The following is a 57,671-nucleotide window of genomic DNA, read 5'->3' on the forward strand; positions in this document are numbered from 1 at the left end:
TTGCGCGAAGCGACGTATGAGAAAATACGAGGCACTCGTGCTCCTTTAAGTCTTCGGGTGTTAATATCGGACTTGCCGATTTGAGATATTCAGGAGCCGCACACAACACGAGACGAAGTGGGGCAAGCCGACGTGCCGCAAGTGAGCTATCGGGTAACTCGCCGGTCCTGAAAACCACATCAAAGCCATCTTCTATAAGGTCCACCGGACGATTGCTAAGGCTAAGATCCACGGACACTTCGGGGTGATCTGCTAGATATTCCGGTAACTCAGGCGCCAGTGCCCGGCTGCCAAATGTAACAGGTGCACTGATGCGAAGCCGTCCCCGAGCCGTTGATCTGGTCTCGGCGATCATCATTTCGGCTGCTTCGAACTCAGCAAGGATCGTCTTCGCGTGTTCATAAAATATGCGGCCACTATCGCTTAAGCTCTGTTTTCGTGTGGTGCGGTTCAGCAACTTTATTCCTAAAGTCTGTTCTAAGTGCCTTATGTGCTTTCCAGCCAATTGAGAAGAGATATCGAGTTCGTTGGCGGCTGCAGAAATCGAACCAAACTCAACGGTTTTCACGAGAATAGCCAGCGATTGCAATCGATCCATTAGAAACACCACATTGTTAGTCTTAAAATAATAAGCCAATTTATATCATATCATTTCAAATGTATATGTGGCGCCATCTCAAATGAATATCACTTTAAGAGTTCAAACGAAGGAACACGGAAGATGCCCTCCTTTACAAGGAAAGTAGCAATGGCCGCAGCACTAAGCAGTAGTGTAGTTTCAGCTAACGCATCCCAGATCACGCAGACAGAAGCCGAGAAGCCAACAATTGTGCTGGTTCATGGTGCGTTTGCAGATGGATCCACATGGCGAAAAGTAGTTCCCCTGCTGCAACAGGAAGGCTTGAAAGTGGTTGCAGTTCAGAACCCATTGACGTCGCTTGCCGATGATGTGGCGACCACCCGTCGCGCATTGGATGCACAGACTGGTCCAGTCGTTCTCGTCGGCCATTCCTGGGGCGGAGCTGTTATAACCGAAGCAGGGGAACACGAACGGGTCAAAGCTCTCGTATATGTGGCAGCCTTTGCACCATCACAGGGGCAGTCAGTTGTTGACATGTCCAAGAACTATCCGACCCCGTCTGGCTTTGCCCATATCAATGCCGACAAGGAAGGGTATTTGACATTGACCGCCGAAGGCGTCGCCAATCATCTGGCACAGGATCTCCCGGCGGAGGAAACCAAGGTGATGACCGCACTTCAAGGTCCAGTGCGTGGAACTAACTTCGAAGATAAAGTCAAGTTTGCCGCTTGGACAACAAGACCCTCTACATACATCATCAGTGAAGATGACCGGATGTTGCAGCCGGAATTGCAAAAAGAGATGGCCAAAAAAATCTCTGCAAAGGTGGTGAGCTTGAAGGCGGGACATGCCCCTCATTTGTCTCATCCAAATGAAGTTGCGAAAGTCATTCTTGAAGCTGTCAGCAATCTAGAGAATTAATTGTACAAAGTGATGCAGGCGCGGAGCAGTAACAACCGTGCCTGCAAATTTTATTATTTCCTGCAGCCCACGCCAAAGTAATACGTCACCTATATTGCCTCATCTCATTCTTTGAGCTTTGAAACTGATTTCAAAAAATCCCATACTACACGCATTCTGGTTATGCGCCGAAGTTCGACAGGCATCAACATCCAATAAGTTCGCTGAAAGCTCACCGTTTCACTTAGAAGAGGTTGAAGACCATAATCCGCTGCGAGATAGCCAGGTAACAATCCTATTCCTCCTCCACAACTGACTGCTGCGAGCTGCGAAAAAATGCTGGTGCTACGCAAACTCACATTCGCTCCAAGGACCAAATCTGTGATCGACGGCAAGTCCTTCGCAGGACCAGTTTCCCCGAGATATCCAATAAACCGGTGTTTCTTTAGGTCCGATAAATTGTATATCGGTTCATTCTGTTGGAGATATTCGGGAGCAGCATAAAGCTTCAAAGTATAATCACACAATTTCGTTATAGTATATGGACCACGTTCGGGGCGATCCAGAGTAATTACGATATCAGCCTCATTTCGCGAAAGGTGAATGGGGCGAGGCTAAACAATCAGATCAATCGATAACCCTGGGTGACCTGACAGGAAAGCGGGAATCTGTGACGAGATAGAACCAACCGCATATCCCTCAACGCAGCCGACTCTTACAACCCCGGTTACATTTTCATCAGTTTTTTCAGAGCTGGTGTCGATACACGAAAACTGGTCCTCGATCGATTGAGCAATTGAAAGCAGGGCTTCTCCTTGCAAAGTCAAAGAGTAGCCATTTTTGCTACGCGTAAAAAGTGGAGCTCCCGTCGCAATTTCAAGTCTCTGCACACGTCTGGAAACGGTCGTGTGTTTTACTTCCAGCCGCCGTGCAGCCTCAGTCAGCGTCTTCACTCGTGCCAATTCGAGAAAATACCGCAGGTCATCCCATTCCACGCGAGAACCTCATCTTAAACGGCCAAGCATATAACATTTTTCTGCCCGGCCGTTAGCTGACTACATTGCGCATTAACGACGCAAAAACTGATCATGAGTTTTCAACGGCCTATTGTCCATTGGTTATTTGGCAACGCTAATGACTACTCTTTGACTGTATTCAGCCAAGCCCAATGCACCATAGTCTGCTCCCAATCCTGATTCTTTCGCACCTCCGAACGGCACGTGTGGTGCGATATGGAGATGCTGATTGATCCAAACTGTTCCAGCTTGAAGCTGTTGCGCAACTTCGCGCGCCTTCACGAGATCGCTGGACCAGACAGACCCACCCAAACCATAGGTCGTCGAGTTCGCACTTTCGATCGCGTCATCCAAATTCTCGTAACGAATTACAGGTAGAATGGGTGCGAATTGTTCTTCATCGACAAGTATACTTCCGTCTTTGATATCGCGAACAATGGTGGGTTCGATGAAATAACCGTCACCTACTCCACGTTTACCGCCCGCAACAATGGTGCCGTCTGTTTCTGCGATTTTCAAGAAATGCTGAGCCTTTTCGAACTGAGCTTTGTTTTGAACAGGTCCAATTTTTACCCCTTGTTCAAAACCGCTGCCGATAGTGGCATCCTTTGCGAGTTTCGCCAGTTCATCACACAACTCATCATAGATTGAAGAATGAGCGTAGACCCTTTTTAAGGCAATGCAAACCTGACCGGCATTTGTGAATGCAGCGTCAAAAATCTTCGATGCTGTTGGCTGGATGTCTACATCATCCAATACAATGCCAGCATCGTTGCCACCCAGCTCAAGCGTTAAACGCTTTATTGTCTCCGACACGGTTTTATATACCTTCTTTCCGGTCTCTGTAGAGCCTGTGAAAGAAACCTTTGCGACATCTGGATGACTGGTCAAAAGAGAACCAAGGTCATTTTCATCCACAATAACGTTTACAACACCGGCCGGGAACACCTTCTGCGCCAACTCCCCGATGAGCAAAGCGGTGATTGGTGTGGTTGGCGCTGGCTTCAATACAAAAGTATTTCCCATCAGAGTTGAAAAAGTCAGCTTGTTTAAATTTAGCAGGAAAGGAAAATTCCATGGTGTTATGCCTGCAACGACGCCAAGTGGTTTGTGATGCAGTTCGATGTGCATCTGTTCGTCATTCTGGATAACTTCGACAGGTAAGTCGATTGTTGCAAGTTCTCTCATGAACTGAGCAGTATTATCAACTTCCCATTCGGCTTCCGCTAACGGCTTTCCCTGTTCCCTTGTCAACGTTCGAACGAGCTTTTCCCTCTCGACATCGATCAGGTCAGCCAGCTCAACAATCTTCGCACGGCGATTTTCCAGAGGTGTCGTAGACCAGCCGCGAAAAGCTCGCTTTGCTGCGGCTACAGCCGCTTCCAGTTGCTTAACCGATGCGCGCGGCACACGCGCAAAAGCTTTCCCTTCTGCCGGATCTATCACTTCAAGGAAGCCATCACCGTCAATCAGTTCACCATCGATCAGCAGTTTGTAGCTCGTGTCCATTATTGGGCTCCTCCCGGTTATCAAAACTCTCAGCCACCAATAGCCTCCGCCATTGCCTCACGTTCTGAGATGCTATTCACATTCACCGGCAAACAGGATGCGCAATACTTCAACACAATTGAATAGACCAAAAACGCACAATCGCTGAACATGGGAGGGTGTTTCCGTTCATGGGGTGCAATGGTAGCGTTCCAATATGCAGCATCGCTCTGCTGCCAGAGGCAATTCTCATTTTCAGATTCATGATGGGAAGAAAGGTTACTGAGAAGGACCTAAACATTACAGGTCAATTTCAGGGAAGAGCGGCCGCCAGATCCGTCAAACGATGCAAAACCAACGTGTTATAGCGGATGGTTAAAACTTATGCCGGGTAAAAAATGAGCTTAGACGAATCCAGCTTTGAAGGAGGAGGATTGATGACGATTGCATTTCTTGGACTGGGAAATATGGGGTGGGCCATGGCGCAAAATCTGCTTCGCGCTGGCTTTGACGTCATAGGATTTGATGTAAACAGTACAACCGCCGACTTGTTTGAACAGCAAGGCGGACGCATTGCCTCTTCCGCATCCGCTGCTGTCACCCAAGCGGATATTGTTTTCACCATGTTACCCAATGATCAGACATTGGCGGATCTTTTCTTCAACAATAACTCTGTATTGGAACTGGTAAAGCCAGGGTTGTTGTTTGTTGATTGCTCAACCGTTTCGGTGCAATTGACGAAAGAAATAGCAAAAGCAGTGAACTCTGCAGGTGGTGAATATTTGGATGCCCCTGTTTCTGGCGGACAGTTAGGCGCTAAGGAGGGAACATTGACATTCATGATAGGAGGAGAGAGGTCAGCATTCGATCGGGTTCGGCCAATGTTGGAAGCCATGGGCAAAACTTATGTCCATATGGGAGACCACGGCACCGGTCAGGCAGCAAAGCAATGCAACAATATGCTTGCTGCGATCATTATGGCAGGAACGGCAGAGGCAATCGCGCTTGGCGTCAATAATGGCCTCGACCCACTTGTGTTGAGTCAGGTTATGCAAACAAGCACTGGTGGGAGCAATATTCTGAATAAATGGAACCCTTGGCCCGGTGTCGATAGCAAAGTGCCATCAAGCAATGTTTATCAGGCTGGTTTTCAGATGAATCTGATGCTAAAAGATCTGGATCTGGCTATGGCAAGCATCCAATCCTTAAAGTTCAGCGCCCCTATGGGTTCACTCGTTCGGAACCTGTTCACGATTTGCATAAAAAGCGACCCAACTGCTGGCATGAAGGACTTTTCCTACATTCAGAGCCTCTATGATCGCAGCGTTTGCGAGCCATTAGAAAACTGAGACTCCTCTAAAGGATACGCGCTATGAATGTCGAAACATTTCTGCAAGCAGATCGCCTCCGCCATGATGCATTCATTGCTGGAGACACGGACGTCCTAAATCGTTTAATGGCCGATGAATGCCTCTATATACATACAGCCGGGAACATTGATCGCAAGGATGAATTAATAAACAAGATCGCCAATCGAGCGTTAAACTATCACGCCATCGATAATTCAGTGGATCACGCCATTCTGTATGAAAACAATACTGCAGTCATTGCGGGGCGATTGAGAATGAACTTGGAGAGATCGGGCGTCCCCGCTACGGTCTATATAAGATACTGTTGTGCTTGGAAACACGATGCTGCTGGCCCACAAATGATTTCCTGGCAATCTACACCCCTGTCAGCGTCTTAACTGGTTGCTCTCCGCCCCTTGCGAAGGTTTTTCGCAAGGTTTGAACTAAATGATCGCGAACCAACTTCACCCGCGGCAGCAACTGCGAATGTTCGTGAGTGAGCAGCCAAAGATCCGACGCGAAGCGAGGCAACTCAACAGGCGCTGGCAAAAGGCCTGATGGGATTGCAACGAAATCAGGCAGGATGGTCCACCCTGCCCCATTCCGTGCTGCAGAGAGCTGCGCGCTGAACGACGTGAGCTGAAGTGAGGGCTGAACTCCGGGACATACGCTTTCAAGCCATGACGCCATGGTTAAATAGCGCAAATCCGCCGGCCAGCCGACAATTTTGTGTCGATGTAGGTCTTCGGGATGGTTGGGGGCGCCATGACGCTCGACATAAGCTGGCGACGCATAAAGCCCGAAGCAGATCTCGGCAACTTTCCTTATTCGGTAACTACCGTGATCTGGACGAACCAGCCGGATAATTATGTCCGCCTCCTCCGAGGTCAGTTGTACGGGCACAACGGAACTACGCAGCTCGACCCGGATTCCCGGATACATTTCCATAAACTGTGCCATCGTGGCTAACAATACGTCTTGTCCGAGTAACTCGGGCGCGTCGATACGTACGTGGCCAGCCAGATCATCATTGCTTTCGCTTGCTGTGCGTTCAAAGAAACGCATTTGCGCTGCAGCCCGTTCAGCGCTCGGCAAAAGATTCAGGCCCGCTTCGGTCAGTTCATAACCATCGCGGCGAGATTGGAACAGCTTTACCTGCAATGCATGTTCAAGCGTTTCGATGCGTCTGGAGACCGTTGAGGCACTAACCTTCAGATAGCTTGCAGCCGCCGTCAGCGATCTGCCGTGGGCAACTGCCAGGAAAAATTTAAGGTCGTTCCAGTCCATATGCTTTCCATTTTTGCAAGATCATTATACGGAAACAGAAATCGACAATACCAGCAGAATGGAGAAAACTCCACCAAACAACAAGGATATTATGTCATGCCCCAACTCGTTGATACCATCAGATTTTCCGAATATGGAGGGCCAGAGGTGCTGTCTTTCCAGAAGATGGAGTTACCTTCGCCCGGCTCGGGAGAGCTTCGAATTAAGCATCTCGCAATCGGGGTCAATTATATAGACATCTATCATCGCAAAGGTGTATTTGCGGCGAAACTACCGCTTCCGAATGGCCTCGGCGTTGAGGGTGTAGGAGAAGTAGTCGAGTGCGGCGCGGACGTAGCCGGTTTTGTCGTCGGCGACCGGGTAGCCTATGTTGGCGGTGCGCCTGGCGGATATTCAGTATTCCGCAATATTACCGCTGCCAGGTGCTTGCGCGTGCCAGATGGCTTGGACAGCGAAACGGTCGCCGCTACAGTGTTCAAAGGTTTGACCGCCGAATATCTGACCCACCGCTGCGTATCTCTCAAGCAAGGCGATACAGTTCTCTTTCATGCCGCCGCGGGAGGCGTCGGATCGTTGGCAACTCAATGGTTGAAATCCCTCGGTGTCGGCGTGATCGGGACTGTCAGCACCGAAGCGAAAGCTGAAATTGCACACGCACAGGGATGCCATGACGTCATTATTTACAGCCGCGAGGACTTCCGCCAGAAGGTCAGCGACATCACAAGTGGTAAGGGCGTCCGCGTAGTATTCGACTCAGTAGGTAGTGATACTTTTGCGAAATCGCTCGATTGCCTTCAGCCGTGTGGCACTCTGGTTAGTTTTGGAGAGAGTTCCGGGCCGGTAGACCCTTTACAGGTCGGGACGCTCGGAGCCAAAGGGTCCCTCTTTGTTACGCGTCCTTCCATAGCACACTATACGGCAGATCGGACGGAATACGAGCTCGCCGCACAAAGACTGTTCTCGGCTCTCGAAACCGGCGTGCTCAAAGTCGCCAAACCGACTATTTATTCGCTAACGGACGTGCGGCAAGCACACGCTGACATGGAGGCTCGAAAGACGAGTGGATCAGTCATACTGCAACCCTGAGAAGGGTGATACTGGTCGACCGCAGATGCTATTCAATGGTGTCATTCATCGACGTGCACGAGCTATGAACACGCTGAAAGCAATGTGGCATCAAACAACAAAGCCTGACATCCGAAGTGTCTGATGTCAGGCTTTTTATATTTATAAGCCCTACGACAGACCTACCATTTCATTTTGAAGCCGACGGTGCCTTTGACAATATAGCTGTCCGCAAGATGGTTGAGCGATGTATTGACCGATCCTTCACCGTAAACGGCATAGGCATTATCGCCCCATGCATAGGTGCCACCGGCACCAAAGCCTGCCCATGTTCTGTCTTCATCATTGGCCAGTTTCACGCCCGCAACATTGATTTTGCTGTTGCCGGAAAACTCCTGATAAAGATTGGCAATACCATAAAACTGGGTATTTACAGTGCGGCCATCATTACCTTTCCAGCCATTGCGATAATTGGCAGCAAGACCGAGACGCGCTGTCAGGCTGTCACCGTCGTCCTTATCAACTTGCGTGCCATAGCTGTCGCCAAAGCTGTTGAAATCGAGCGAAGACCACATCAGTTGTGCCTGCGGTGTCAGCGACCAGTTTTCATTCACTGCAACAGTCTGCCCGGATTCAATGCTTAGCGCATAGCCGAAAGCATTATGTCCGTTTGCGAGGCTGTTCGCGTTCTTAATTTCCAGATCGCTATCATACCAGTTGGCCTGTACCTGACCGTCAACGTAAAAACCGTTGCTGCCATACCATGTGAGCGTGCTGCCCAGACTCCAGCTCTGTGTCGTGATCGTGCCGTCACCAGCAAAAGCAGTGACATTATTCTGCGCATTGCCATATTGACCGGTAATACCGCCGATCAGCCTGCCCTTGTCACCTTCATAGAACTGACCATCAACACCGCTTTGCATAACATATGTATTGATGTCCTGTTGCAGGCGACCTGATGAGCTGTTGTTTTTGAGGGAGCTGTGCGCACCTTCGATACGACCCCAGATAGCACGGTTTTCACCGTTGCTTTGGCCATCGGAGGAAGCAGGTGTACCATCCTGATAACGCTCACCGACACGCTGCTGCAAAGTCGGCAGTTTGTTCAACGATTGCAGAGTGCTCATATAGCTCTGATAAATCGGAACGGCTGCACTATAGCGGGGAGTGGTTTCATTGCCCCCGCCAGTATTATTACCATTACCACTACCACTATTATTACCATTGCCATTACTATTGCCGTTGCCGGTGCCGCTATCAACAGGGTCGGTCTTATAAACCTCACTGACCAGATACCAGTCTCCATCAGCCGGGTCGCTTTTGGCATTCTTAAGTAGCTCATAGGCATAGGCACCACCGATGACGACCTTTTTGCCGTCTTTGGTCGTGTAATCGCTGACGAGAGCGAAAGTACCGTCAGACTGACCGCCGACTTCAATAATCTTGATGCCTTTGTCTGTCTGCGCACCAAGACCGTCGCGGTTGATAACTCTTACATCTGTATCGCCAGAACTGTTACCAGTAATAACGAGCTTGTCGGTCGCAGATGTATCGTCACCAAGCACAGTCTCGATTTCGAGCAGGCCGCCTTTGCCGGTGTAATCGCCGTCAACTGTCAGTGTGCCGAGGGATGCATTACTCACTGCAATGACACCACCTTTGGACAGTACGGTATCACCGATTGTGCCGATACCCTGCAAACGCCCGCCGGAAACATCCATCGTGCCACCGAGGGTGTGATCCACAGCCAGAATCCCGGATTGTACGAGAGTTTTACCGGTGAAGCCTGTCTGATTTGTTGTCAGTGTGGTTTTACCGGAGCCGATCTGGCTAACTGTGCCATTGCCTTCCAGTGCAATCCCGAAGTCATAGTTATTCTCAATATGGTTGAAATTGAGAGCACCATTGCCTGCGCCAAACTTGATTTTACCAGCGCTTAACGTACCTGCCTTGGCTGCTGCTTGTCCCGCAGCGCCGCCAATATTGATAGCACCTTCGCTGTCTGCTGTTGTGGCGATATCAATAGTACCGGTTCCGGCCCCAGCAATTACCGCACCACCATTATTGACGGTGAGTGTGCCTTTCTTGACAAAATTACCAGTACCGCCGCCAAGAACAAAACCATTGACCCGATTGTCTGTCGTAATCAGCTGCGATCCAGCACCTGAAACTACAACGTCTGCGACTGCATCTTCTGTGATACGTGCGTCGAAAAAGCCGGCACGCATGCTGCCTGCCTGCACAACGCCGCCGTTGAGAATGTTTAATGAACCGCGTAGCAAAATGAAAGGGTTCGTGACATCCCAACGTGAACCGGCATCGGATACAAGAATGTCAGCACTGCCTCCGCGATCAATCTGTCCTTTGCCGTCAGAATTTACGAAATTAGCAATAACACCGATTTGCGCAGCAGAACCAGAAATATGACCACCATTGCGTATATTAATAGTGGCATTGCCTTGATCAACACGTAAGGCACTATTCAGCAGGCTATCTTTGCCGGTAACATTAATAGTGGCTGTCTGACGACTTGCAACGGTCGATAGTGTTGTGGAGTTGAAAGTGCCGCCATTTTCAATATTAAGCACAGCACCATTTGCGCTATCCAAAATCAGGTTGCCCTGACTGGTGACGACTGTGCCTGCACCGGTGATTGTGACACTCCCTGCGCCGCTCGAAAGTGAAGGGCTTGCATTTGCGCCATTATGGAACGTAACCTGAGCACCGTCACGGATAACCATGTTGCCGTTATCATTAGCAAAGTTCCAGCTATAGTTACCTGTTCCGCCGGTAATACTCAGCGTACCGTCACCGGTTTTGATAAAACTGCCGTTAAAACCGAATGTGCCAGTGGTTTTGATTGCTCCGCTATAATCCAGATTAGCACCGGCTGCGATATCTAGAACAATGTTTTTCGCGGATGTGACTTCGTGTCCCGCGCCATCAATTTTCAGATTTTTTGTTACTTGAGGTAGCGGGGCACCGCTCAAGGCAAAACCGCCGGTCAGGGTAATTGTGGAGTTCGCGTCGCCGCTGTTATTGGCTTGATTGATGGCTGCTACCAGCTCAGTTTCATTTGATGCAGTGAAATTGGCTGCATTCGCTGCGCCAGTCAGGCCAAAAGCAATTGCAGTACCTGCCAGTGCCAGAGTGCGATAGGAGACGCTCGATCGAAAATTTCCAGACCACGCACGAACGAATAATGGTATCAGATTCATGTACATAAAATCCCCTGCCCGTACCTCATTGAGGAACAGGTTGCATTCATCAGAACAAGCTTCGCAATTGACATAACTAGCAGCGCAAGACTCTGCCGAAATTGCCCCCTTGGAATCACATAAGTATTAATACTTACAAATATAAAGTATCAAGTAAAATTAAATGTTCACGCCAATATTTAATAATTTTTCGCATTTTTCTTATAATTATGATTAGCTAATATAATAAGAAAATTGACAAATGGTCGATCAATATGGCTTCTCTCTTGACAGATTGATTTAAAACATCAGAAACAACTTATCTTCCAAGTATTGAATATGAATACAATATAAGGAAACTTGAATAAATCTTATCCGTGTATTTGCAATCTATTCCAACCAATACGCGCAAGATTATCAATGAGGGTTAAGCACAGAAGGCTGAATGGCCGGCAAACGGAGGCGTTGCGGGCTCCAGTATGGAACCCGTGAAATTTGCCTTAGCTTTTCAGTGTCAATGATAAGGGGCCTGCTTTCATTACGGCTGTAGCGAGATGCTGCAATTGAACCGGCACTGACACGCTCCTGAATGAGCGAGCGTTCACATGGCTTGACAAGAGTCCCAGTTTCTCTCCCGCATCCGGCAGAGACCACCAAGATTGCAATGACACCAGAGGCAAGATAACTGAGCCACCAAAATTCAACATAGCGCTGCAGTTCTCGCGATGAATATCCAACCGCGTGAATTTAGCAAACCGTCATTATCGTCGTGCGCAGCAGTCAGTTACTGTGCACCAGGCAGCCCGTTTGAATAGGCCTCCATTTCAGTTGCGAAAACCCACCCCTGCGGACAACCGCGGTAACTATTCTGATTGTCAGGCTGGCATTTAGCCATCGTCTTCTGATAGCTTTCTGGAAGTGATCGCGGCTTCTTGCACAGCTCTTCGCCTTTGCATTCTGGCCCGTGGTCCATCGGGAGCGCCATAACGTAATATTCTTTATCTGTCACGTTCACTTGCGCGGCCGCTCTGATACAAACCAATTGCTCAGGTGCCAACGCCCCATTTGTTTTACCCTCCGTTCCAGTTGTTGCTACATCCTTCCTCAGAGAAACCGGCTTATCGCTTATCCGACCAAAATATGCAGCATTTGCACAGTCGCCATAGATCCGCACGTTGTAATAATCGCCGCTTTCAACATTCCCGGCAGTGCAATCATCATTTCTATTCGCGTCGCAACTGATACCAGCAAAGCGCTGAAGTTCGACGCGTTGCTCGGCAGATAGATCTCCTGAGTTCGATGACGCGGCCAGAGCTTGAGAAAACAACAGAGGCGTCAAACTTAGACCAAATGCAATTCCGCAGGACCATTTTCTGACGTTTACCATTTTCGAGCTCCATCAATATCATTTGGCATCAGCAATATGTGGCTGAATTGTCATCCGCCGCCCCATCATGCCTCTTGAGAAGAGAACTCCTGCGAAGCGAGAACTATTTCAGGCAGAAAGAGGACATACAGGATACAATTCAGCATTTCGACACGAGGGTTTGTTAACTGACGATATGCTTGTTCGTCAATTCAGCCGAGAACAGAGAGCCGACCAGTTAAGACTTCGCCGCCGTCAGAGCATTCTTCGTCGCGAGTTCCATCGCCCTCCGGTATGTTTCAACCGGCGCTTCCGGCACCACTTGCCCTATATGATGAAGAAGCTTGCCGTTTTCTCTCGGTGTCATTCCCGAGACAAAGATCATATCGCGGTGGCGTCTTGCCGGGACGTAAAACCCCTGTGGTTGAGGTGCGTTTCGGTGAATCATCTGTCCTAGCTCCGATAGCGATTGACCATCTCAACGATGCGCTTTCCAGCTTCAACGGTGGCCGAATGGTCCTGTGAGAAGTTCAGGCGAACGCTATTGTTGTGAGGTCCGAACTCGGTTCCGGGCGTGACAATTACGTTGGCCTGATGCCGAAGGAGCCGAACGAAATCCTGAATGCCGACCGATAGCGTGGGTAGCGTTGGAAACAAATAGCTTCCGGCTTGCGGCGTGCGGGCCTCCAGGCCACCACTACGGAACACCTTGAGCAGGTCGTCCCTGATCGCCTGATGCAGCCGGATGCGCTCATCCATCCATCCCTCTGGCTCATTGAACCAGGTCCTGAATACCGCTTGGTTGTAGCCTGCCGCGCGTAGCGATACGATGGCCTGTAGCTTCTCCATTCTCCCGATGATCGTTGGAGAGCCAAATGCCGCTCCGAGACGATAGCCGCTCAGTGACTCCGTTTTCGACGGCCCCATGATGGTCAGCACTTTTTCGGCCGACAAACCGCGAGCCCGGATGTGCGTGTAGGATTCACCGTCATAGCGCAGCCGGGAATAAAGCTGATCGGCAATAATCGTGACGTCGAATTCCTTGGCCAGTTCAACGATCTGATTAATCTCGGTTTCGGAATAGACGGCTCCGGTCGGGTTGTTCGGGTTGGAAAACAGAAAAATCTTGGCCCCCGCCTCGAATGCGGCGCGCAGCTGAGAAATATCCAGGCCTGCCTCGGCAGTCGAGTTCATGTAGTTCATCGCCACCGGCATCACCTGACCACCGAAGAACTGGACCAGTTTGCGATTGGCAAAGTAGTCCGGTTGCACAATCGCGACCTTATCGTCGTCGGTGATGGTCGAGGCGACGGCCAAAAACAGTGCGCCTTGCGTCCCCGGAGTGAGGATGATGCCTTCCTCAGCAGAAACCGATGCACCAGTGAAAGCTTCGAGCCGCCCTGCCAGTTCGGCCCGGATGTCTGACGAACCGCGATACTCGGTATAGGCTTGACGACCGCCAGTCTGAACCGCCTCCGAAAGCCGCTCGAACGAGCCTGGCGTCGGAGTGAAGGCATCGACATCGCCGTGGGAGAAATCGACAAGGCGACCAGACATTTCATCGCCGCGCATCAGGTCGCGGATATTGCCTGCGTTTTGCCTGACTTCCTGCCCCGGCGCATTGTCGGTGGCGAGGGTAGCGAACTTTTCAATGACGGAAACCATTTTAACCTCGTAGATGCAGATTTTATCGCGAAAGCGACGATGTGTGACCAGTATCAAGCGCTTGTTTGAAAACTGCCGGTTCGACGTTGCCGCCTGAGACAATCACGATAACGTTCTTGCCACGAACGGATTGCCGATCGTTCAGAAGCGCTGCCAGCGCGATGACACCGCCCAGTTCGGTGACCAACCGCAGTTCCTCAAAGGCATGGCCGATGGTTATCAGCACCTTGGACAGGCCCTGGCGGCTTATCTCGTGTGGCAAAGTTCGGCGGGTGTCGGCGCCAGAAACGCAATATATACCGAACCACTCATTATACGGGGCCACTCAGGGCAGGATTGAGTTCTCGGCATTTGATTGTGTATTATTCGGCCAGCAATGGAGGCGATTAGTGGGGCGAGCGTTTAATACTGACCTGCGCTTTCGTGCTTGCAAGCATCCAGTGAAGACTCAGCAGCAACGAAATTTTTTAGCTAACCCTTTCAATTCGTTGATGCCTTTGTAGAGATCTGGCGCGATGGGAGATGCGGCCCCGTGTTTACGTCCACGACTTCCGGCTTGGAAACGTCGATTGTTCCATTCCATCCGCCCCCCAACGCCTTGTTGAGCGCAATATAATCCGTGGCAATCGCCACCTGGCTGGTCAGAAGAGAATCTTCTGCCGAGTAGAGCGAACGATCGGCTTCAAGCAGGTCAAGGAAGCTTTGTGTTCCCGCCTGATAGAGCGAACGAGCCAGAGATGCAGCCTCACGGTAGTGGCGGGTAGAGACGGCAAGCTTCGATGATTTGATGCGCTCCTGCGCAAGCGAAACGATGGCATTTTCAACGTCTTCAAGACCTGTGAGGATCGAAGATTGATACGCAATAAAATATTGATCACGTTGTGCCTGAGCTACCTCGACGGCGGCCTTGAGTTTTCCGCCATTGAAGATCGGAACCGACAGGCTCGGACCAAAGGACCAGGCAATTGTCGAACTTTTACCAAGGTCACCAATCTGGGTTCCTGTAGTTGAAATATTTCCTGTAAGACTGACGCTTGGATAACGTGCTGCCTGTGCCTGACCGACTTTCGCGGTGTATTGAGCATATTGTCTTTCTGCCAACCGGACATCCGGGCGCGTAAGCAGAATATCGGCCGGAATGCCCGTCGGAATAGGCAACTTTGGCTTCGGGATAGCCTTCACCGGCTTCATGCGCTCGGCAAGTGCTGCCGGTGCACGCCCAGTCAGCACTGACAGACGATGCACCGACTTGGCATAGGAAGCTTCAAGATCAGGGATATCGGCTTCGGTTGATGCAGCCTGCCCCGACGCATTGGAAAGATCGACCGCAGAAGAAGCTCCAGCCTCGAACTTATTACGCGTCAGGCGCGCTGTTTCACGTTGCGATGCCGCAGTGCGCTTTGCAAGCGCAATACGCGCCTGATAGCCGCGCGCTTCGACATAATTGGTAGCGACATCACCGATCAGCGTTACAAGCGTATTGCGCAGATCTTCTTCTGCTGCATCCATGCCATATTTGGATGCCTCGACAGAACGTCGGTTTGCACCGAACAGATCTGCTTCCCAACTTGCATCCAGACCAGAAGCAAACTGGCTGCCCGTGGAGGAAGTGCCAGTCTCTCCGCCAGCCGTCCTGCTACGCGTTGAAGACGCTGTTCCATCCGCCGTTGGGAACAGGGTGCCTACGCTCTGCGCATAGGATGCACGCGCTTCACGCACCTTGGCTTTTGATGTCGCAACATCAAGGCTGCCCGAGACAGCCTCGTCAACGAAAGCGTTCAGCAGCGGATCATTAAGGCGCTTCCACCATTCGGCCAGCTGCGCTGGCTTTGCAGGTTTCTGCGATGCCTTATTACCCCAGCTGAAAGGCATATTCACGACAGGCTTCTGATAATCCGGCCCGACGACACAGCCGCTTACAGTAGCGACCAGAAGCATCGTGCTTAACACTTTGAAATATCTGCGGAGTCTTCCTGTCTCGATCGAACTCTGCTCATGCTTTGGAGTTGCCGCAGCCAGCGTCTTGTTAAACTGTTTCATTATTGTTTTCCGTATGAGCCTGCGGCGAGACTGATTGAGCTGACGATGATGTACCCTTAAAAATACGGCGGACAGTAACGAAGAGCAGTGGGACAAGAAATATTCCTATAATGGTCGCAGCGATCATTCCACCCATAACGCCGATACCGATCGCATTTTGTGCGCCGGAACCAGCACCGCTTGCAATTGCCAGAGGGGTCACACCAAGAATGAAGGCAAATGAGGTCATAAGGATCGGGCGCAATCGCTGACGCGATGCCTCCAGCGTTGCTTCGATCAAGCCCATGCCTGCCGCTTGTCGTTCGATCGCAAACTCCACAATGAGAATGGCATTTTTCGCTGCGAGACCGATCGTCGTGAGAAGACCGACCTTGAAGTAAACGTCGTTCGTCTGTCCAAACAACGTTGCAGCAAGCAATGCTCCGAAAATCCCGATGGGAACCGACAACATGACAGCCAGCGGAATAGACCAGCTTTCATAAAGTGCGACCAGACAAAGGAAAACCACCAGAACCGAGATTGCATAGAGAGATGCCGCCTGATTGCCGGAAAGCTTTTCCTGATAAGACAGGCCCGTCCATTCATGCGCATATCCTGCAGGCAATTGCTTCATCAGGTTCTCGATCTCATCCATCGCGACACCCGAGCTGACGCCCGAAGCGGCTTCGCCCTGAATTTCGACGGCTGACGAGCCATTGTAGCGTTCAAGACGTGGGGAACCGTAATTCCAATGACCCGTTGCGAAGGCGGAAAATGGCACCATTGTTCCGCTCGAATTGCGGACCTGCCACTTTTCCAAATCTTCCGGCTGCATACGAAAATCACTGTCGGCCTGAATATAAACCGGTTTGATGCGTCCACGGTCAATGAAGTCATTCACATAGGAGCTACCCCAGGCAGTCGAAAGCGTAGTGTTGATGTCGGACAAGGAAACGCCCAGAGCGCTTGCTTTTTCCTGATCGATGCTGATGGAAAACTGTGGTGTATCTTCCTGACCATTGGGGCGGGTATTGCTGAGCTTGCCGCTCTTTTGCGCGAGCCCCAGCAGCTGGTTCCGTGTTTCAATGAGTTTCGCATGACCTGCGCCATTGACGTCCTGAAGATAGAAGTCAAAGCCATTCGAGTTACCCATTCCCTGAATTGCAGGTGGTGCAAGCGCATAGACCTGTCCGTCACGGATCTGCGAGAATGCCTTCATCGCCCGCCCGGCAACCGCACTCGATGAAAGGTCTGTCGATTTACGCACCTCAAAGTCTTTTAAGCGCACAAATGCCATACCAACATTTTGCCCTTGCCCGCCAAAGCCAAAACCGACAACGCTCATCACGCCTTCGACGGCATCCTTCTCGTTGCTGAGATAGTAGTCAGTCACCTGTTTGAGCACGCGCTCGGTACGGTCCTGTGTTGCACCGACAGGCAACTGAACACTGGTGATCAGAATGCCCTGATCTTCCTGCGGCAAGAACGAGCTGGGAAGACGGGTGAAAAGCCAACCCATGGCAACGACAATTGCCAGAAACACCACGAGGAACCGTGCGGAACGGTTGAGAATTCCACCGACGCCACGGCGATAAGCATTGGTCGTGCGATCAAAACCGCGATTGAACCAGCCTGAAATTCCGCGCTGCTTCGCATGACCTTCCGGCTTTTTGAGAAGTGTGGCGCACAGAGCGGGCGTAAGAATGAGCGCGACAATCACCGACAGAACCATCGCTGAAACGATGGTGATGGAGAACTGCCGGTAAATAATGCCGACAGAACCACCGAAAAAGGCCATTGGGATAAAGACCGCCGAAAGAACCGTCGCGATGCCAACCAGAGCACCAGTGATTTCTCTCATCGACTTCAGCGTTGCTTCTTTCGGCGACAGATCTTCCTCTTCCATGACACGTTCGACATTCTCAACCACAACGATCGCATCGTCGACCAGAAGACCAATCGCCAGCACCATTGCAAACATGGTCAGCGTATTGATCGAATAACCAAACATGGCCAGCACACCAAATGTGCCGAGCAGAACGACCGGGACCGCAAGCGTCGGAATGAGCGTCGCGCGAATGTTCTGAAGGAAGACCAGCATCACAACAAAAACGAGAATGATGGCTTCAACGAGCGTCTTGATGACTTCTTCAATGGACAAGCGCACAAACGGTGTCGTGTCATATGGATAAACGACTTCCACGCCTTGCGGGAAAGTGCCGGACAAGCGCGTAATGGTTTGCTGCACGGCTTCAGCGGTGCTGATAGCATTGGCACCTGTCGCCAGATTAATGGCGAGGCCAGCCGCAGGCTTGCCATTATAGCTGGAAGAATTCGTATAGCTTTCAGCGCCAAGCTCCACACGCGCCACGTCATTGAGCCGTACCAGCGAGCCATCGGTTGTGCTTTTCAGAATGATATTGCGAAACTGTTCCGGTGTCTGGAGACGACTTTGCGCTGTCACTGTCGCATTGAGCTGCTGCCCCTGTTTTGAAGGGCGGGCGCCCAGCTGACCGGCAGAAACCTGCGTGTTTTGCGCTTCAATTGCCGACGTCACATCACTTGGCATAAGCGCGTATTTTGCAAGCTTATCGGGATCAAGCCATATGCGCATGGCATAGCCTGAACCAAAAATCTGTGTATCACCGACGCCTTCCACGCGTTTCAACGTGTCGTTCAGTGTACTGTCGATATAGTCGGCAAGATCCGTCGCGCTCAGTTTACCGTCCTGCGAAACAAAGCCAATGACCATGAGGAAACTGTCAGACGATTTGCTGACGGTAATCCCCTGGCTTTGCACGCTTTCTGGTAACTGCGACTGCACAAGCTGGAGCTTGTTCTGCACCTGCATCTGCGCAACATCAGGATCGGCTGCACTGGTAAAAGTCAGCGAGATCGACGCCGAACCTGTCGAGGTCGAGGTAGCCGTCATATAATCGAGATTATCGATCCCGGTCATGCCCTGTTCGATGACCTTCGTAACCGAGTTTTCGACCGTCTCCGCATCTGCCCCTGCATAGGTCGCGCTAATACGCACCGTGGTCGGCGCAATCTGCGGGTATTGCGAAACGGAAAGCGAATTGAGCGCAAGAAGCCCGCCAAGCATGATGACGATCGCAATCACCCAGGCGAAATTCGGACGATTGATGAAGAACTTGGACATCGTCTATTCCTTCACCGGCGTCTTGTTTGGTAGACTGTCGGCAAGTTGATTTGCAGAATTATCCGCTGCCTGCGCCTGCTTGCGTTCGCGAACCTCGCCCGTCGTTTCGTCGATCGTCACATTGACAGACTCTACATCCTGACCGGATTTGACCAGTTGCGAGCCTTCCACAACCACCCGATCACCGGCTGATACCCCGCCACTAACAAGCCAGTTATTGCCAACGCTCTGCCCCACCTGCAGAACCCGCTCTTCAATCTTGTTCTCCGCGTTCACAAACAGGCCAGTCGGCTCACCCTTGGTATTCCGAGAAACTGCACGCTGTGGAACAAGGAAACTGTTGGGTGCAACACCCTCCTCAACAAGCGCCCGGACATACATGCCCGGCAGTAGCAATCTATCCGGATTGGGAAATTGCGCGCGTAAAGTGAATGTACCCGTCGTTTCACTGACCGCGGACTCGGCAAATTCCAGCGTACCGGTCTGTGGATAGATTTCACCATTCTCCAACCGGAGGCGCACACTTACGTTTTCGCCGCTGATCTTGATCCGACCATCTTTGATGGCCTGACGTAGATTGAGAAGGTTGGTGCTCGACTGGGTGACATCGACATTGACGGGATCAAGTGTACGAATGGTCGTAAGTGCCGTGTCCTGACTTGCCGTGACAAGTGCACCGGGCGTGAGAGACGATTTATCGATACGACCGCTGATCGGGGCTTTGATGGAGGTGTAATCAAGGTTGATCTTTGCCGTATCAAGTGCTGCCTTGGCTGCGGCGACATCCGCCTTGGCTTGCGCCAAAGAAGCAACTGCCTCATCAAGATCCTGCTTGCTGACAGCATTCTGCTTGATCAGCCCCTCATAACGCGTCACTTTCGCCTGCGCACTTGGAACTGTCGCCTCAGCCTTTAAAAGATCTGCGGCAGCGCTATCATAGGCCGCGCGATAACTCGCCGGATCAATTTGATAGAGCGCATCGCCCTGTTTGACCTCGCCGCCTTCGGTATACAGTCTTTCCTGAATAATGCCGCTGACCTGAGGCCTGACTTCGGCAACAAGTGAAGCGCTCGTTCTGCCAGGTAATTCTGCGGTGATGGAAACAGATTGCGGCTGCAATGTTACCACACCAACCTGCGGCTTCGGTGAAATTTCTGCACCAGCAGAATTTGACTGATCCTGCGAACAAGCCGAAACCAGAATAAGTGGCAACGCAGTCAGAACCAATCCGAACAATTTTATCAGGCCTAGAGAACGATGCGACTTTTCGGGGGCCGTCAGCAAAATAAGCATTGTCTAACCTTATTTACAAAACTCTTTCGTACCATTAAGTCAGGTTTAATAAAGCTGTCAATTGCGTCTGGCTCGAAACCGAACGAAATGATACGCAAAGCGCGAAATTGTGATGAGCGGGGAACGTGTGAATGATGGCGCAAGAAAAGACAAAGCGAGGTCGTCCAAAAGTAAAGTCCGACGATCAGCGCATCGCGGAGATCGCTCAGCATGCACGCGATCTTTTCATCTCCAAAGGCTTCGCGCATGTCACGATGGACGACATTGCTGCTCGCTGCCATATCTCCAAACGCACACTTTACTCGCTCTTCAAAAACAAACTCGATATATTCTCGATGATCGTGGATGAGCATCGATCCACCATGCTGGCCCTGCCCGGCAATTACGATCACTTACCGATTTCGGATGCGCTATGGGCAATTTTCCGACTGAGTCTCAACCGAGAACAAGATCTCGAACGCCTCGCGGTCATCCGCCTCGTGCGGCTCGAAGCTGACCATTTCCCCGAGCTGGAAATGACACTGCACGAACGCGGCGGCGAATATTCGCGGCGCCTGCTTGCCGATTGGCTGGAATCGCAGAAAAAGGCCGCACGTATCGTGCTGGATGATCCTTGGAATGCGGCGAAGATTTTAATGGACATGATTTTTGGTGCCATCATTGTCAAACATCGGCAGGAATTGTTCTGGCCTTCAGACGAAGACCGACGCACATATTTAAGTCAATGTATCGCGATCTTTACGAAAGGTATTTTACCGCCTGATAGTGCAGAGCGAATAAAGGACTGATCAACCTGAACTGGTCCGGGACTCCAAATTCAAAAGGCTGCGGGAAAGTAGCCGAGAGCGCAGAAGGTTCGGATACCAAGCGCCCTCGGCTTTATATGCGATCAGCGAAGTTGCCCTTGCATCACGCCGTCTGATCGTAGCTGCCAACATGGCACTTGGTCTTGCGGGCCGGGTCTGCACATGTTGGAACGATCCATTGGAATGCTATAGCATTCGAGGTCAACTTACTTTCAAAGACACGCAAAGCAAGTTTCATTTTGTAATGATTTTTGTCCCAATGTTTCCCGCCATCGTGAGCGTTCAAAATGAGCCTCCCATCCTGCCCAGTCGTTTGCAATGGTCTAGGAAGAGCCGAAAGCTAGAGCATTTCCTGTTTTGATTGAATCATTGGAAATGCTCTAGCTGTTTGTTTTTAAGCATGCCTTTATTCCGAAACCGGTTCCCACTTTCGGGAGACATGTTCTAGTTTCAAACTGACTTTCTGTACAATACCGTGAGGTTGCTTGTTCCGAATTTCAATTTGACCGCCAAACCTTTCAATTATTTCTTTGGCGATCGCCAGTCCGAGACCCGCACCGGGATGATTTTTGCGTCGTCCCGCATCCACACGAAAGAAGGGCTCGAAGATCTGATCAATCAGATTTTCAGGAATCCCCGGACCCTCATCTTCAATTCTGATGACGAGCTTTTCCTGCTCTTTGAACCAGGACACAGTCGCATGTCCGCCATGGGTTGCCGCATTGATGATCAGGTTGCGCAAAGCCCGTGTCAATGCGATCGGATTGGCTGTCACGGCAAGAATTGGCTCCTCCTGAGATGCCGTTAATTGTACAGAATAACCGAGATCGGACAGCTCGCTGACCAGCCCTGCGAGCAACTCGCTCGCTATCAGGCTTTGCACTTCTGCGGAGCTTGAAACTTCTTCACGAACGAGCCTGATTGCGCTATCCGCGATCAGATCAAGTTCTTCAAGGTCTGCCAGCCATTTTGCACGTTCGGTTTCATCGTGGACAAACTCGGCACGTAACCGCATCCTTGTCATCGGAGTCCGCAGATCGTGCCCTGCCGCTGCAACCAAACGCATCCGGCTTTCCATTGCCCCCTTCAGCCGAAGCGATAGAGTGTTGAGCGCACGCGCGGTCGCCCTAATTTCCGCCGATCCGTCCTCCGGAATGTGCGCCAGAGTTCCATCGGGGCCAATGCGCGAGACAGCATCTTCCAGGATGCGAAGGGATTTGGTCGCTTTGTTTGCAGCCCAAAGCGCTATCATTCCACTCCCCACTCCAATCGCGACGACCCACATCGCCAGTCGTGTCGTGCTACCAGGTGGCGGACCCATTCGCGGTATATCTACAATAAGCCACCGGTCGGGGTATAATTTGACCGAAACTGAATCAGACCGTTGATTATCCGTGTGGCTTACAAAAATCTCCCAAGATCGACCTGCGGCGCGCACTCCCTCCGAAACAAAGTGCGTCGCCCTCTCATCAACCGATTCCATCACCGGACGATCTTCGATTCTGAGCCCTAAAGACTTCGCTTTCTCTGGATCTTCTTCTGCCAGGACAGCCGCAACAATAATTTGCCTCGCGATAGGATCGAACATCGGTGGCTGTGGTGCAGGACTCAGAATCCGATCAGCGGCAAAAACAGCCAATCCGACGACGCCAACTATCGAACAGATAAGCAATAGAGCTATTCGGTTGCGCAGGGTATTCATTGCTTGATCACCGAGGACCTGACAGGAAGCGTCATCTGATAGCCTCCGTTCCGTATCGTCTTGAAAGTGGCTGCACCATGATAGGGATCGAGCTTCTTGCGAAGTCTGCTCATCAGGACATCGATCGAACGATCAAGTGGGCCGCGCCCCCGACCTTGCGTGTAATCCAGGAGTTGATCACGTGACAACAGGCGTCCCGGTCTTTCCAAAAAAACCTTAAGGAGATCGAATTCAGCCGCTGTGAGGTCTACGAGTTCATCCTGGAGCGTTGCTACCGTTCGGAGCTGAGGGTTAAGAGTGAGGGTCCCAAAATGATATAGAGTTACCTCATCGGTCGGAAGCACCTCGAATTGCTGCGTACGTCGTAACACAGCTTTAATACGCGCAGTGAGCTCACGCGGATTAAACGGTTTACCAAGATAGTCATCCGCACCAATTTCAAGTCCAATGATACGATCCACGTCTTCCTTAAGCGCGGTGAGCAAGATCACCGGAACGGCTGACTTCTCCACATGGAGACGTCGACAGATATCCAGACCTGATCCATCTGGCAACATAACATCGAGAACAAGAAGATCCGGCTTAACCTCCTGCAACCTCTTCTCACATTCCCGGCGATCTCCTGCCACCGAAACTCGAAAACCTTGCTCAGTCAAATAGCGCGAAAGAAGCGACCGGATTTCATGGTCATCATCAACTATCAATATATGGGGCTGCAGATTCATTTTGTTCCAACGTCTGTTTTGAAAACACCTATAGCGCTTACGAGACACACTGCTGCTATTTTTTGTATCTGAACATTGCTGGAATGCCATCAGCAATCTTCGCTTACAATTTTCCGCCACTTCAACACATTGGGAAACATCCAGACCGAAGGCAATTACACGGCGGCGATAATAATCCTTTCATACATCACATATGGAAGGAATAACGTCATGAAGCGTATTACAGCCATTTTTCTCTTAACACAGTTGGCCATTGTTCCACAGCTGGCTTCGGCTCAGGATTTTTCTCCACCAGCAATGGAACCTCCTCATCCGGAAGCCCAGGGCGCACCTCATCCAGCACGTCAACCATTCTTGGAGCCGGAACGTCCCGGAAGATCAGAAAATCCCAATCTCGTGCTGGCGTCACATTTGAATGCAATGGAAACATACTTGGGAATAGCTGCCGACCAGCAAGACGTTTGGCGTCATTTTGCCTCCGCCCTGATTGACATCAGACAACCTCCCAAGTCCGATCTATTTGCCACACCCGAGCAGCCCATGCAGATGTTGAGCCTGCTTGATAAAGAAGCAGATGCGGTTATTGCTCGAGGGAAGAACGCAGAGAAGCTCAAAGAAGCGCTCGCGGAAATGAAAGCATCTCTGCATCCTGCGCAATTGGAAAAATTGCAAATGCTTGGCGAATTGTTAGAGCCCTTTCAAAAGGCCCCCACGTCGAAATTTCAACCTGCGTTTGGAAAGCGGCCTGCCGGATTCCCGCCGGAACCCCCACGCCCTTGATTGATCAACAATTCAGCCTGAAGTCTCGTCTCTTGGAAAGATAGCAGCTTGTACTTGCGTTCTGCCAGTTTTCACACCTACCCGCGTGGGTGGCCATACAATCCCGGCTCTTGGCTATCATATTCGAGGTGCCGGTATCGCATCGAAGCCAGCAACGCTTTGCAGGAAGGTATGCGAAGCACAGGAATAAAGACGACAATCGGCCCCAAGCGAAAGCCGTCAAATGCGGATATCGCAGTCATATGGAGCTGGAAACATCCGCAGATTATTGCGGCTGCGCGACAGGATCAGCGTCCTCTTATCGTTATGGAACGCGGGTTCATTCAACCTCGCTTCGAATGGGTGAGCCTTGCATTGAATGGCTTTAATAATCGTGGCTATTTTCCGCCGAGTGCTGATAATGGTGAACGCTGGCAACGTCATTTCAGCCATCATCTGCGTCCGTGGAAAGATCGAAAAGGGTATGCTCTTCTTATTGGGCAGGTTCCTGGCGATGCCTCACTGAACGGCGTTGACATTAAAAACTGGGCGCAATCGCGAACCGATATGTTGCGACGGGCTGGTCACACAGTTGTATATCGTCCGCACCCTCTGGCTGAGACAGTAGCACCAGAGGGTGCGGTATGCTCAAGACAAGATTTAAAGAGCGATCTTTCCGGCGCGGAATTTGTCATTACCTATAGTTCCACCACAGCGGTCGAAGCCGTTCTGGAAGGAATTCCCGTTTGCGTGGAAGATGCCGGGTCTGTCGCATATCCGATGGCGTCGCACCACATTGGCGAACCTTTGCGTCGGCCTGACCGAACCCAATGGTGTCATAACCTGGCATGGCGGCAATGGTCGATAAACGAATTGCGCAACGGGACCGCGTGGAGACATTTGCTATCAGGTTTCTTCCCGCTTTAACTGGCCCAATACTTCAGAGTCGAAAATGAAAAAACTTGCTTATGTACTGGCGATTATCACATGCGCTTTCCATGCAGGACCAGTCATGGCTGCTCTGCAAAGAGCCAGTGATACCTTCGCTTCGGATACAACCAACTCAATAGCTCCTGAGGACAACAAGCCCAGCGAACGCAAAGCCGAAACATTCGAGACAATCCAGCAGAATGTTTGGCGCAGTGAGGCAGACTCGATCATAGAAAAATACGGTCAGTGGTCCCTCGATTGCCAACGCGTTGAGACGGGAAGGCGTTGTTCCATTAGTCAGCGGCTCGGCAATCAGCTGGGCATGGAAGTTTTGCAGTCTGATACGCAAGACTCCGTCAAGGCGTTGATTTTGCTACCATTCGGCTTGGCTGTTTCGGAAGGCATCACATTGTTCATCGATAACAAACCCGCTGACCACCGTATTCCTTTTTCTACTTGTGGATCGGAAGGGTGCATTGTTCCAATGGTCGTCTCACAAAAAAGCATGGAGCAAATTCTGCAGGGTAGCCAATTGAAGATTATTAGTTTTGATGCAATCTCATCCGAGCGAAAGGAGTATTCGATACCACTTGAGGGAATCTCGCGCGCCTATCTCCGCCTTAAGAGCTATCGAGGCCTGTGATGCGAAACATACTCAAAATCAGGCCTTGAGTTGAAGTATGGAGCTTCTTTATTTGGTGATTGGTGGCTTTGTTATTATACGCGTCGCTATGATCGTAACTGCCATTTCAATTGTGGCACTCTTAGTTTTGATAGTGTTGCAAACTTTTCGTCAATGAATGGAAGGATTAAATTCCGATTTCTATGCCCATTGGTCGATTACCCGTTTCGGCCTAGCTAGACGATCGAAGCCGGATGAAGCTGATCATGTTTGAGGCAACGCAGCGGAGAAACGTTTACGCTCCCTCGTCTCAATAGAAGCGGGCCACCACCTTTGTCTCATCCGACTGGTGGACGGTTGTGGCGTTTACCGGATAGTTGCCCATTAAGTACGACAGACGCGATGAGACCGATGACCAGGCCCCAGAACGCTCCGCCAATACCGAACAAGCTGATATTCGCAGCAGAGGCCAGAAAGGTAATAAGGGCTGCTTCGCGAGAATTAGGATCTGCCATTGCACCCGCTAGACTCCCACCAATGGCTCCCAGCAAAGCTAAACCGGCCAATGCGGTAATAAACGTTGCCGGGAGCGCCATAAATACCGCTGCAAGTGTCACCCCGAACACACCAACCAGAATATAGAAGCAACCTGCAGCCATACCGGCGATCCAGCGCTTCGACGGATCTTCGTGAGCTTCACGACCGGTGGTAATCGCAGCGGTAATTGCAGCAATGTTAAACGCATGCGAACCGAACGGTGCCATGATGAGAGAGCCAAAGCCGGTTACAGTTACAATAGGGTTGGCACTTGTCTGGAACCCGTCATTTCTCAGCACCAGCATGCCGGGCATATACTGGCCGGTTAGGGTAATGAGAAACAGCGGCAATGCTATGCTGAGAGTGGCGTTCAGACTGAACTCCGGCATAGTAAAAATCGGTGCAGCCAATTTCAACTGCAGACCCGATAAATCGACACGCTCCTGCATGAGTAGGAAAACAAATCCGATCACCAATATTCCAATGACAGCGTAACGCGCAGAAAGGCGCTTGAGAAATATGTAGGCAATGATCAGCGTTCCCACCAGAACTGGATCTACACTCGCACTGCTGAATGCCCCGATTCCGAACTGCAACAATATGCCTGCAAGTAACCCAGAAGCTATGCCCGGCGGTATCAATCGGATAATTTTTTGAAAATAGCCGGAAAGACCAAGAATAACGAAGGCAATTGCCGAGATCATATAGGCCCCGATTGCTTCCGCATAAGATGTTGTCGCAAGTGCAGTGACAAGAAAAGCGGCGGCTGGTGTAGACCACGCCGTGATGATCGGCGCACGATAGCGCCAACTCAGCAACAAGCCGGAAAGGCCGACGCCAATCGAAATCGACCAGACCCAGGATGCTGTCAGCTCCGGGCTGAGATTGGCAACACGTGCTGCTTGAAAGACGAGAATAAATGTACCGCCGTAATTGACGATCACCGAGATCAGGCCTGCCACAACTGGATGGATTATATCACTTATTCGAACGGTTGTGCGTAAAGGGGTGCAGGACATGATCCGCTTCTCCAGAAATGCGTATTCAAGCTTCAGACTGGCTTGACATTTAGCCGCTCAATGGCCTGATATCTCCCACCAATTACAGCAAGAGATGCCATCCATTTGTTCAAGCACTCGCAACTCGAATCCGTAAAAGCCTGGCTCAATCACCCAGCTCATTCAGCCATGCCATTACACGCGCGCATACAACGAGCGATCAGGCAACTGATTGTTGATGGAACGATCAGTTGCGGCAAACCACTTCCGGCCTCGCGTGCGCTTTCGAAGTCTCTTGGCGTCTCACGCGATACGGTAGAAGCCGCTTATGCGCAGCTTCATGCAGAAGGCTTTATCGACCGTCGCGTCGGTAGTGGCAGCTTTGTTGCGCAGATCACAGAATTCTCTTCCCGTCATCGACGCTCAAGGCGCGATATCAAATCCAAAAATCGACCTCCTGAATTGAGCAGGCGAGGTAACGCGATGTTCCAAAGCGGCGGCGTGCGCGAGATATTGACCCCACGCCCCTTTGCGCCTGGCATCCCCGACACACGTAACTTTCCACTTGCGCTTTGGGAGCGCTTGCAAAGACAAATTCTCAAAGAAATTGGAACCCAAACGCTCCTCCACGGAGATCCGCAAGGGGTTGAGCCGCTGCGTCGGGCAATTGCTGATTATATCAATCTCGAACGCGGCGCACGCGCCACTGCCGACCACGTGCTGATACTCACGTCTTCACAACAAGCTCTGACTTTATGCGCCAACGTGCTGCTTGATCCCGGCGAGCGCATCTATATGGAAGACCCCGTCTATTATGGAGCCCGCAAGGCATTTGATGCCGCAGGTCTTAATTGTGTGCCCGTTCCGCTGGATCAGCAAGGATTAAAAATCGAGCCAATTCTCAATGATCCAAGCCCCGCCCGCGCTATCTTCCTCACGCCCTCGCATCAATTTCCAACCGGTGCGACCTTGGCCTTGGAGCGACGGTTTGCATTGATCGAATGGGCCAACCATCATCGCGGCTGGATAATAGAAGATGATTACGACAGTGAGTTTCACTACGCGGGCAAGCCCACGGCCTGCATGCAGGGCCTCGACCAAAACGACAGAACTATTTACATAGGCACTTTTACGAAATCGCTCTTTCCCGGATTGCGGATAGGCTATGTCGTGTTGCCGCCACAGCTGATCAAGCCAATGACCACGGCACGCACACTTCTCGACGGTCACACGGCATCCATTTCGCAGTACACACTTGCACGCTTTATCGAAGGCGGACATTTCGGGGCATACATTCGCAATATGCGCAGCATCTACGCACAGCGCCTTGAAATATTGACCAAATTGGTTCGCAAACATCTCGCAGATTTTGTCGAGCCACGCGTTCCGGTGGGCGGCTTGCAAATGCCGTGTATATTGACTTGCGACATTTCCGAACATGCCGTTCTAGAAGCCACTCGCCGCTCGGATATTGAATTGCTGGGATTATCAGCGCTCCATGCCTCAGGTGAAGGTGAAGCTGGATTTCTGCTCGGCTTCGCGGCCTATACGCCCGCAGAACTTGAGATCGCGATCAGGAAGCTTGAAAAGATATTCCAAACACTAAAAAGTAATCAGGCAATTCAGCTTCAGAAATGAACCAAAACCTGTAAGGTATCAGCTATCTCAATCTGCTGCAGGAAAGCCTGCGGCGAGCACACGCCGCAGGCAATCCGTGCATCAAAATACGCGCTCGTAAGTAACCCAGTTGGCTGCCGTTGCAACGTCGTCATAAAGACGACGCGCAGTTACATTGTCCTGTGCAGTCACCCAGCTCAGCATCGTCCAATTACGGATATGAGCAATGTCACTAAGCGCCTCGATAAGCAGGCGTCCAACGCCTCGACTGCGATAGGATGGGTCGACAAACAGGTCATCGAGAAACCCGGCATCTTGACCCTGTAGTGGCCTTGGTTGGGGCCAGTAATGCGCAAAACCTATAACGTTTTCGCCTGCTTCAGCCACCAGCCCTTCCAATGGATGCATTGAGTCCTGCAACCAAGCCCATGTACGCGTAAGTATATCCTCATTCATGGGCACTTTGTAAAAAGCCGCATATCCTCGATAGAGCTTTTTCCAGCTTGTTTCGTCCGTTGGCTCCACTGCCCGAATTTTAATGGCCTCTGAAGATCGGGTGTCGATATCGTTGCGTACCGACTTTGCTTTTTCAGTCATTGGCAAATTTCCTTTCATCTTGCAGGAAGGTCCCACTCAATGGTGGAGCGTTTAATCAATATTGGATGGATATTGCCCCTCCAATAAAGCCATTAACACCAGACCAATCATATTATGTACAATGCCTCTTCAGATCGGAAAATCTGGCCTGATCAAGAGCATCACACCTAATTTCGTGAGGATTAATTGGTCTGGGCTGCATACCAAAATTGGATGGTTTAAAATTGTGAGCCTAATGATACGAACTCGTAAATAACCCGACTAAGATCCCCAGATATCTCCCGATAAACTCGAAAAGAGCACGCCTTGAAGAAATTGTTTTGTGTAACACTGGTTGGCATTTTCTGTTCGTCTGCACCGATTGCAGCGTTTGCTCAGAACATCGGACTCGCTGAGCGTCGCGCCATTGCAGCCTATGCAACTGATATCTGGCCCAAATACGAGTTGGAAATTCAGGATCTGGCTGGGTTTCCCGTTACCATCGATCTGAATACCAAAAGCCTGGCATTACCTGGCCTTGCAGATTCATACGCCAGCGATGACTATCTGCGTAAGCCGATCATAGATCCGATACTCCAGGCAATTGGAACAATCACTGTAACAGAAACTGGAAGAGCTGCTCTCAAAGAAGGGCTAAAATCCATTGTCATCCACTATGATGAAACAAGTGCACCCTCCAGCAATTATAAAGATGGTTTAAAGATGGAAGACGGTGTTCTGACTATAAATTGGAAGCCTTATACCAATGTCGATGATGTTGAGCCTCGCGCGCTGGCAATATTAAGTGTAATTGAATCGGCAATTTAATTATAAACCACGTAAGGTGATCTGAATTGACGCATAAAACCGTATCTCCGGCGCTCCATGCATTGACAATTCTATTGCTCTCATCCGTGACGGCTTTGGCTCAGACCAGTACCGACGAAGCCTATTTGGAACGGCGAAATGATCAGGGTATTGTCGCGTATTGCAGTGACCAAGGGTTTCTTGAACCTGATTCAGAGGAGTTTTTCCACGTTGGTACAGTAGAAATTTTTGGCGAAGTCGAACCCTCGCCTGAAGCTGATCTACACGAACAAAAGGGTCGCGATGGCATTTCGTACCTTCAAGGTGACGAACAGTCTCTTGAAGACCTTGCTGCGGCAAACGATGTCGATGTGAAAGCGGTTTGCGAACAATACAAATCGCAAGTAACGCTTGGCCGGATGATGGCGAAAAATAAAGCCAATCAGTAGTTTTTCCTGTTCAGAAAAATTGACTTCCAACCCCTTGAGGCACTACCCCAATGCGCAATAAATCCGTCGCCGCCTTGCTTTCTTTACCGCTTATCATCACTTCATCTTTGGCACTGGCCGATGACACGCAGCTCCTGTTCAACTCATCGCGCAATCAACTTGGCCTGATAAAATTTTGCGTAGCAGAGGGCCATATCTCAAACGATGTCGTTGCGGCTTATGAGAAAATCGTCAAAATGCTTCCCACACCTGCTGACGCGGCACAGGGCGATCAATATGAAAGCGCAGGCGAACAGGGCTATAGCTTCGACGGCGAGAACCGTACGTCAATGCAAGACATTGCCGATGGTACTGGCACGTCGGTTGTCGATCATTGCACTCAGTTCACAGCGCTGACAAATCAATAAGCTTAAAGCAATGCTTGGTTGGCAATTATACTCTGTTGCCAACCATTTGCGCCGCTTCTGAATGGTAAGGATATTTGTTGCGATATTTTCAGCGGCCGGCTAGGGGTTTGCGCGCTAAAAGCGGCACCGCAAAATGAACCACATCGTCAGATCGTCCAGCCACCATCAATGTTGTATGCCTGTCCGGTGGTGTAGGTTGCACTGGCGAGATAAACAGCCAGATCAGCAATTTCTTGCGGCTGACCAATCCGGCCAATTGGTTGTCTGGCTATAAAGGCAGCACGGGCAGCTTCATAGTCACCTTGATCACGAAGCCGCTGTTGCAAAGATGGACTTTCAACCGTTCCGGGGCATATCGCATTACAACGAATGCCAGCTGAAACATAATCTGCGGCAATGGATTTCGTCAGACCGATGACAGCTGCCTTTGTCAAACCATAAGCAAAGCGGTTCGGCACACCTTTTACGCTCGACGCAACAGACGACATATTGATGATAGCACCGTCCTTACGAGCCAGCATTCCCGGCAGAACAGCACGTATCGTCCGGATCATCGACCGAATGTTGAGATCGATTGCTGCATCAAGGTCTTCATCCCGCATTTCAAGAATAGAGCCACTATGAACACAGCCTGCACAATTAAACAGGACATCGACATCTCCGATCTCGTTTACGAGTGACGCAATATCGGCTTCATTCAGTACGTTGAGTTTTCGAGTATTTATGTGCTCATAGCTGTCGAGATGCTTGAGCGCATCCATATTGATATCAGTCGCGTATACTGTTGCACCCGCTGCTGCAAATGCAACAGCACTTGCATGCCCTATTCCCTGCGCAGCTGCAGTAATAAGGACAGTCTTTCCGTTGAGATTGGTTGACACGTCGATATCCCCATCAATGTTCTATGTGAGAACGAAACGTCTCAATAAGTTGTCCTGCCACCGCTGAGATCAAATGTGGCGGCAGTGGTGTATGAATTCTCTTCGGACAACATCCAGACAACCATAGATGCAACTTCGTTCAGTTCAACGAAGCGATCGCGCGGAATACGCACACGCATATAATCGATAAACTCTGGTGTTAGTCCGTCAAGTATGGGGGTCTTTGCAGTCGTTGGCGTGATGCAATTCACCGCAATGCCCGTTTTTGCCAGCTCTTTTCCAAGCGATTTCGTCAGGCCAATCACACCAGCTTTTGCAGCACTATAGGCGGCCAGATTGGGATTTCCCTCTTTGCCTGCCACAGACGCAATATTGACAATGCGCCCATAATTATTCGCAGCCATCAAAGGAACGATCGCACGGCAGCAGTTGAACGTACCAGTCAGATTAACTGCTATTACTTTGTTCCATTCGTGCTGATCATATTCTACAAGCGGCTTAACTTGGCCTGTAATACCTGCACTATTGACCAGACCATCGACGGTTGAAAATACTTCGCTGGTCCGAGCTGTAGCATTCGCAACACTATCCTCGTCTGCGACGTCGACACCAAACGCGATGCAATCAGCGGAAAGCTTTCTGGCTGCTTTTTCAGCCTCGCCAGCATTCAAATCCCAAATTGCGACGGCAGCACCTGACTGCACCAGCCGGTCAGCGATCGCATAGCCGATACCTTGCGCGCCACCCGTTATGATGACGCGCTTCCCGATCATATCAATCCGATTCATCGATATCCCCTCACCTTTAATTGTGTCTTCAGGCTGCAGCTGTGATCTGCTTCTGGACGCCTAAGCCCTCAATCTCCACTCTCATCGTGTCGCCGGCCTTCAGGTAACGCGGAGGTTTCATACCCATTCCGACGCCGGGAGGTGTTCCTGTCGTAATGACATCGCCAGGCTCCAACTTCATGAATTGAGAAATGTAGGCAACAATGAAAGGCACCTTGAAAATCATCGTGCTGGTTGAACCGTTCTGAACACGTTCACCATTGACGTCGAGCGTCATTGCAAGAGCATCAACGTCAGCAATCTCATCAGGTGTCACCAGCCACGGCCCCAACGGACCAAATGTTGGACACCCCTTGCCTTTCGTCCAAGTTCCCCCACGCTCAAGCTGATACGACCGTTCAGAGACATCGTTACAAACACAATAACCGGCAACATAATTGGCGGCTTCATCCTCAGTTACATAGGATGCGGTTTTGCCTATCACGATAGCAAGCTCGACTTCCCAGTCCGTCTTCTGCGATCCACGCGGAATAAGCACAGTATCGTTAGGACCAACAATGCATGATGGCGCCTTGTTAAACAAAACTGGCTCTGCGGGAACAGGCATTCCGCTTTCCGCCGCATGGTCTGCGTAATTGAGACCAACGGCGATAAAATTGCCAACGCCGGTGATGCAGGAACCCAGCCGAACACCTTCTGGTACAAGAGGCAACTGCTGGATATTAATGCCCGCAAGCACCGTTCCAATTGTAGGAAGCTCTTTGCCGGAAATATCGCTCAGAACAGATGACAGATCGCGAATGGAACCATTGTCATCCACAATCCCCGGCTTTTCAGAACCAGCATCTCCAAATCTGACAAGTTTCATTTTCTCTCTCCCATAGATTTATTGCGCGAAAGGCTTGGCACACTGATTGGCATAGTTTCAGCGATGATCTGCCTCACCTATCCACCAGACAAAGACACGGTTTCATACGCTCGTCAGAGCAGTCCTCGTCCCGCCAGATTTCGCATAAGATGCGATGCGCCAAAGACCCACGGAGGACATTCCGTCGAGAGTCTCACCGTGTTGCGCAACGTTCCCAGTTGACTGTTGGATATCGATACAACATCACCAACATGATGGGTGAAGCCCTGTCCGAGCTGTCCCCGATCCTCCGTGGGAGCAAAAAGCGTTCCCATGAACAAAACCAAACCATCCGGATATTGATGATGCGCGCCGATCGTTTGCGCAACTAGATCAAGCGGGTCGCGGCTGATCTCTTTCATTGAGCTATGCCCACGAAGTAAAAAGCCATCATCGCCTTCAACAGTAAGCGTCAACTCAGCCGTGCGAACATCATCGAGATCATAGGTTTCATCAAACAAGCGCAACAACGGGCCTATTGAACACGAGGCGTTATTGTCCTTAGCCTTGCCTAATAAAAGTGCGGACCGCCCTTCTATGTCGCGAAGGTTTACGTCATTACCCAGCGTTGCCCCTACGATGCGCCCCTGACTGTTGACGGCCAGCACCACTTCCGGTTCGGGGTTGTTCCACTTGGAAGCAGGATGAAGACCTACTTCCGCGCCATGCCCAACAGATGATAGCACTTGCGCTTTGGAAAACACCTCGGCATCTGGCCCGATACCGACTTCGAGATATTGTGACCACACGCCTTCATCAATCAGAGCCGTCTTAACCTGCTCAGCCGCAGCCGAGCCCGCTTTAAGGTCACGTATGCTCTCCCCAATAACAGATGCAATACGGCCACGGATACGTGCCGCCAGTTCCGGGTTTCCAGCAGCACGTTCCTCAATCACACGCTCAACCATTGAACGGGCAAATGTGACCCCACAAGCCTTCACGGATTGAAGATCAATCGGAGCCAGCAAATGTACGCGGCCGTCAGACCCGTTATTGAGCAGGTTTGATATATCGGCAATTGGTTCGCCCACCGATTGAGCGACATAGGCTGCAGGATCGCCCATTTCGAGAAGGTCGCGCATTGTTGGTATGACAGTGCTGGTGATATCGATCACTTGTCCGTTGCGTATCACGACAACAGACGGCCCTTGGACATCTTCACGCCAAACACGCCCTACAAACGTTCCGATTTTAAGAAAATCCTGAGCAGACATAGATTTCTCCCAGAGCTGGTCCATTTTCACGATTTGCGCTGGACAAATTTTGCAAGTCGGCTGACGCCATCCATGAGGCGAGCCTCATCCGAGACTGCATGACACCAGCGTAGCCACCCATTGCCCTCTGGCCCAAATGCAGATCCCGGCGCCAAGCCGAGGCCAGCCTCCGAAACGAGACGTTTGGCGGTTTCAACGGAGTCTGACTGTCCCGCAATGCGGAAGAACACATACATAGCTCCGCCGGCTTCCGGGACGTCCACTCCGGGTATATCAAGAAGGCCCGATACCAGCAGATTGCGCGTTCGTGCCAGCCGGGCGCGAAGGTTTGCAATCTCAGCTTCACCCTGCTGGAGTGCCACGGTCGCAGCTCGCTGTATCGGTTCAAAAACACAAGAGAAGTTATATTCAATCAACTTCGCCAGATCGTCAGCCATTGTGACAGGAGCCGTTATCCAGCCAGCGCGCCAACCTGTCATAGACCAGGCTTTGGAGAAACTATTCACAGAGATAAGGCGTTCGTCGGCATTCATATGCCGCAGAAAGCTTGGAGCAGAGCGGACGGATGGATCATAGATCAGACGCTCATAGACTTCATCGGCAACGACCCAAATCCCCAGCCTTCTGCAATGCGTAGCGATTACCTCAATTTGCTCATCAGAAATCGTCCATCCAGTTGGATTGTTGGGTGAGTTCACAATCAGCATTTTTGTCTCTGGTGTCAGTGCAGACAACAGACGATCAAGATCAAGCGACCATTTTCCTCCGCTCACGTTCAGCGAAACGCGCTCGACATGAGCGCCTGAAATGCGCGGAATTTCCGTGATATTCGGCCAAAGTGGTGTAATAGCAACCACCCGATCGCCCGGAGAAAGCATCAGTTGCGATACGACCCCAAGGCCTGTAACGCCCGAGCCCACCACGCTGATACGATCCGTCTCAATTGTGCGTCCGTGAAGGTCGGACATATATTCGGCAATAGCATTGCGCAAATAAGGACGACCGAGATTTTGGGCGTAGAATGTTTCGCCTGCTGAAAGCGACTGTATCGCCGCATCTCTTATGAACGCAGCCGTCGGCTGATCTGTCTCGCCGAACCAGAATGGAAGAACATCTTCCCGACCCATGGCACTGTTGGCCACTTCTCTGATTTGTGAGCTGGAAAGAGAGCGGACTGCGTCGCGCGCTTGTGTTGGGAACATTTTTTTCTGCAACATTAGTTGTCCTTTCTTGTATCAGGACAGAAAATACTCAGGCATGAACGATGGAATTCAGGAAGAACCGGGCACGTTCGGTCTGCGGATTATCAAAGAAGGCATCGGGTGCATTCTGTTCGATAATCTCACCTTTCTCCATGAAGATGATGCGGTCCGAGATACGGCGCGCAAATGACATTTCATGGGTCACTACCAGCATTGTCACGCCCGTACGAGCAAGGCTCTGGATCACATCAAGCACTTCCCCGACCATTTCAGGGTCCAGTGCCGATGTCGGTTCATCAAACAGCAGCACTTCCGGCTCCATAGCCAATGCGCGTGCAATTGCGACACGCTGCTGTTGTCCGCCAGACAACTGATCCGGATATTTATTAACATGCTCGCCCAAACCGACACGCTGCAGAAGCTGCTGCGCCTTTTCTTCCGCCTCCGCCCAACTGCGACCTCGTACCCGAACCGGAGCAATCGCAACATTGCGCAGGGCTGTCATATGCGGAAACAGATTGAACTGCTGAAAGACCATTCCGACTTCCGCACGAACTTTTACAAGTTCCTTGCCTTCTCGAACCGGAACGCCATCAACGATGATCGAGCCAGATGTGAACGTTTCAAGAAGATTGATGCATCGGATAAGCGTTGATTTGCCGGAGCCGGATGAACCAATAATTCCGATAACCTCACCTTTCCGTACCGAAAGGTTAACATTCTTCAATGCATGGAATTTGCCGTAGTATTTTTCCAAAGCGGAGATTTCGATCAGTGTCTCGGAGCTCTGCTTGTTCGGATTTTCGTTACTCATGATGTTCTTCCTCCCGCGCAACCGCTATCGACGCTTTTTCTGCCGCTGCTCCAGCATGCTGACAACACGGACCAGAGGGATCAGCATCAACAGATAGAGTATGGCTGCACCAACAAGGGGTGAGGGATTAGCGTAGTAAGCCTGCGCCTGTGTTGCCTGTTTCAGCAAATCAGGCAGCGCCACAACCGAGGCAAGTGCTGTGTCTTTTATCAGGCCAACGGCAACCCCGGTTGCCGGAGGAACAACGAGACGCATCGCTTGCGGCAGAATGATATCCACCATCAGCCGTGGCCAGGAGAACCCGAGAGCGTGCGCCGCTTCAAACTGCCCACGAGGAACTGCTTCAATACCAGCTCTGAACGTTTCGGCCATATATGCTGACGCAACCAGCGAAATTGCTGTTGTAGCAGCCCAGAATGCTGACAACCGAAGCCCTACAAAGGGAAGCGCATAATAGACAAGGACGAGCAAGACCAGCAATGGGATTGCACGGAAAACATCTATGTAAGCGATCGCAAAGATTCGTATAGGCCTGGGCGCATACATCCTGATTAGGACAAGAACGAGTCCGAGAATGACCGAGGCAATCAGGCTCGTTATACCGAGTAGTGCTGTCAGTCCGAAGCCCTGCAACATCAACGGGGCCGCGTTCTTCAGAACCTCAAAGTTCAGAAACGTTGAATAAAAATCCATAGGCGAGACCAAACATCCGAATAGTGGAAGACGAATTATCCGTCAGGAAAAGCTGTCGGCGAGACTGCCGACAGCTCACTGATCAACTGGCGATCATTTGCCGGGGATTGGGCGCACAGCAACGGTGCTGGAATCTTTGCTTGGTGCGCTACCGAACCATTTTTCATGGATACGGGCAATTTCACCGTCTTCTTTCAGCTTGCTGATGACAGCATCGAGCTCAGGAAGCAGTGGGCTGTCTTTCGCCAGCATAATCGCGAACTGTTCGTTCGTTGGGATCGTGTCAACAATAGCGTATTGCGGCTTATCCTTGATGTAATATGCATCAATCGGGCAATCATGGACAAAAGCAGCCACGCGTCCGGTGGCGATATCAAGCATAGGTTCGCTCACACCGTCATAACGACTGATTTCGGTGATGCCGTACTTATCTTTGTTTTCCGTCGCCCACATCTCACCAGTCGTGCCGGTTACAACTGCCAGAACCTTCCCGTTCAAGTCTTTCAGACTTTTCACATCGCCATTCGAACTCGTTGTGAGGCAAGCATCAGCGTCATAATAAGGCTGCGTGAAAGCAACAGATTCCAGACGCTTTTCTGTAATCGTAACCGTGCCAATCGCAATATCTGCACGACCGGATTGCACCGTCGCGAATATGCTGTTGAATGGCATCTGGGTATAATTGACTTTTTTTCCTGCCCGCTCAGCAATGAGGTTCACCAGATCGACCTCAAAACCAACGAGATTGCCGGATCCGTCTTCAAATTCAAACGGCACGTTGGCAGTGACCGACGCCACGTTCAACTCACTTGCACCTGCCATCCCGGCGAACATCGAGATTACGCCGGCGATGAGGATTGCACGCTTATTCATGTTTGGAACCTCCCGTTTCCTAGAACAGTCTTGAGTACTGCTGGCAAACGGTTACACTGGGAGAATTCGCGCTGGTATCACCCCTAGGGGGGACAGAACATCAGCGGGCAATGAGCATAAGTATAATGATGAAATTACAGCACAGTGGAACGAACAAAACCCAAGATTCTGTAGTCGCTGAAATGATCTCAGCGATCGACAATCCCGAATATCCACGCGTTGCGATGAGAGCACTCAACCGTCTGGTTCAGGCAGATGCAACAGCAATGTACATCTATTCGGGTGATGAGTTAGTCTATATTCTGGACGACGATATCAGTCATCTTGTGGATAGCAGATTTGTCGATAGTTACCGCAAAACAACATATCGTCTCAACCCGTTTTACCAGCATCACCGGATCGGAATTGAGAGCGGCACTTACACGATGGGACAATTGGCTCGCAGCCAATCCGTCAGAAAGCCCCTCACTGAAGTTACCGGCATCGAAATAGATGATGCTGAAGAAATCGGGTATCGCACGCATGGCTTTCCCAAGCGATGTTCCGAGCTTGCTATTGCCGTGAGGCTATCGCCGCTACAAACGGTTCAAATCGCTCTTTACCGCTCTGGCTACAATGCTTTTCAGACACATGAACTTTCAACACTTAAAGGGCTGAATCAAACATTCAGCGCACTTTACAGCCGATTTTGGCAACATCATCAGCTGAGTAACGTTAGCGACGACAACATACTGCAAAGTGCACTTCATGGCCTGTCTCGGGGAGAGCTCTCGAACCGCGAACAAGAAGTTCTTTTACTTGACTTGAATGGCAGCGATGCGCGCCAAATTGCCGACAGGCTCAAAATCTCGGAAGAGACCGTAAAGACCCATCGCAAACGCGCTTTCATTAAACTGGGCTTGAAAACCAAATCGCAGTTATTTCAAACCATCTTGCGACGAATTATGCATAAGAGAAATATTGACTAGTTGTCTGGTACCATCATGTGATGGTGTGGTTTGACGATAAAAACTTCTGGCTTTGATTTCCAAAGTTCCTGAATGGCTTCATAGGGTGTTTTGAACTTCAAGGCCTTGAGCTGTTTAGTCGGAAGAAGTGTCAGGTTCCGCGTAAATGGAATTTTGATGAAACCTATATCAAAGTCAGAGGCGATTGACTGTACTTGTATCGCGCCGTTGATAGTAACGGGGATACAGCTGAATTCTTTTTCAGCAAAGATCGTGATTTGATCACCGCCAAACTCTTTCTTTGCAAGGCCCTCCCGCCATGGCAGGCCAGAGCCTATTGCCATTCACTCCAGCAAGTATATGAGCAACACGGTTGAGCAAGACCATCGCTGTATCAACACATCTTTGCAACGGAACCGCTATGTGTCATGCGTTGATAACCTTCTCAACAAAGTTGATAAAGTGTCATCGGGTCCCGCAGCAGACTGGATGTATTCGATGCCATCGGACCGTGAAGTAGACCTGCGGACGCTGCTTGGGCTGTAGCCGAAATGCTGCGTGAATGCCCGCGTGAAATTGGCTGCCGTATCGAAACCAAATAGTTGCGCAATATCGGACACTCTGCGGTTTTCCGATGCATTCGCAAGCATCTCGTGTGCCGCGAGCAATCGTTTCTGACGAATATAGTTGAGCACCCCACCCGAGCCTTCGAACAGCTGATAAAGATGCGTACGTGAGATAGCGAGCTCTCTGCTGAGAGCATCGGGCGTGAGTTCGCGAGACATGAGATTCTTCTGGATGAAGCGTCTGGCTTTTGTCATCAAGCCGAGAGAAGCATTGTGCTCGTTCGTATCGGTTTCCTTCACCAAAGGGGCAATCGTGTCAAATACGAGTTGGCGCAGGGCATCACGCAGCTCCGGAAACTCCTCGCTTCTTATATGGTCCAGCCCCGCCTGGATCGTCGATACGAAGTCGATCAGCAATTTGGCGCGATACCCTCCGAGCGTTGCATTGTTGCACGCCTCCGGCATACCGCCCAGACCAGCGAAATGATCGACCGGAATGATCAGCAGCACCACGTCCGTGGCCAGCGCACGACCGCGAAACGGATAGCCAAACGAACGGATATTGATCATGCCCGGCTCGTTTTCCGCCACACGATCATCCACCGCCGTCCATGTGCGACCGCTTCGCAGAAAACTGATCTGCCAGTGATCGATCGGGCTGAAACGAACCTTTTCTGCTGTGCGTTCATAACTGAATGGAGGAACAGTCTGTTCTATGAGCAGCATGCCGCGCAGATCCCAGATTTTCTGGGTAACGGCAAAACCGTCTTCGACATTCACGCCATCCGGCATCCGCACATCATAGAGCGGAGCCACATGCTGTTGCCATGCAGGAAACTGCGCTGAGGGCTCCAGCTCTTCAGTCGTAAAGATCAGCGGGGTCAGAATATTGGTGCTTCGGGCATCTTCTCCAAGGGGCGCGAGTGGAACGCGCACTGACTGGCGGCGCTCCACAAAATCGGGCTTCAGATCACGCGAGGCCTTGTCGCTCGGGGATGTCACGGCAACTCCCTAAACCAACTCACGGGTCCGAGGTACGCGGAATGCCACCCAAGTCCCTGGCGGGATACTAGCACTTGAGTAAGTAAAATCCAAGCAACTGAAAAACTATAGTCTATTTATTGGTTAACCCGTGCAGTTGATCATGGCGTCCATCGGCACTGCTATCTCATAAGCATCGAAAATGCTTCACCTATGACGATAGCTGCGTGCATGCCTGGCGTTCGATGAGGTTTCTGCGTGCCTGAAGAAACTTCAGAAGAGGTGCTGGAATACAGCTGATAAAATGACCTGACTGTATCGGATTTGATGAAAATTTTCATGAAAATCCGGCCAGAATATTAAAACGCATCCGATAGAAAGCACGGCAATAACAACCGGAGGCAATTGTATGAACAATGTATTTGCATGTACTGTGCGCCGCGAAAGCTTGAAATGGGCTGCCGCTATTGTCGTTGGACTGTCCGCTTCATTATGCCTGACGGCAGGCGCCGAAGCCAAGGATGCCCGCAAGCAGAAAAGCGAAACGGTTTCCGTTTACCTCGTCAAGTACAAGGTGAATAGCCAAGCACGCTACAACAAGCCTGCATCGGCCAAGGTCATCAGGGTTTCCGCCACGCAATACGCGGCCGGTACGTCCTATGTGTGCACGCCGAGCGGTTTCGGGCAGAAATCCCGCTGCTTCATCCGCGATTAGAGCATTTCCAGCAAGAGTTCGAAGCGTCTACGCGGGGAAATCAGTTCACTCGACTGATTTCTGATCCCACTTCGATGCGCAGGATAATGCGACGAAACAAATATTTAGAGCATATTCCGAAAAGTGAGAAACGGCTTTCGGGTACGATGCGCAATAACGGAAACAGTCAGAGTGTCGATCTGATTCAATCAGATCGACACTCGATGACATACCGGCTCGCAAGAACTCCATACAGATCAGCGAGCCGGCATGCTTGCCTGGCGATTATCTCGCCTTGGCTTTCATGATCGCCAGTCCCTTACTAATACGGTCACCGCGCAGCAGCTTGGCGGCCTCATCGGTCGGGCGTGGCGGATTGTTGCGGAAGACATACCAGCTGCCGCCCAGCGAGCGCTTCTGATAGATGACACCATCTTTCTCGCGATGGAGAAAGCAGGTCGTATCGCCGCCGCCGCCCGTCTTGTTGACCCAATAGGCCTGCAGGCAGAGCTTGCCGCGATTGGTGGCGTACCAGCGCCCCTGCCCGTAAGACCACGCCCTGCCTTTCTGCGACCAAGCGATGAAACGATGTCTGTCGGCAGAGAAATAGCCGCCGCCATCCTTCCATTCCCATGATTTACCGGAATAGAGCGCGTCAAGCGCTTCGGCTGATAGCGGTACAGCTGCCGTAGCCTTGATGGCGATCGGGTCCTCGGTTTTCTGCTTCGGCGCCGCATCGGCAGCGCCTGCCAGAAGAAGCACGGACAGCGCCGCACTTACGGTTCTCAAACGGATCGAAAACATTGTCGTATTCCTGTTCAGACGTTAGAGCATTTCCAGCAAAAATGCGAAGCGGTTTTGCGTGAGGTAAATGCGACGAAACAAATACTTAGAGCGGTTCCAGCGCCTCCGTTTTAACTGGAACCGCTCTAGGGTCTGATCAAGACGCATTCGCGCCTCCGGATCATTCAAGCGGATGGTTCGCGACCCGCCAGTCAGGTCGCCCGACACCGCGTGGCCACGGATAGACTTCGCGGTCATTGAAGTAGACGGTCGCAGTCAGTTTCGGAAATTCGGGCTGCGGCTTGTTGGTCTCCTGCGCCCAGGCCCGGACATAGGCGTCGCTTCCTTCATAGCCGAGTTCGGCGATGACGATCGGCTTCTTGAAGCCCACCACCCGGTCGTATCCCGGTTTTGTCCGTTCAACGAATGTGGACGCATGTCCCAGTTCCAGCATATCATAAGGTTCGTATCCGAACACCGACAGGCCGATCACATCGACATAGCCATCGCCCGGATAATAAGCCTCGAGCCCCGCATCTCCCTTCGGCGACCACATATATTTGGCATTCGGCAATGACTTGCGGCAGACATTGACCGCATGCTGATAGGCGCGGACATAGCCCTGTGCCGACCAGTAGGACCAGGTGAACTGGCCCCTCTTGTCATCCATTTCCTGCGCCCAGCGAATGGTCACAGGGCTCTTCAGCTTCGAAGCCGCGGAGCAGACGGCAGCCATGTTTGTATCGTAATGCCCCCGCACGATTCCGCTCAGGAGATCATCCGGCGCAACACGCCAGTCGCGAGCCCACGACCAGGGTTCGACGGTGATCAGCAGTTCGCGACCCCGTTCCTGCGCATAGGCATCAGCGGTTGACAGGCTCGTCAGGTCCACATCCTCCCACGGAAGGAACAGATGTTCGATGCGGGAATTGGGATCGTTGGTAAAATCCCCGTGCGGATCATAGGCCCCGAACTTGATGGATTGCGGGGTTATGACCGGGCGCTTGTCGTGGAACATGTTGCGGGTATTGACATTGGCACCCGAAACACCGCTCGCCGCGTAAACAGCGGTTGAAAGCAGCCCACCGCAAAGAATTGCTGTTGCTATTTTGTATGAGGTTTTCATCGCCGCCTCCTTTATTGTACGGGCGATTGGGCAACGGGCAACGCCAGATTCAGCGCTTCCGTTTTGGGCGTTATTGTTTCGATGGAGAGGAGCTTGCGCGCCTCGTCATCCTTGTTTCCGCCAGCATGGCGGAAGACGTACCAGGCACCGTCCGGCTCGCGTTTCTGATAGATCGTCCCATCGGCGATACGGTGGGAGAAGCAGGTCTTGTTCGGGAAGACATCCTGAGCCAGATGCCATTTCGCATCGAAGCACATCTGGCCCGACCAGGTGATCCGCCAGCGGCCTTCAGCCCATACCTTGCCTTTCTCGCCATCAACACGGGCGGTGAAACGGCGGTTCTGGCTTTCCATCCGGCCAGCGCCGTCGGCCCACTGCCAGTTCTTGTCGCGATAAAGTATGTAAAGCTCGGCAGGCGTCATCACACGGGCGCCGTCGGGCAAACCATCCGCAGCGACCGTTACTGCTCCCGCTGGTGTGCTCAACCCGGCAAGCAGGACAAAGAGCGGCAGACCACATCTGCTCCGATCGGTGTTCCAACCAGACCGGGACCTTTGGTCTTCAAACATCACATGTTTCATTTGAACCTCCCACGACCTTCAGGTTACGCGCACCCGCCAAGGGTTCTAGCGATTGACGGATGCGCGCGTGCGGCAGAATGTTTGTTGGTCTTGTTTCCTGCCGCTGTTGAACAGGACGGCCGATCGTCGAAATCCGGAAGCCCAGATTCCCGGCGATCACCGGTGAAAAGACATTGCGCAGGTCGATGAGTACGGCGTCCCGCATGACCTGTTTCATCCGAACGAGATCAAGCTTGCGGACACTGTCCCATTCGGTCACGACTACCGCCGCATCAGCTGCATCCAGGCATTCATAGGGGTCGTCGTAAAACTCAACATCGCTGAGAAGACGGCGCGCATTCTCCATTCCGGCGGGATCATAGGCACGGATGCTGGCACCAAAGCGCTGCAAGGTTTCGATGAGCGGAATGGACGGTGCGTCGCGCATATCATCCGTATCGGGTTTGAACGTGAGACCGAGGACGGCAATCGTCCGGCCTTCGACACTGCCGCCAAGCGCATCCAGCACCTTCAGCGCCATGCGACGCTTGCGCGCTTCATTGACGGTGACCGTTTCCTCGACCAGTCGCAGAGCGACCCCGTGATCCTGCGCGGTGCGCAAAAGCGCTATCGTATCCTTCGGAAAACAGGAGCCACCATAACCCGGCCCCGCATTGAGAAAGCTGGTGCCGATACGCTTGTCCAGCCCCATGCCGAGCGCCAGCTCGGTGACATCGCTGCCGACTTCCTCACACAGATCCGCCAATTCGTTGATGAAGGTGATCTTGGTGGCGAGAAAGGCATTGGCCGCATATTTGATCAGTTCCGACGTCCGGCGCTGCGTGATCACGATTGGCGTCTTTGCGGCCTCGAGCGGGGGAGCATAAAGGGCGACAAGCACGGAACGTGCACGCTCATCTTCCACACCGATGACGACCCGATCCGGCTCGAGGAAATCGCGGATCGCGACACCCTCGCGCAGGAACTCCGGATTGGACGCGACGGAGAATGTGCCAGGCCTGCGAACCGAGCCGATGATCTTTTGCACCACATCGCCTGTGCCGACCGGAACGGTGGACTTGACCACGACGACACTATGGTCTTCGATCAGCGGCGCAAGCTCGCGAGCGGCCATATAGACGAAGGACAGATCTGCATCGCCGTGACCTGCCCGTGCCGGTGTGCCGACGGCGATGAAGACAAGCTCCGCACCCTTAACGGCTTCCGCCAGATTGGTGGTGAATCTCAGCCGGCCAAAGGCGAAATTGCGTTCCACCAGCTCATCCAGTCCCGGCTCATAGATCGGCACGATGCCGCGCTCCAGCCGGACAATCTTCTGGGCGTCCTTGTCGACGCAGACGACCTCGTGTCCCCATGCCGCGAAACACGTGCCACTGACCAATCCGACATATCCCGTACCGATGACAGCGATCTTCATAATCGTCGCGCCTTTCCCGCTAGTTCGTTCCACTGGCGGTATTCGTGCGCCAGCGTGGATTGAAAATTGTCCTGTGGACGTCACGTCCGCCTACACCAGCACCGGCAACCGAGAAGCGGTCGTCAAATACCGTGAAGCTTTTCGTGCCCCAGCTCAGTGCCTCGATGCCGTCGCGTCCGCGCTCGACAGTGGTAAAGCCGGTCAGCGCGACCAGCGCCGTAAAACTGCATGCCATTGCCGGTCGATAGAGGCGGCTCGTCATCCGCACGTTATTTTCGCGGGTGTGCTGGATCACGATCATTGCCATCAGGAACAGATAGAAGCACGCATTGATGATGGCGAAGATGAAGAAGCCTCTCGTCTGATCCGCACCGCCGACGAGAAGGACCGGCAGAATGGACAGGCCGGAGATCAGTGCATAGGGAGCGATCACCCGCAGTGGCACCGGATCGACCTCGGATGAGCCTTTCGGCGTGACACGAAAATCGACAAAGGAACCGGTAAGCCAGTCGCGGAAGGCTGCGAAGGTTCCAGCCAGAACCCAGGGCCACCGCGCCAGCAGGAACAGCATCGCTTCCCAGCTGAAAATCCTGCCGTCGACAGGGCGGAACGTCTTGCTCGACCGCCACCAGAATGCCAGCGCCAAAATCACGAGCGATTGCGGCATGAAGTGCATCAGGAAAGCGGGATAGGTAACGCTGACGAAATTATCGCCATAAGCCAGAATGGCTATCGGCAGAACGAATGTCAGCGCCAGAAAGAACGCGTAGAGAGGATACCAGAGCTGCGAGAACAGAAACTGGATCTTCAGGCGCAGCGGCAACCGACCGATCAGCTTCGGTGTATACTGCAGCAGGATCATCACGAGGCTGCGCGACCACTGGAATTCCTGCGTCACAAGATCGGCAAAGGTGCGCGGACCGTCGCCATGGGCGATGGCATCCAGTGCATGAACACCCCGCCAGCCATGCGCGTTCATGAACAGGGTCGTGGAATGATCCTCGGCCAGTTCTGGTCCAAGACCGCCGATCTCCTTCAGTGCCGCCGTGCGTACCGCATAATGAGAGCCGATGCAGACCGGAGCAAAGCCGCCATTGTAACCGGCTTGCAGCGAGCCATGCATACTGGCTTCCACATAGAGACGCCCGCGTGCCGACCAGCTTTCATGCGCATTGCGATCACAAATGCTCGGTGCGGAAACATACCCGACAGCGGGATCAGCGAAGGGCCGCAGCATATTAAAGAGATAACCCGGCTCAGGCACATGGTCGGCGTCGAGCTGCGAGACGAAATCATAGCGCTCATAGCCATAGTGATCGTAGAAGAAGGCGAGATTGCCTTCCTTGCACCGGGTACGGCGCGGCCAGGTCTGCCGATGATAGTCGGCACGGCCCTTGCGTGTGGAAACGAACACGCCATGCTCACGGCACCAGGCAAGTGTCGAGGGTGAAGGATCCTCATCGGCAAGCCATGTATCGTGCGGCACATCCTGCGCCAGCATGGCGCGCAATGTTTCAGCCACCACCTCGAAAGGCTCAGACGGAGCCTTGGTGACGACCATGGCGACGCGGCTTCCGGCGGGGATGCGAAGCGGGCCGGTCGGGCGCGCTGCGTGGAAGAAAATAGTGATGAAATAAAGCGGCAGGATCGTGATCCAGGCCAGCAGCGCGGTCACCAGAAAGGAGCCGAGCAGATGATTGTGCTTTGCGCTGATGAACCACCATTGCCAGAAATAGGTGATAGCGAGCGCCCAAAGGATGATGCCCACCACATATTCCACCCGCTTGCGGCCAGTGAAGATGGGCGCCAGCAATGGTTCCCTTTGGCCGTTGTCGCCGTCAATGGCCGGATAAAATTCGCGCCGTGTCATGTCCGCATCTCCAGACCAAAGAAGGGCGCAGCCGTGCGGATGATCGTGTCGAGATCGGAATGGAGCGTGCGAAAGCCAAGCTTCGCGGCCGCTTCAGCCGGGTCGGCATAAAGCACCGGCGGATCGCCAGCCCGGCGCGCGCGCATTTCGACAGGCACCTTGCGTCCCGTAAGCCGGTCTATTGCATCCACGATTTCCCTGATGGATGTTCCGCGCCCGGTTCCCAGATTAAGGACCAGATTGCCGCCGCCATTCAGCAGATGCTCGACCGCAAGCACATGCGCCCGCGCCAGATCAACCACGTGAATATAGTCGCGAATGCAGGTGCCATCCGGCGTTTCATAATCGTCGCCATAGACTTCCAGACAATCTGCCATGCCCGCCGCAGCCAGCATGGCGCGCGGTATCAGATGGGTTTCAGGATCATGCTTTTCACCCAGTTCGCCATCCAGATCAGCACCGCAGGCATTGAAATAGCGCAGCGCCGCATAGGACATGCCATAGGCTGCCGAATAATCGGCCAGCATATGTTCCGCGATCAGTTTTGTGCGTCCATAAGGGTTGATCGGATTCTGCATTTCGCCTTCGCGGATCGGCAGCACATCCGGAATGCCATAGGTGGCGCAGCTCGACGAGAAAATGACCGGGCGTCCACCTGTCAAGCGGCTGGCCTCAAGAACAGACTGGATGCCGACGACATTGTTGCGATAATACTTTGCGGGGTTCGTAACGGACTCTCCCACATAGGCCGAGGCCGCAAAGTGAATGATGGCTGCCGGATCATAGGCCCTGATAGCAGCGATAAGCTGCTCCTGCGAAAGCGTGTCGCCCTCGACAAACTCGCCCCAGCGCACGGAAGACCGGTGACCCGTCGACAAGTTGTCATAGACGACAGGCGAGAACCCGCTCTTGTGCAGTAGCTTCGCGGTATGGCTGCCAATGAAGCCAGCGCCACCGGTGACGAGTATATTTTTCCGGGTCATCTCGCCACCTCGAAGAGCTCGCCCGATGGTCTGACCAGCTGGCGTTCAAAATAGGCGATCGTCTGTTTCAGTCCTTCGACCAGTACAATCTGTGGTTCCCAGCCAAGTTCACGCTTGGCAAGCGTGATGTCGGGGCGCCGCTGGCGCGGATCATCGGTGGGCAGCGGGCGATAGACGATGCGTGAGGACGAACATGTTAGCGCAATAATCTGCTCGGCCAGTTCTCGCACGGTGAACTCGCCCGGATTGCCGAGATTGACGGGCTTCTGAACCTGGCTGCTCATCAACCGGCTGAAGCCTTCGATCAGGTCATCGACATAGCAAAAGGAACGAGTCTGCGAGCCGTCGCCATAGATGGTGATATCTTCGCGCTTGAGCGCCTGAACGATGAAATTCGACACGACACGGCCATCGTCGGGCCGCATGCGCGGGCCATATGTGTTGAAGATGCGCACGATACGGATATCGACGCCATACTGCTTGTGAAAATCGTAGAACAGCGTTTCGGCCGAGCGCTTGCCTTCGTCATAGCAGGACCGGGGCCCGAAAGAGTTCACATTGCCCCAATAGGCTTCCGGCTGCGGGTGCGTTTGCGGATCGCCATACACTTCCGACGTTGAGGCCTGAAAAATCCGTGCCTGATAATGCGCTGCAAGTTCGAGCAGATTGAGCGAGCCGATGACGCTCGTCTTCATCGTGTGCACCGGATCAGCCTGATAGTGCGGCGGCGATGCCGGGCATGCCAGATTGTAAATCTCGTCTACCGGCAGATCGATCGGGTTGACAATATCGTGGCGCACAAAGCTGAACGTGTCGTAACGCAGGAGATGACGAATATTCTCGAGACGCCCCGTCGAAAAATTGTCGACACAGATGACGAAGTTTCCTTCGTTCAGAAGACGCTCGCAAAGATGAGAACCGAGAAATCCTGCACCGCCCGCTACGAGAATACGTCTCGTTGGCATACTTTCGGTGCTTATACCCGATGATCTGAAATTTATACTCACGAGATCCTCCAACACTACTCGTTTACGGGCGCCCTTTGTTGAAAAAGAACAGCATTTCCCTATGCGGGCTCAAATTGAACCGCGCTAACTTACGTTTGCTGAATGCTTTACCTGATGATTGAAGGTAACCGCGCTGAGGGCGAGAGTCGTTATCTTAGAATCCTAAAACTTATCCGCGCGTCCATTTTTGAGGCCTTAATAACCTAACGCTCGGCATATTCAGATCAACCGAAACAGCATTTCCTTCGACCTAGGTCGGCGGATTTAGGAGAGTTTCGTGATCAGAACGGGGATACAGCTGAGTTCTATTTCAGCAAAGATCGTGATTTAATTGTTGCCAAATGCTTTCTTTACAAAGCTCCCCCGCCATAGCGGGCCAGAGCAAATGGCCATTGATGACGGTCAGACCAGATGTAGAGAACCGTTTCAAACAGGCTGTAAAGCCCATTGCCAATCGCACCAGTAAATATATAAGCAACACGACTGAACACGGCCATCGCTGCATCAAACAGCGGATACGATCTATGCCCGACTTCAAGACTGAAACCACAGCCAACGTTACACTCTTTGGCATCGAACTCGTTCATATGATGCGCAAACGGCAAGTCGTCTTTCCCCTAGCGAAAGCACTCTCCAGCAAACAACAGTTCGAGGCACCGCATCGCACCACGACAAGCGACCCGAAAACGACCACACCGCTGTCGGTTGATCGCGGACAGGATCTGGTGCCGGAGTTTATGGGTCGACGCTCTGGAGCCCAGACCAAAAGCGTAAAGTGGCTTTAAAAGCAAAATACGTGAAACAATAAATATGTAGAGAATTCTAAGTTTCTTATGACAACAAGAAAAAGGGCGGCAATTACCTGCCGCCCTTTTGTATTTCGGTCACAATCAGCCGCGCTGTGAATCGAGCTGCTCGTGGTTCTTTTCGACTTCCTGCGCCTTCATGTAGCTTTCGATGAGAAGCTGGTAGGGAGGGAAAATCTTGGTGTAGACGTTGGCCCACTCCTGCGCATCGTCACGATGCCACGTCTTCTGGAGTTCCGAAGCCACCGCAGCCGTATCCATAGGCACGACACCGGCTTGAACAACACGAGCGAGCGTAATTTCCTGCGCCATCTTGGAATAGGTTCCGGATGCATCCACCACGGCGAAAACCTTGTAACCATCCTGAACGGCACTGATTGCCGGGAAGGCCATGCAAACGCTGGTGATGGTGCCTGCGATGATCAGGGTCTTGCGGCCCGTGGCCTTCACGGCAGCAACGAAATCCGGATTGTCCCATGCGTTGATCTCGCCACGACGCGCTACATATTTGGCATGAGGGGCATTCTCATGAATCTCGGGGATCAGCGGCCCATTGGGGCCCTGCGGCACGGATGCCGTCGTGATGACCGGCATCTTGGTCAGCGTCGCCATCTTGGCAAGCGCAGTCGCATGATTGCGCAAAACAGGCATTGGCATGTCTGCGACGGTCTGAAACAGGCCGCTCTGATGGTCGATCAGAAGCATGACGGCGTCGTTGGGGTCGATAACCGGACGCTGGCCGTTAAAGTTAGCTGGGCTGCTCATTTTAAGTCTCCTTCTTCAGGCTTGGACTTGTTCAGGGCCGAAAGCATTTCCGGTCCGGGGATACCCGTGGTTCTTACTGACGCCACGGGAATGGATCAGGCAGAAATGGCGCCGAATTTCCCTGTTCGGAAATCCGCGAAAGCATCCTGCAATTCTTCATTTGTGTTCATGACGAAAGGGCCACGCATGGCGACAGGCTCTCCAAGCGGTTCGCCGCTCAGCAGAAGGACAGTTGCATCGCTGTCAGCCGTAACCTCGAAACTGCCACCCTTTCGGTCGAGCAGTACGAATTGCGCATCCCGTGCCGATCTGTTGCCGTTGACGGTGATCGTTCCGCGCAAGATTGCCAGACCGGTCGTATGTTGATCGGGAAGATCAAACACAACGCTTCCGCCTTGTTTCAGGCGCAGGTCCCATAGATCAATCGGCGTGAAGGTGCGTGCGGGTCCGGCATGTCCGGCATAGTTCCCGGCTATGACACGGACAATTCCAGCTTCATCCGGCAGGGCCACGGTCGGAATATCCCGATCGAGCACCGTCTGGTAAGCGGCGGGCGCGGACTTGTCCTTGGCAGGCAGGTTGACCCAGAGCTGCACCATTTCCAGCGTGCCTCCCTGTTCGGTAAACGCCTTCGAATGACGCTCCTCGTGCAAAATCCCGGCGGCAGCAGTCATCCATTGTACATCACCGGGACCGATCATGCCTCCGCTTCCAGTGGAATCGCGATGTTCAACTTCGCCCTGATAGACAATGGTCACGGTTTCAAAACCGCGATGGGGATGGCTGCCAACGCCGCGCGGGGTTGCCGTGGGTGCAAACTGTTCCGGCCCGGCATAATCAAGATGCAAAAAGGGGCTGATGTGTTCACCCATTATCGCATGGGACACCATGGAGCGAACCGGAAATCCATCACCCACCCAATGGGGCGATGAGCTGCTGTAAATGCCGATAACCTGTCTCATCTCGATCTTCCCGATTTATTTCGTTGCCTTGCGGACACTGGGTTGACTGTCTGAGAGCAAAATAAATCTGGAACGAATTAACCGGTAGATCGAAGTTCAGGCTATACTGTCCTGAAAACAGGACAATGAAAGAGCCGGTCATGGCTGATCTCAACGATATGCGGCTTTTTGTAGAGGTCGTGGAACAAGGCGGCTTTTCCGCTGCCTCCCGAAAACTGGATATGCCGCGCTCCAGGCTGAGCCGCCGGATCGCCCTGCTCGAAGATGATCTCGGTGTCAGGCTTATCCAGCGCACCACCCGACAATTTGCTGTGACGGATATCGGCCAGGAATTTTATCGCCATTGTCTGGCGATGATGGTTGAGGCCGATGCCGCGCTGGATGTGATCGACAGAATGCGCACAGAACCGCAAGGCACGGTGCGGGTGAGTTGCCCGGCATCGGTCATTTATTTCCAGGTCGGTGAAATGATCGCCCGTTTCATGGAGCGATACCCAAAGATAAAGATACATCTGGAAAGCACAAACCGGCGCGTGGATGTTATCCGCGAAGGCTTCGATCTCGCTATCCGCGTCCGCTTTCCACCGCTCGAGGATAGCGACCTCGTCATCCGCAAGCTGGCGGAAAGCGAGCAACGACTGGTGGCAAGCCCTATATTTGTGAAGGAAGGATGCAACGCCGTTCCCGCCGACCTCGTCGACATGCCCGGCCTTGCCTGGGGATCATCCCACAACAATTTTGAATGGAACCTGCTCGGTCCGAACGGCACCACGGCTGAAATTCCCTATCAACCGCTGCTGATTACGGAAGATATGGTTGCGCTGCGGCTGGCCGCTCTTCAAGGCATCGGCGTTTGCCAGTTTCCCACAATGGTTGTCCGGGATGATATACAGGCAGGACGGTTGATTGATCTTCTGCCCGACTGGGCACCCCGCAGCGGCATTATCCATGCCGCCTTCCCTTCACGTCGCGGTCTATTACCCTCGGTGCGCGCGCTTCTCGATTTTCTGGTCGAAGAATATGCTGCTCTATCAGTGAGCGAGAAAAAAAGATGAGGATGTAGATCCATTGAATGTGGTGCTTAACGCTTCACGGATTCGCCAATTCTTATGACGTCACTCGCCTTCATTGCCGGATTCTTGTCACTTGTGGTCGCAACCGACGCTGGTTGGTGCCGGGATGCGATGCTCTTGGGAAGGTCGTGTTCGGCCATCATCTTCTTCAAGTTCCGCAGGTACAGATTGTAGGCCCGATACCATCAAACACACAAAAAATAATGGACTTGTCGTAATGACGGCCTTTGGGCGTCGGAAAAAATCTGCCGCTTAAAGATCGGAATGCAGTCATTGCAATCATTGACAAAATCTTTTCAACAGAACCGTCTTTGGTTGATTCATCGAACTGGCATGTTGATCTGTCAGTATACGATTTCTCTTACACGATTGATCTGGTTATACTGCTCCAGCTGATGATTTATCTCGGGGAGAAGGATGTATGCAGCGGATCACTTATAGACATCTACGTAGTACGACAATCTTGTACCTACCACAATCTGCATTGGCCATGATCATGGGAGGTGCAGGATTGATAGCGGGTATGTCGTTGGCGCTGGCCCAGTCAGGACCAGTCAATTATGACTATCGTGGTGTCGACGGAGGTTGCTGCTCAGACAACAACGGGCATGATGGCAGTGCCGGTCAAAGGGATTTTATACAAACCGATCAGAACCTGAATATACATTCAACCGCGAATGGAAATGCCGGCGTCTTTGTCGACGTAAGCGGCGGTCACGGTGGAGACGGAGCAGACCCCCCGTCTCTTAATCATTGGGGCGGAAATGGTGGTTCGGGCCGTAATATTGATTACACGGTTGAGAACAGCGCAATCGCGAGCGCAGGTGTGGGCATCAATATGTATTCCAATGGTGGTGCTGGCGGCCATTGGGGAAATGCCGGCGGAAGTAATGGCGGCTACGGGATTGGAGGCAGCGCTGGAAATCTAGCACGGATCACGCTGAACAACACCACTGTCAGCGGAAGTGGCTTCGGCATTGCGGTCCAGTCCTGGGGCGGCTACGGTCAGGATAGTGCGCTGGCGGGTGGCTTCGGCGGCGAGCGTGATGCGGGGTCTGGTGGCAACGGTGGAGTTGCAACAGTTAATTTACGCGGCTCCACAACAATCACGGTCACCGGGCCGGGTCCGGGAGATGTCAACGCCGGTGTAGGCCTGATTTCACGTGGAGGCAATGGTGGCAAAGGCGAACTTATCGGGGGCTTCGGCGGCCATGTCAACGCCGGTAGCGGAGGTAATGCCAACGCGGTCAATTTTACATCCGAGGCGCCGTCGAAAATAGTCACCAATGGTGATGATATCTATGGCGTGATTGCGCGGTCGATCGGCGGCGATGCGGCGACAAATAATGGTTCCAATTCGCGCGCAAAGGCTGGTGGAAATGCCGGGGCGATAACGATTGACAACGCCGGAACCATCACGACATCCGGCAATCGTGCAATCGGCATCATGGCTCTGAGCAAGGGCGGGCAAGGTGGCAATGGTGGCGATGGGACATGGGGAGCAGGTCATCGCGGTGCACCTGGCGGTACGCCCGGCGCGATTAACATCACTAACTCAGGCATCATATTGACTGGTCGCAACGATACAGTCGGGGCTTACGGCATTTTAGCGCAGGCACTTGGTGGTCAAGGCGGCCTCGGCGGCGATGGAGGAGGATTTGGCTCCGGCGGACCCGGTGGTGGAGCCCCCGCGATCACAATAACGAATAGCGGAACCGTTAAAACAGCTGGAAATGATGCGGCCGGTATTGTCGCTCATTCCATTGGCGGCGGCGGTGGTTGGGGCGGCACTACCAACGGTCTTTTCTATACTATTGGTGGCAATGGTGGAGGCGGCGGCAACGGCGGCAACTCTACCTTGAAAAACTACTCGATGATCTACACTTCGGGAGACCATAGCCCTGGCGCGATCTTGCAAAGTATTGGCGGCGGTGGCGGTATTGGCGGCGACTCAACGACGACGGGCATTATTTCCGCAATCGCAATCGGCGGACGGGGCGGTGTGGCCGGTTCAGCGGGCAATATTCTCAAGGCAATTTCGTCCGGAAGGATAACAACCACTGGGGCCTCCTCAGCAGGCATCCTGTTACAAAGCATCGGTGGCGGCGGTGGCCATGCCGGATCGGCCAATGCAGTCGGTGTCGGCATCGGTTTGAATGCGACGGTCGCAACCGGTGGCGATGGCGGCGGTGGCGGTAACGGTGGCGTTGTTCAGTTTACCCAGAGGTTCAACGGAATTATCACAACTGCTGGACCATTGAGCACTGGCATCCTGGCGCAGTCGATCGGTGGTGGTGGCGGTAATGGCGGCCTCGCCGACACGCGTGCGATAACGATCGCACCACCGACCGGTGACAACCCCAGCGGTACTGTTAGCATTGCCGTTACACATGGTGGCGGGGGCGGTGTTGGTGGTAATGCCAATACTCCCGACATTGCCAATGCCGGCCATATCGTGACCTCGGGTGCGATGAGCAATGGTATTACAGCACAATCAATTGGCGGCGGCGGCGGTAATGGCGGGGGAGTGCTCGCCCCGATGAAAATACCGACAGTTGGCAAGTCAGACCTTAAGGTCGGGGTCACTGTCCGAATGGGTGGCAATGGCGGCGCTGGCGGCGAAGGGAGCTGGGTACGCGTGACAAACAGCCAGATTGGCAAAATCACCACCACGGATACAGGATCTGTCGGCATTCTGGCGCAGTCGATTGGCGGCGGCGGTGGCAGCGGCGGCAACATACAGCAGCACGACGCGAATTCATTCAACGATATTGTCGGTTCGCCAACCAGCTTTGCCAGCGCGGCAGCAAAAGTAGCCAGCTGGATTGCCACAGCCCCCTCAGAAATACCGGACTTCCCGACATGGAACAAGAAGCTCAACGCGACGATGGCAGTCACTAACGGTAGCAATGGCGGCTTAGGTGGCAGTGGTGACCATTTCATTCTCCGCAACGACGGCGTGATCACGACGACCGGAGCACATGCGTATGGCATTCTGGCACAATCGATCGGCAATGGTGGCGGCAATGCAGGCACAATCGACTCCAGCAATGTATCGAGCCTGCTTTCCAGTATCGACGAACTCGCTAAAGCTATTGCTTCCGGTGTCTCAAACTTGCCAACGTTCGGCATACCGACACTCAATCCAACGCTTCAAAACGGCGGCAATGGCGGCACAGGCGGCAACGGTGGCGGAACTGATAAGGCTCCGAGTATCGTTACCAACACAGGCACGATCAAAACCACTGGCGACGGCTCGGCTGGCATTGTGGCACAATCAGTCGGTGGCGGGGGTGGACTGAGCACCGTACACGCCCAAGACCTGGAAGACACGCTCAAAAAAGCCGGAGTGATCAATGTCGATGCAATCATTCAGGACGTCGCCAAATTTCTCGATTTCATTGGTACAAAGGGTGCGTCTGCAGGAACTGAGGCGTTGCATTTCACAAACGGCGGACAAAACGGATCCGCCGGGTCGGGTGGTGTCGTCGTTGTCGATGCCAGCGATTCACATAGCATAATCGAAACTCAAGGCGCCCATGCGCCCGCAATCCTCGCGCAGAGCGTCGGTTTTGGCGGCGGTGTGACAGGAGCCATTCACACTCCGACAGTGCCCGTTGAGACCACCGCTTCGTTTACACTTGGCGGTAAAGGCCTTCTTCTCATACCCTCCCTTAGTTACGCTGCGCATGGCGGTTCTGTGACGGTAAGCAATAATGGCGCACTGAATACATACGGCATCAACTCCGCCGGAATTGTCGCACAGAGCGTTGGCGGCGGCGGCGGTGTTTCAACCGCACAGATGCTGGGGATCGGCAACGCGACCCGGCATAAATCTTCCCTGTCATTCGCGCTCGGCGGTTCGCTTGGTTTAGCGAATAACGTCCTTGGTCTCACGCCATCGGCGAATGGTGGCAATGTCATAATCACTGATAATGGTGACATTAGAACGCAAGGCGTATTCTCCCACGGTATCCTTGCACAAAGCGTTGGCGGTGGCGGCGGTATTGCGGCCGTGTCAGCCAATTCAAACGTAACGTCACTGACAGCGTCACTCGGCAGCAGTGTGCAAGATAATAGTCCTATCAATAATCTTACGGTCGACGGTGGCGATGTGAGTGTTACCGCATCGGGCATCACCCAGACGACAGGAGATCTCGCATTCGGCGTTCTCGCACAAAGTATTGGCGGCGGCGGTGGGCTGATACAGGTGGATAACGGTGTCAGTGCTATCGCTGCTCCGATCAACATAACGTTCGGTGCAAACGGCATGACAGGCAAGGGTGGCAGAGTAACCGTGACTGAAGGCATTGGTTGGGCTGTTTCCACTGCAGGGACGAATGCACACGCCATCGTCGCGCAATCGGTTGGTGGCGGTGGCGGCATTGCGGGTCTCGGGACGCAACCGAATTTGG

General features: G+C 52.4%; 52 protein-coding genes and 2 pseudogenes (2 of these 54 running past the window's edge). 18 read left to right on the forward strand and 36 right to left on the reverse strand.

The window, feature by feature from the left end; translation table 11 throughout:
* On the reverse strand, positions 1–637 hold the 5' portion of the coding sequence (locus CEV33_RS22320; protein ID WP_328588602.1) for a LysR family transcriptional regulator. The gene continues 302 nt to the left of window position 1, outside the view; only the first 637 of its 939 coding nucleotides appear in the window; it begins with the start codon at positions 635–637; its stop codon lies beyond the left edge, outside the window.
* 111 nt (positions 638–748) lie between these two features.
* On the opposite strand from CEV33_RS22320, the gene CEV33_RS22325 reads away from it, so the two are divergent.
* The gene (locus tag CEV33_RS22325; RefSeq protein WP_208620248.1) at positions 749–1,501 is read left to right on the forward strand and encodes an alpha/beta fold hydrolase; all 753 of its coding nucleotides are present in this window, start codon (positions 749–751) and stop codon (positions 1,499–1,501) included.
* 104 nt (positions 1,502–1,605) lie between these two features.
* Here the strand turns inward: CEV33_RS22325 and CEV33_RS24835 are convergent, their stop codons facing one another.
* From CEV33_RS24835 to CEV33_RS22340, 3 genes are all read right to left on the reverse strand, one after another.
* Positions 1,606–2,085 carry a substrate-binding domain-containing protein gene (locus CEV33_RS24835; RefSeq protein WP_094542545.1) on the reverse strand — a complete coding sequence of 160 codons (480 nt, stop codon included), beginning with the start codon at positions 2,083–2,085 and terminating at the stop codon, positions 1,606–1,608.
* Between the two features lie 9 nt (positions 2,086–2,094).
* Positions 2,095–2,475: a LysR family transcriptional regulator gene (locus tag CEV33_RS22335; protein ID WP_094542546.1), complete on the reverse strand. Its 381-nt coding sequence runs from the start codon at positions 2,473–2,475 to the stop codon at positions 2,095–2,097.
* A gap of 123 nt (positions 2,476–2,598) precedes the next feature.
* Positions 2,599–4,005, reverse strand: a complete 1,407-nt coding sequence (locus tag CEV33_RS22340) for an aldehyde dehydrogenase family protein (RefSeq protein ID WP_094542547.1) — start codon at positions 4,003–4,005, stop codon at positions 2,599–2,601.
* A 416-nt stretch (positions 4,006–4,421) separates the two neighbouring features.
* Here CEV33_RS22340 and mmsB point away from each other — a divergent pair, with 416 nt between their 5' ends.
* Both mmsB and CEV33_RS22350 read left to right on the forward strand, forming a co-directional pair.
* Positions 4,422–5,333, forward strand: a complete 912-nt coding sequence (mmsB, locus tag CEV33_RS22345) for a 3-hydroxyisobutyrate dehydrogenase (protein WP_167388217.1) — start codon at positions 4,422–4,424, stop codon at positions 5,331–5,333.
* Between the two features lie 23 nt (positions 5,334–5,356).
* Positions 5,357–5,731, forward strand: a complete 375-nt coding sequence (locus CEV33_RS22350) for a nuclear transport factor 2 family protein (protein ID WP_094542549.1) — start codon at positions 5,357–5,359, stop codon at positions 5,729–5,731.
* Here CEV33_RS22350 and CEV33_RS22355 read toward each other — a convergent pair.
* Complete coding sequence (locus CEV33_RS22355) at positions 5,709–6,620, reverse strand: LysR family transcriptional regulator (RefSeq protein WP_094542550.1); 912 nt, start codon at positions 6,618–6,620, stop codon at positions 5,709–5,711. The two genes, CEV33_RS22350 and CEV33_RS22355, sit on opposite strands and share 23 nt — an antisense overlap.
* Positions 6,621–6,716: 96 nt before the next feature.
* Here CEV33_RS22355 and CEV33_RS22360 point away from each other — a divergent pair, with 96 nt between their 5' ends.
* Positions 6,717–7,706, forward strand: coding sequence for a quinone oxidoreductase family protein (locus CEV33_RS22360; RefSeq protein ID WP_094542611.1), 990 nt, complete (start codon positions 6,717–6,719; stop codon positions 7,704–7,706).
* Between the two features lie 161 nt (positions 7,707–7,867).
* Here the strand turns inward: CEV33_RS22360 and CEV33_RS22365 are convergent, their stop codons facing one another.
* The 7 genes from CEV33_RS22365 to CEV33_RS22400 form a co-directional block, all read right to left on the reverse strand.
* The gene (locus CEV33_RS22365; protein WP_167388218.1) at positions 7,868–10,903 is read right to left on the reverse strand and encodes an autotransporter family protein; all 3,036 of its coding nucleotides are present in this window, start codon (positions 10,901–10,903) and stop codon (positions 7,868–7,870) included.
* A gap of 763 nt (positions 10,904–11,666) precedes the next feature.
* Positions 11,667–12,269, reverse strand: a complete 603-nt coding sequence (locus CEV33_RS22370) for a hypothetical protein (RefSeq protein ID WP_094542552.1) — start codon at positions 12,267–12,269, stop codon at positions 11,667–11,669.
* A 432-nt stretch (positions 12,270–12,701) separates the two neighbouring features.
* Complete coding sequence (locus CEV33_RS22380; RefSeq protein ID WP_094542553.1) at positions 12,702–13,913, reverse strand: pyridoxal phosphate-dependent aminotransferase; 1,212 nt, start codon at positions 13,911–13,913, stop codon at positions 12,702–12,704.
* 22 nt (positions 13,914–13,935) lie between these two features.
* A complete protein-coding gene (locus CEV33_RS22385; RefSeq protein WP_235818501.1) occupies positions 13,936–14,139 on the reverse strand; it encodes a hypothetical protein in 204 nt (67 codons plus the stop codon).
* A gap of 254 nt (positions 14,140–14,393) precedes the next feature.
* Positions 14,394–15,851, reverse strand: coding sequence for an efflux transporter outer membrane subunit (locus CEV33_RS22390; protein ID WP_235818507.1), 1,458 nt, complete (start codon positions 15,849–15,851; stop codon positions 14,394–14,396).
* An 88-nt stretch (positions 15,852–15,939) separates the two neighbouring features.
* The gene (locus tag CEV33_RS22395; RefSeq protein WP_094542555.1) at positions 15,940–19,095 is read right to left on the reverse strand and encodes an efflux RND transporter permease subunit; all 3,156 of its coding nucleotides are present in this window, start codon (positions 19,093–19,095) and stop codon (positions 15,940–15,942) included.
* A 3-nt stretch (positions 19,096–19,098) separates the two neighbouring features.
* Entirely contained in the window at positions 19,099–20,388 is a 1,290-nt protein-coding gene (locus CEV33_RS22400) for an efflux RND transporter periplasmic adaptor subunit (protein ID WP_094542556.1), read from the reverse strand.
* 134 nt (positions 20,389–20,522) lie between these two features.
* On the opposite strand from CEV33_RS22400, the gene CEV33_RS22405 reads away from it, so the two are divergent.
* Positions 20,523–21,176, forward strand: a complete 654-nt coding sequence (locus CEV33_RS22405) for a TetR/AcrR family transcriptional regulator (protein ID WP_268875825.1) — start codon at positions 20,523–20,525, stop codon at positions 21,174–21,176.
* Positions 21,177–21,600: 424 nt separating this feature from the next.
* Here the strand turns inward: CEV33_RS22405 and CEV33_RS22415 are convergent, their stop codons facing one another.
* Entirely contained in the window at positions 21,601–22,782 is a 1,182-nt protein-coding gene (locus CEV33_RS22415; protein ID WP_328588604.1) for an ATP-binding protein, read from the reverse strand.
* A 110-nt stretch (positions 22,783–22,892) separates the two neighbouring features.
* A complete protein-coding gene (locus tag CEV33_RS22420) occupies positions 22,893–23,621 on the reverse strand; it encodes a response regulator (RefSeq protein WP_094542560.1) in 729 nt (242 codons plus the stop codon).
* Between the two features lie 210 nt (positions 23,622–23,831).
* On the opposite strand from CEV33_RS22420, the gene CEV33_RS22425 reads away from it, so the two are divergent.
* From CEV33_RS22425 to CEV33_RS22435, 3 genes are all read left to right on the forward strand, one after another.
* Positions 23,832–24,401, forward strand: coding sequence for a polyadenylate binding domain-containing protein (locus CEV33_RS22425; protein WP_094542561.1), 570 nt, complete (start codon positions 23,832–23,834; stop codon positions 24,399–24,401).
* Positions 24,402–24,755: 354 nt separating this feature from the next.
* Positions 24,756–25,307, forward strand: coding sequence for a hypothetical protein (locus CEV33_RS22430; RefSeq protein WP_141211618.1), 552 nt, complete (start codon positions 24,756–24,758; stop codon positions 25,305–25,307).
* A gap of 25 nt (positions 25,308–25,332) precedes the next feature.
* On the forward strand, positions 25,333–25,953 hold the full coding sequence (locus CEV33_RS22435; RefSeq protein WP_094542563.1) for an invasion associated locus B family protein: 621 nt from the start codon (positions 25,333–25,335) through the stop codon (positions 25,951–25,953).
* 317 nt (positions 25,954–26,270) lie between these two features.
* Here CEV33_RS22435 and CEV33_RS22440 read toward each other — a convergent pair whose 3' ends face one another.
* Positions 26,271–27,488 carry a benzoate/H(+) symporter BenE family transporter gene (locus tag CEV33_RS22440; protein WP_094542564.1) on the reverse strand — a complete coding sequence of 406 codons (1,218 nt, stop codon included), beginning with the start codon at positions 27,486–27,488 and terminating at the stop codon, positions 26,271–26,273.
* A 105-nt stretch (positions 27,489–27,593) separates the two neighbouring features.
* Between CEV33_RS22440 and pdxR the strand changes: the two genes are divergently transcribed.
* A complete protein-coding gene (pdxR, locus tag CEV33_RS22445; RefSeq protein WP_094542565.1) occupies positions 27,594–29,105 on the forward strand; it encodes a MocR-like pyridoxine biosynthesis transcription factor PdxR in 1,512 nt (503 codons plus the stop codon).
* Positions 29,106–29,186: 81 nt separating this feature from the next.
* On the opposite strand, the gene CEV33_RS22450 is transcribed toward pdxR, so the two are convergent.
* Positions 29,187–29,681 carry a GNAT family N-acetyltransferase gene (locus CEV33_RS22450; RefSeq protein WP_094542566.1) on the reverse strand — a complete coding sequence of 165 codons (495 nt, stop codon included), beginning with the start codon at positions 29,679–29,681 and terminating at the stop codon, positions 29,187–29,189.
* Positions 29,682–29,987: 306 nt separating this feature from the next.
* Between CEV33_RS22450 and CEV33_RS22455 the strand changes: the two genes are divergently transcribed.
* From CEV33_RS22455 to CEV33_RS22465, 3 genes are read left to right on the forward strand one after another with little or no spacing between them, the layout of a single operon-like run.
* Positions 29,988–30,488 (forward strand): hypothetical protein, encoded by a 501-nt coding sequence (locus CEV33_RS22455; protein ID WP_235818503.1) that lies wholly within the window; start codon positions 29,988–29,990, stop codon positions 30,486–30,488.
* 26 nt (positions 30,489–30,514) lie between these two features.
* On the forward strand, positions 30,515–30,916 hold the full coding sequence (locus CEV33_RS22460) for a hypothetical protein (RefSeq protein ID WP_235818504.1): 402 nt from the start codon (positions 30,515–30,517) through the stop codon (positions 30,914–30,916).
* Positions 30,917–30,966: 50 nt separating this feature from the next.
* Positions 30,967–31,323: a hypothetical protein gene (locus CEV33_RS22465; RefSeq protein WP_094542568.1), complete on the forward strand. Its 357-nt coding sequence runs from the start codon at positions 30,967–30,969 to the stop codon at positions 31,321–31,323.
* Between the two features lie 146 nt (positions 31,324–31,469).
* Here CEV33_RS22465 and CEV33_RS22470 read toward each other — a convergent pair whose 3' ends face one another.
* The 8 genes from CEV33_RS22470 to CEV33_RS22505 all read right to left on the reverse strand — a co-directional run bounded on the left by CEV33_RS22470 (position 31,470) and on the right by CEV33_RS22505 (position 38,695).
* Complete coding sequence (locus tag CEV33_RS22470; RefSeq protein ID WP_094542569.1) at positions 31,470–32,204, reverse strand: SDR family oxidoreductase; 735 nt, start codon at positions 32,202–32,204, stop codon at positions 31,470–31,472.
* A gap of 41 nt (positions 32,205–32,245) precedes the next feature.
* Positions 32,246–32,992: an SDR family NAD(P)-dependent oxidoreductase gene (locus tag CEV33_RS22475; protein ID WP_094542570.1), complete on the reverse strand. Its 747-nt coding sequence runs from the start codon at positions 32,990–32,992 to the stop codon at positions 32,246–32,248.
* Between the two features lie 28 nt (positions 32,993–33,020).
* Complete coding sequence (locus CEV33_RS22480; protein WP_094542571.1) at positions 33,021–33,860, reverse strand: fumarylacetoacetate hydrolase family protein; 840 nt, start codon at positions 33,858–33,860, stop codon at positions 33,021–33,023.
* Between the two features lie 113 nt (positions 33,861–33,973).
* On the reverse strand, positions 33,974–35,113 hold the full coding sequence (locus tag CEV33_RS22485; protein WP_094542572.1) for a fumarylacetoacetate hydrolase family protein: 1,140 nt from the start codon (positions 35,111–35,113) through the stop codon (positions 33,974–33,976).
* Positions 35,114–35,139: 26 nt separating this feature from the next.
* Positions 35,140–36,330, reverse strand: coding sequence for a pyridoxal phosphate-dependent aminotransferase (locus CEV33_RS22490; RefSeq protein ID WP_094542573.1), 1,191 nt, complete (start codon positions 36,328–36,330; stop codon positions 35,140–35,142).
* A gap of 34 nt (positions 36,331–36,364) precedes the next feature.
* Entirely contained in the window at positions 36,365–37,129 is a 765-nt protein-coding gene (locus tag CEV33_RS22495) for an amino acid ABC transporter ATP-binding protein (protein ID WP_094542574.1), read from the reverse strand.
* Between the two features lie 24 nt (positions 37,130–37,153).
* Positions 37,154–37,822 carry an amino acid ABC transporter permease gene (locus CEV33_RS22500; RefSeq protein ID WP_094542575.1) on the reverse strand — a complete coding sequence of 223 codons (669 nt, stop codon included), beginning with the start codon at positions 37,820–37,822 and terminating at the stop codon, positions 37,154–37,156.
* 93 nt (positions 37,823–37,915) lie between these two features.
* Entirely contained in the window at positions 37,916–38,695 is a 780-nt protein-coding gene (locus CEV33_RS22505; protein WP_094542576.1) for a transporter substrate-binding domain-containing protein, read from the reverse strand.
* Between the two features lie 125 nt (positions 38,696–38,820).
* Between CEV33_RS22505 and CEV33_RS22510 the strand changes: the two genes are divergently transcribed.
* The gene (locus CEV33_RS22510; RefSeq protein WP_167388220.1) at positions 38,821–39,663 is read left to right on the forward strand and encodes a helix-turn-helix transcriptional regulator; all 843 of its coding nucleotides are present in this window, start codon (positions 38,821–38,823) and stop codon (positions 39,661–39,663) included.
* On the opposite strand, the pseudogene CEV33_RS22515 reads toward CEV33_RS22510, so the two are convergent.
* Positions 39,660–39,779, reverse strand: a pseudogene (locus tag CEV33_RS22515) (IS481 family transposase); the annotation flags it as partial. The gene CEV33_RS22510 and the pseudogene CEV33_RS22515 overlap by 4 nt on opposite strands.
* On the opposite strand from CEV33_RS22515, the pseudogene CEV33_RS24555 reads away from it, so the two are divergent.
* Positions 39,777–40,038: pseudogene (locus CEV33_RS24555) on the forward strand (DDE-type integrase/transposase/recombinase); the annotation flags it as partial. The pseudogenes CEV33_RS22515 and CEV33_RS24555 sit on opposite strands and share 3 nt — an antisense overlap.
* A gap of 23 nt (positions 40,039–40,061) precedes the next feature.
* On the opposite strand, the gene CEV33_RS22525 reads toward CEV33_RS24555, so the two are convergent.
* A complete protein-coding gene (locus CEV33_RS22525; RefSeq protein ID WP_094542578.1) occupies positions 40,062–41,210 on the reverse strand; it encodes a helix-turn-helix domain-containing protein in 1,149 nt (382 codons plus the stop codon).
* Positions 41,211–41,598: 388 nt separating this feature from the next.
* On the opposite strand from CEV33_RS22525, the gene CEV33_RS22530 reads away from it, so the two are divergent.
* The gene (locus CEV33_RS22530) at positions 41,599–41,904 is read left to right on the forward strand and encodes a hypothetical protein (protein WP_094542579.1); all 306 of its coding nucleotides are present in this window, start codon (positions 41,599–41,601) and stop codon (positions 41,902–41,904) included.
* A 264-nt stretch (positions 41,905–42,168) separates the two neighbouring features.
* Here the strand turns inward: CEV33_RS22530 and CEV33_RS22535 are convergent, their stop codons facing one another.
* The 8 genes from CEV33_RS22535 to CEV33_RS24560 form a co-directional block, all read right to left on the reverse strand.
* Complete coding sequence (locus tag CEV33_RS22535) at positions 42,169–42,687, reverse strand: DUF995 domain-containing protein (protein WP_094542580.1); 519 nt, start codon at positions 42,685–42,687, stop codon at positions 42,169–42,171.
* A gap of 160 nt (positions 42,688–42,847) precedes the next feature.
* Complete coding sequence (locus CEV33_RS22540) at positions 42,848–43,792, reverse strand: glycoside hydrolase family 26 protein (RefSeq protein WP_094542581.1); 945 nt, start codon at positions 43,790–43,792, stop codon at positions 42,848–42,850.
* A gap of 11 nt (positions 43,793–43,803) precedes the next feature.
* A complete protein-coding gene (locus tag CEV33_RS22545; protein ID WP_094542582.1) occupies positions 43,804–44,373 on the reverse strand; it encodes a DUF995 domain-containing protein in 570 nt (189 codons plus the stop codon).
* Complete coding sequence (locus CEV33_RS22550) at positions 44,354–45,790, reverse strand: UDP-glucose dehydrogenase family protein (RefSeq protein ID WP_094542583.1); 1,437 nt, start codon at positions 45,788–45,790, stop codon at positions 44,354–44,356. Before CEV33_RS22550 ends, CEV33_RS22545 begins: the two co-directional genes overlap by 20 nt.
* A 19-nt stretch (positions 45,791–45,809) precedes the next feature.
* Positions 45,810–47,660, reverse strand: coding sequence for a glycosyltransferase family 2 protein (locus tag CEV33_RS22555; RefSeq protein WP_094542584.1), 1,851 nt, complete (start codon positions 47,658–47,660; stop codon positions 45,810–45,812).
* Positions 47,657–48,643: a UDP-glucose 4-epimerase GalE gene (gene galE / locus CEV33_RS22560; protein ID WP_094542585.1), complete on the reverse strand. Its 987-nt coding sequence runs from the start codon at positions 48,641–48,643 to the stop codon at positions 47,657–47,659. Before galE ends, CEV33_RS22555 begins: the two co-directional genes overlap by 4 nt.
* Complete coding sequence (locus CEV33_RS22565) at positions 48,640–49,608, reverse strand: UDP-glucuronic acid decarboxylase family protein (RefSeq protein ID WP_094542586.1); 969 nt, start codon at positions 49,606–49,608, stop codon at positions 48,640–48,642. The genes galE and CEV33_RS22565 overlap by 4 nt, the downstream gene beginning before the upstream one ends.
* A 392-nt stretch (positions 49,609–50,000) precedes the next feature.
* On the reverse strand, positions 50,001–50,147 hold the full coding sequence (locus tag CEV33_RS24560; RefSeq protein ID WP_235818509.1) for a hypothetical protein: 147 nt from the start codon (positions 50,145–50,147) through the stop codon (positions 50,001–50,003).
* A 6-nt stretch (positions 50,148–50,153) separates the two neighbouring features.
* Here CEV33_RS24560 and CEV33_RS22570 point away from each other — a divergent pair, with 6 nt between their 5' ends.
* Entirely contained in the window at positions 50,154–50,435 is a 282-nt protein-coding gene (locus CEV33_RS22570; protein WP_374818222.1) for a hypothetical protein, read from the forward strand.
* 105 nt (positions 50,436–50,540) lie between these two features.
* On the opposite strand, the gene CEV33_RS22575 is transcribed toward CEV33_RS22570, so the two are convergent.
* Together CEV33_RS22575 and CEV33_RS22580 are read right to left on the reverse strand one after the other, a co-directional pair.
* Positions 50,541–51,221: a hydrolase gene (locus tag CEV33_RS22575; protein WP_043062825.1), complete on the reverse strand. Its 681-nt coding sequence runs from the start codon at positions 51,219–51,221 to the stop codon at positions 50,541–50,543.
* A gap of 95 nt (positions 51,222–51,316) precedes the next feature.
* Positions 51,317–52,183 (reverse strand): pirin family protein, encoded by an 867-nt coding sequence (locus CEV33_RS22580; protein WP_094542588.1) that lies wholly within the window; start codon positions 52,181–52,183, stop codon positions 51,317–51,319.
* A gap of 140 nt (positions 52,184–52,323) precedes the next feature.
* On the opposite strand from CEV33_RS22580, the gene CEV33_RS22585 reads away from it, so the two are divergent.
* Together CEV33_RS22585 and CEV33_RS22590 are read left to right on the forward strand one after the other, a co-directional pair.
* Positions 52,324–53,238: a LysR family transcriptional regulator gene (locus tag CEV33_RS22585; protein ID WP_208620249.1), complete on the forward strand. Its 915-nt coding sequence runs from the start codon at positions 52,324–52,326 to the stop codon at positions 53,236–53,238.
* A 439-nt stretch (positions 53,239–53,677) separates the two neighbouring features.
* On the forward strand, positions 53,678–57,671 hold the 5' portion of the coding sequence (locus CEV33_RS22590; protein WP_141211619.1) for an autotransporter outer membrane beta-barrel domain-containing protein. 2,162 nt of this gene lie beyond the right edge of the window; only the first 3,994 of its 6,156 coding nucleotides appear in the window; its start codon is at positions 53,678–53,680; the stop codon falls past the right edge of the window.

The sequence above is a fragment of the Brucella grignonensis genome, from assembly GCF_002252505.1.
GTDB classification, from domain to species: Bacteria; Pseudomonadota; Alphaproteobacteria; order Rhizobiales; family Rhizobiaceae; genus Brucella; species Brucella grignonensis.

Coding starts and splice junctions, on each gene's coding strand:
- mmsB (WP_167388217.1), top strand. CDS start 4,422: ATGACGATTGCATTTCTTGGACTGGGAAATATGGGGTGGGCCATGGCG.
- CEV33_RS22550 (WP_094542583.1), bottom strand. CDS start 45,790: ATGAAGATCGCTGTCATCGGTACGGGATATGTCGGATTGGTCAGTGGC.
- CEV33_RS22380 (WP_094542553.1), bottom strand. CDS start 13,913: ATGGTTTCCGTCATTGAAAAGTTCGCTACCCTCGCCACCGACAATGCG.
- CEV33_RS22485 (WP_094542572.1), bottom strand. CDS start 35,113: ATGTCTGCTCAGGATTTTCTTAAAATCGGAACGTTTGTAGGGCGTGTT.
- CEV33_RS22390 (WP_235818507.1), bottom strand. CDS start 15,851: ATGCTTCTGGTCGCTACTGTAAGCGGCTGTGTCGTCGGGCCGGATTAT.
- CEV33_RS22400 (WP_094542556.1), bottom strand. CDS start 20,388: ATGCTTATTTTGCTGACGGCCCCCGAAAAGTCGCATCGTTCTCTAGGC.
- CEV33_RS22395 (WP_094542555.1), bottom strand. CDS start 19,095: ATGTCCAAGTTCTTCATCAATCGTCCGAATTTCGCCTGGGTGATTGCG.
- CEV33_RS22440 (WP_094542564.1), bottom strand. CDS start 27,488: ATGTCCTGCACCCCTTTACGCACAACCGTTCGAATAAGTGATATAATC.
- CEV33_RS22490 (WP_094542573.1), bottom strand. CDS start 36,330: ATGTTGCAGAAAAAAATGTTCCCAACACAAGCGCGCGACGCAGTCCGC.
- CEV33_RS22480 (WP_094542571.1), bottom strand. CDS start 33,860: ATGAAACTTGTCAGATTTGGAGATGCTGGTTCTGAAAAGCCGGGGATT.
- CEV33_RS22365 (WP_167388218.1), bottom strand. CDS start 10,903: ATGAATCTGATACCATTATTCGTTCGTGCGTGGTCTGGAAATTTTCGA.
- CEV33_RS22495 (WP_094542574.1), bottom strand. CDS start 37,129: ATGAGTAACGAAAATCCGAACAAGCAGAGCTCCGAGACACTGATCGAA.
- CEV33_RS24560 (WP_235818509.1), bottom strand. CDS start 50,147: ATGGCCGTGTTCAGTCGTGTTGCTTATATATTTACTGGTGCGATTGGC.
- CEV33_RS22540 (WP_094542581.1), bottom strand. CDS start 43,792: ATGAAAACCTCATACAAAATAGCAACAGCAATTCTTTGCGGTGGGCTG.
- CEV33_RS22405 (WP_268875825.1), top strand. CDS start 20,523: ATGGCGCAAGAAAAGACAAAGCGAGGTCGTCCAAAAGTAAAGTCCGAC.
- CEV33_RS22415 (WP_328588604.1), bottom strand. CDS start 22,782: ATGTTCGATCCTATCGCGAGGCAAATTATTGTTGCGGCTGTCCTGGCA.
- CEV33_RS22555 (WP_094542584.1), bottom strand. CDS start 47,660: ATGACACGGCGCGAATTTTATCCGGCCATTGACGGCGACAACGGCCAA.
- CEV33_RS22360 (WP_094542611.1), top strand. CDS start 6,717: ATGCCCCAACTCGTTGATACCATCAGATTTTCCGAATATGGAGGGCCA.
- CEV33_RS22565 (WP_094542586.1), bottom strand. CDS start 49,608: ATGCCAACGAGACGTATTCTCGTAGCGGGCGGTGCAGGATTTCTCGGT.
- CEV33_RS22420 (WP_094542560.1), bottom strand. CDS start 23,621: ATGAATCTGCAGCCCCATATATTGATAGTTGATGATGACCATGAAATC.
- CEV33_RS22575 (WP_043062825.1), bottom strand. CDS start 51,221: ATGAGCAGCCCAGCTAACTTTAACGGCCAGCGTCCGGTTATCGACCCC.
- CEV33_RS22465 (WP_094542568.1), top strand. CDS start 30,967: ATGCGCAATAAATCCGTCGCCGCCTTGCTTTCTTTACCGCTTATCATC.
- CEV33_RS22535 (WP_094542580.1), bottom strand. CDS start 42,687: ATGTTTTCGATCCGTTTGAGAACCGTAAGTGCGGCGCTGTCCGTGCTT.
- CEV33_RS22475 (WP_094542570.1), bottom strand. CDS start 32,992: ATGAATCGGATTGATATGATCGGGAAGCGCGTCATCATAACGGGTGGC.
- CEV33_RS22370 (WP_094542552.1), bottom strand. CDS start 12,269: ATGGTAAACGTCAGAAAATGGTCCTGCGGAATTGCATTTGGTCTAAGT.
- CEV33_RS22355 (WP_094542550.1), bottom strand. CDS start 6,620: ATGGACTGGAACGACCTTAAATTTTTCCTGGCAGTTGCCCACGGCAGA.
- CEV33_RS22425 (WP_094542561.1), top strand. CDS start 23,832: ATGAAGCGTATTACAGCCATTTTTCTCTTAACACAGTTGGCCATTGTT.
- CEV33_RS22585 (WP_208620249.1), top strand. CDS start 52,324: ATGGCTGATCTCAACGATATGCGGCTTTTTGTAGAGGTCGTGGAACAA.
- CEV33_RS22500 (WP_094542575.1), bottom strand. CDS start 37,822: ATGGATTTTTATTCAACGTTTCTGAACTTTGAGGTTCTGAAGAACGCG.
- CEV33_RS22435 (WP_094542563.1), top strand. CDS start 25,333: ATGAAAAAACTTGCTTATGTACTGGCGATTATCACATGCGCTTTCCAT.
- CEV33_RS22580 (WP_094542588.1), bottom strand. CDS start 52,183: ATGAGACAGGTTATCGGCATTTACAGCAGCTCATCGCCCCATTGGGTG.
- CEV33_RS22340 (WP_094542547.1), bottom strand. CDS start 4,005: ATGGACACGAGCTACAAACTGCTGATCGATGGTGAACTGATTGACGGT.
- CEV33_RS22530 (WP_094542579.1), top strand. CDS start 41,599: ATGAACAATGTATTTGCATGTACTGTGCGCCGCGAAAGCTTGAAATGG.
- CEV33_RS22450 (WP_094542566.1), bottom strand. CDS start 29,681: ATGACTGAAAAAGCAAAGTCGGTACGCAACGATATCGACACCCGATCT.
- CEV33_RS22545 (WP_094542582.1), bottom strand. CDS start 44,373: ATGAAACATGTGATGTTTGAAGACCAAAGGTCCCGGTCTGGTTGGAAC.
- CEV33_RS22505 (WP_094542576.1), bottom strand. CDS start 38,695: ATGAATAAGCGTGCAATCCTCATCGCCGGCGTAATCTCGATGTTCGCC.
- CEV33_RS22350 (WP_094542549.1), top strand. CDS start 5,357: ATGAATGTCGAAACATTTCTGCAAGCAGATCGCCTCCGCCATGATGCA.
- CEV33_RS22325 (WP_208620248.1), top strand. CDS start 749: ATGGCCGCAGCACTAAGCAGTAGTGTAGTTTCAGCTAACGCATCCCAG.
- CEV33_RS22510 (WP_167388220.1), top strand. CDS start 38,821: ATGATGAAATTACAGCACAGTGGAACGAACAAAACCCAAGATTCTGTA.
- galE (WP_094542585.1), bottom strand. CDS start 48,643: ATGACCCGGAAAAATATACTCGTCACCGGTGGCGCTGGCTTCATTGGC.